Below are 52246 nucleotides of genomic sequence, written 5' to 3' on the forward strand. Positions count from 1 at the left end.
TTGATTTTCTTCCTTTCGGACAATGGACGATTCTCTTTTCCATTACTGAAATCACCGACGGTGAGAAGTTTAAGCGGCAGTTCGACTTTCTTCTGCGCGCCGCCTGTATGCAGCGCCAGCTTTAAATTTATGCGTGCCTTGGGCACCTCATTCTGAAATGAATCGGCCATAGCAGTCCCTTTCTTTGCAAGAAATACGAGTTAAGTGAGTGACGGGTCTTTACAAAACCATATTAGAGCAAAAGCCCATTCATGATCAACTTTTCAGATCAAAGATCTGCATATGGATTTTTCTTAAGAATTTTCTACTGATAAGGGTAAAAAAGAACGCCACGCAGCACCTGCCTAAACGTCCTCACGACCCTTTTGTGAGTCTCACAGAAAGTTGTTTTAAAAGCTGGAAATCAGATTATTTTGTTACTTTATAGAAGGCATGGAATAGTACAATTCTGGACTGTTCCATCACTCGCTATTATAAAAACACGAATAATATTGGCTCGCCATATATTCAAAATATCTATCTCTTGTTAAAATCCCCGGCCTACATATTATCGATAAGCCTGGAACCAAAACAATCTTTCCTTTCACCATATCAGGCTGAATTATATCTACTCAACCAGGCGATAACAGCATATAACTTCCCCCTAAGTTCAGAAGGGGGTACGCCATGCCCTCTTCAAAACGTCTTAATTACTCCCTTAATTAAACGGCTTAACCTTTCTCCTGCTACGCTTGTTGTATGGTTCAGAAACGCAGGAACGCTTTCGATGAAAAAAATCGCCATTATCGGCTCAGGCCCAACAGGGATTTACACCTTTTACTCACTTCTTAACAACGCAGCACCGCTGTCGATCACCGTGTTCGAAAAAGCAGACCAACCCGGCGTAGGGATGCCCTACAGCGACGAGGATAACTCCCGGCTGATGCTGGCGAATATCGCCAGTATCGAAATCCCGCCCATTTTTATTACCTACCTCGACTGGCTCAAACAGCAGAGTGAAGCCCATCTTGCCCGCTATAACGTCGGCAAAGACAGACTGAATGACCGGCAGTTTCTGCCGCGTATTCTGCTGGGTGAATATTTCCACGACCGCTTTCTCGCCGTCGTTGCCGAGGCGAAAAAGGCTGGGTTTCATATCGAGGTTCATCCCAACGCAGAAGTCACTGATATTAAGGCTGATGCAGACGGCGTGGCCCTGTCAGTGAACGATGCGCCTTTCTCAAGGCGGTTTGATCTTGCAGTGGTCGCCACCGGTCACGTCTGGCCTGATGAAGATGAATCCACCCGCGACTATTTCCCAAGCCCATGGTCGGGGCTGATGGACGCGGATATCCGAGCCTGTGAGGTGGGGATTATGGGTACCTCCCTCAGCGGACTGGACGCTGCTATGGCGGTAGTAATGCAGCATGGTCGGTTTAGCGGGGAGCAGTTCGTTGTCAATAAAGGTAGTGAGGGGCTAAACATCACGCTGATGTCCCGCTCTGGCGTTCTTCCGGAGGCCGACTTTTACTGCCCTATCCCTTATGAACCGCTGTCGGTGTTAACGGAGTCTGTGGCAGAAAGCGAAATTGCCAAAGGCCCTGACGGGCTGCTTGACCGCATCTTTGCGCTGATCGTGAAAGAGCTTGAGCTGGCCGATCCGCGCTGGTGCCAGGCGATAACGATCGGCACGCTGAATGCTGACACGCTTCGTGATGTCTGGTTTGAGGATCGTAAAAAGCATGGTCCTTTCACCTGGGCCGAAGCGAATCTGAAAGAAGTGGAGCGCAACAAGTGCGAGAAACGCACCGTTGCCTGGCGCTATACCGTGCTTCGTCTGCATGAAGTAGTTCAGGCCATTGTCCCTTCACTCAATGAGCGTGACAGAGAACGGTTTAAATCCGGGCTGGAGCGTGTGTTTATTGATAACTATGCCGCCATTCCACCGCAGTCTATCCGCCGGTTACTGGCACTGCGCGAGGCAGGGATCATTAGCGTAGTCGCACTCGGTGATGATTACGCCCTGGATATCGGCAGCGATCAGACCGTCATCACCACGAGAGAAAAGCGTTATCGCTTCGACGTCTTTATCGATGCCCGCGGGCAGAAACCGCTCAGAAATAAGGATATTCCCTTCCCGACGCTGCGCAAACAGCTTGAGGAAACGGGGGATGAAATACCGGACGTGGGGGAAGACTACACGTTGCTGTCACCTGCGTCTCTGCGCGGACGTATCGCTTTTGGGGCGATCCCCTGGCTGATGCACGATCATCCGTTTGTTCAGGGTTTGTCTGAGTGCGCTGAAATTGGTAAAGCGATGGCGAAAGCGGCGGGGAATCCTGCGTCGGGCGTGCGACGAAAATTACCTTTCATGGAGTTTTAACAGGGCTTCCCTGCCCTGCGGTGTCGGATTACTCGAAGAAGACTTCCGGGTTTTCCGACAACGACACGAAGGATTTAGTGTTCTTGTCCAGGGCAAGGATTTTGCCGCTTTCAATATCATACACCCAGCCGTGCAGGCGAATGGCGTTGTTGCGCAGGCCTACCGCCACCGACGGATGGGTCTTGATGTTGCTCAGCTGAGCAAAGACGTTCTCCTGCACCATCGCATTCACTTTATCGATTGGCTGATCCCAGGTTTTCTTCTCAACCACCGCTTTTGCCGCATCAGAATAGCGCAGCCAGTGGGAAACGGCTGGCATCGGCTCCAGATCGGCGTTGTCAGCAATCGCCTTCATCGCGCCGCAGTTGGAGTGGCCGCAAATAACAATATCGGTCACGCCAAGGGCCACTACCGCGTATTCGATGGTTGCAGAGACACCGCCAGGCTCCGGCCCGAACGGTGGCACAATGTTGCCCGCGTTTCGAATGACAAAGAGCTGTCCTGGCTCCTGCTGCGTGACCAGTTCCGGAACCAGACGGCTGTCGGAGCAGGAGATAAACAGCGCTTTGGGATTCTGACTGGACGCTAAACTACGAAAAAGCTCTTTACGTTGCGGGAAAATCTCTTTTTGAAAGCTGAGAAAACCTTCAATGATATGTTGCATAGCCATTTCTCTTTTATCTGTTTTAGTTTAGGTATGATCGCGATCACACTCGTAAAATTTAACCACCGTGCCTTAGCGGAGACAAGCAATATATTTCTGGCCCGACCGCTGCACAATCTCATCTGCGTTCGCCGGGATGTTTTGCCCTTCAAAGGCCCCGTACAGTCGCTGGTACGTTTTCCCGGTCAGTCGACCGATCACCGCCTCAACGGTGCGGGCAGGCAGCGGCAGCATATTCGGATAACTCCACATAAACGACACGGCGTCCTTACCAGGCGTAACCTGCATAATATCACCGGCCAGCAGCACGCCGTCGCCTGACTGCCAGTGCAGCACCGTGCCGCCTGCAAAATGCCCGCCCAGACGCAGCAGCGTCACCGACGGCATAATCTCCAGGGCGTCCTCCTCCCAGAAGCGTATCGCCGGACTGTCACGCATCACCCACTGCCGATCGCTGGCGTGCAGATAGATCGGCGCGTTAAACGCGGCGGCCCACTCCTGCATGGTGGTGTAGTAATGTGGGTGCGAAATCGCGATCGCGCTGATGCCCCCGAGCGCGTCAACTAACGCTCTGGTCGCCGGATCGAGGTTGGCGATGCAGTCCCACAGAACATTGCCGTGTGTCGTACGCAGCAGAAGCGCCCGCTGGTTGATGGCAAAAGCGGGAACGGTTTTGATGCTGAACAGCTGCGGCTCCAGCTGTTGCCACTTGTTGGTGTGCGTGGTCGTAAGGCTGTCGAAGTCCGTCCATGCCTGGCCCGTCACCGGGACATACTGGCGCTCATCGTCGCAAATCGGGCAGTTTTTGGGCTGTTCATCGTAAGCGGTACCGCAGGTTTTACAGAATGTAATCATCGGCTTTCCTCAGCAATAAAGCACTGAGTATGGCAGGGATTATCCATATGTGCTGAGGGGTGCCTGGCCCGCTTTTTTTAACTTATACTGTGCCAGTATCAAAAACTGAATAACGCAGGTGGCACATGGAAATTGATCTCGATAACTTAGTCTTTAACGGGCTGGATGAAGCAGAAGAGCGCAACGCGGAACGTCTCGACGATGCGGATAAAAAAGCCCAGGCGATTGTCGCCGATGACGACTGCGGCGATGCCTGCAAGATCTGAATACAGAGCACCGGCCATGCCGGTGCTTTTTTTATGAATTACTGTCCGGCCCCGTTAATGGCCGCCTGGGCACAGGCTTCATCAAGATGACCGCCCGGCGCACCGCCGATGCCAATCGCCCCAATCACCTCATCGCCCTCTTTTACCGGTAAACCACCCGCCAGCAGCAGGAAGCCGGGAACATCACGCATATTCTGCGCGCCCGCGTTAGTCTGTGCAGCTTCCATTACCTTGCCTGACGCGTTTTTCGTACTCAGCGCGGTATATGCCTTCATTTCGCTGGCTTTTACCGTATGTGGACCAGCGTTATCCGTGCGCTGCACCGCCTTAACAACCCCTGCGCGGTCAACCACGGTCACCGTAACCTGATAGTTCTTTGCCATACAGGCCTTAACAGCAGACGTTGCCAGCGCGTTAGCCTGTGCCAGAGAGAGGCTTTTCTGATTCAACGCATCCGCCCGTGCAGCCAGGCTTACGCTACCTGCAACCAGTGCTGCCACCATCAATACTTTTTTCATTGCACTTCCTCGAGTGTTGGGAGACAACCCGAGATTACTGAAGCGCGCGTTTACGCGTAATTCGGTTGATTACGCACTCCACCTGGTAGTTATACGGATTGCAATTTGTCATAATCCCGGCTCGCCTGAACCAGGCTGCTGACGCCAAGCTTGGCAAACGCCGCCGCGCGGTGCGCTTCCACGGTCCTCGGGGAGAGGTTAAGACGCGCAGCCGCCTCTTTGTTGCTGCATCCTTCCATCAGCACGGTCAACACCTCGTGCTCCCGCGCGGTTAGCTGTTCGAATCGCGCTTTAATCCGCGAGATATCCTGCCAGGCGGCAGATCGCCGCAGGCTCTCTTCGAAAGCCATGCCAACCGTTTCGATAAGCCTGTCGGCATCCAGGGGTTTGGTGAAGAACTCAAACACGCCGTTGCGAAACGCGCGACGGCAGGCGTCGACCGTTCCGTGCCCGGTCATGATAACGACTGGCAGCAGCGGCCAGGGCCATTCACCCTCTTCCAGCCAGGCAAGCCCGCTCTTGCCCGGCATGCGCATATCCAGAAGCAGACAGCCGACAAGCGCCGTTTCGCCGCCGTGCGCCAGCGTAAAGGCATCGACGCTCTCGAATGCCTTAACCTGCCAGCCCATTCCGGAGAGTAAAAACGTCAATGATTCCCTGATGGACTCATCGTCATCAATGAGCCAGACCACCTTATCCATGCTTTGTCTCCTTACCTTCTGCGAGCTGCAACCGGATCTGCGCCCCACCCTGCGGGGCGTTGCCCAGGGCAATCGAGCCGGTCATGCGGGTTATTAGCGTTTCGGTTAACGTCATCCCCAGCCCCGTTCCGCCGGGGCGTCCGCTAAAGAAGGGCATAAAAGCGTTTTGCAGGGCCTCCGGGCTAAATCCCGGCCCGCCGTCAGTAAGCGTGACCAGAATGCCCTTCTCGTTTTTCTGGCTGTCGATTCGCACCCAGCCGTGCGTGCTCTCCTGCTGAGCCTGAATCGCATTGCTGAGCAGGTTGTGCAGTATCTGCTCCAGCCAGAGCCTGTCTGCCAGCACGGTCGTGGCGTCCGCTGCAAACGCGTGGATGACCGCGATACGGTTCGATTTGCGCTCGTGCTCCAGCAGGCTCTCAACCTGCTGCCAGCACTGCACCAGATCGGTTTCGCGCAGAGTCACCTTCTCCTGTACCACATGCTCGCGAAAGCGCGTCAGCAGGGCGCTGATGCGTTGCGTTTGCAGCAGCGCGGCCGCAAGCGCCTGCGGCACGGCCTGCGGATTAGCCTCGAGCTGTCGCTGCGCCCCCTGGATCCAGGTTTGCACGGCGGTAAGAGGCTGGTTAATTTCATGGACAATGCCCGCGGTGATCTCCCCCAGCGTGTTAAGCTTGGCATGCTGATAATAGCGGGCGCGCTGCTCGGCCTGCTGCCGCTGTTTGCGCTGCCAGAGCACGCTTCCCACGCCCGCAATCGCTACCCCCCACGTCAGAAAGAGCAGCAGGTAAGGCAGCAGGGAAACGCTGAACCAGTCAGGCTCTGCCTCGGCTGTAAGAACGAAGGGCTGGGTATGCTGCGGGAAAGCGCGCTGCCAGCGCCAGAAAGCGCCGGAGGATGGCGGACCATCGCCGTTCGTGACGTTAAGATGCAGCTGCGCAAAGCTATGGCGCGCGGGAATCAGCGCGCTTAGGTCGACCAGCACGCGTATCTGCCGCCAGGGATTATATAACCAGTATTGCACCCCGCGAAACGGCTCCACACGCGGGGCGTCCAGCGCACGCCCCGCGATTTTTTCCAGGGCCAGGACAGAAGGAAACTTTTTGCGTAACGCGGTAATATCTTCATCGCCGCTCAGAAGCGGAAGCACCGATTCGTTTTGCGTCAGCACCGCGCCGATCGCCGAATAGCGTGCCGTAAACTCGCGATCGCGCTCCCAGTACTGGCGACGTATCTGTTCCGCATAAAGCAGCACACCGCTTATCAGGCAGACCGCCACCCATGCAGCGATGCTGCGCTTTATCATCTTATTTAAGCTCATAGCGTTAACGGGCGCAGTCATTCAGGCTGTCGACATTACCAGCTAACGCTGTTGAGAACAAAAAAACGCGGGCGTTATCAGATCTCCGGCGTTTTGCTAAACCCGGTCAGCATCAGGATCAGGCTTTGTTGAGATGACCCCGTCTCAAACTGATAGTGGTTTCCCTGACGATCGCCGCCGATATACCACGAAATTTCAGTTTTCCCTTCTGCCAGCGCCTTGCGTACCGCTTTATCGACATCCACCATCCGGTATTCGCGGGAGTGGTTCAGGTAAAGCACCGCATCCGAGCGATAGTTGCAGCGCGGCCGTGAATGCCAGCTCACGGTGGCCGGATCCCAGTCGTTGCTCGCCGGATAGAAGAAGATTTGATCCGCGCCGTTGGTTTCCACTTTCCCGCCATAAATTCTCACGCGGTATTTAAACTGGGCAGGATCCTGTCCGGCAGGCAGCGGAGGAATGTTGAACTTCACCAGCGACAATGTTTCGCTGTTTTTCGTCCTTCCGCCGTTCTTCCAGTTGTCCTGCACCAGTAAGACCTGGGGATCGGGCTGTGAAAGTGTGGGTTCCATGCTGCTGAGCCAGACGTTGGCCTTCGCTTTCGAATAACCATACGGCACGGTGGTGCCGCAATCCATTCCGCGGTTCATGCACAGGTCGGTCATAAAGCGCGCGGCATCTTCCGTCCAGCCGTTCATGAAGTCAGCATGCGCCGTATACAGGCTCCCCCATCGCTCTTCACGTTCACTGCCATGCATGGTGGGGTCGAGGGAAAGCTGGACTTTGCTGGTATCCAGAGAGCTAATTGTCGGAAGCACGTACGCAATATTCATGTTCACCGTCGGGATCTTCACCGGGAAGGCGGACGGACACTGTCCTTTCGTATCGTAGGTGGCGTTAGCCAGGCCGTGGGCGGGCTTCAGGTTGACCCCGTCCCAGCAGTTCGGGAACTGAATGCCGATATTAAACTGCACGGCATCCTTCGCCTTGCGTAAACCGCAGACTTCACCCGTTCTGGTGGTGTAGCCCTTGCCGTTGGCGCATAAAAAGGTGATATGTGGATTTGGCGCGGTGCCGTGATGATCGCCCGCCAGCAGCGACAGCCCCGCCGGGAACGGGTGCAGTGGCCAGGCGTCAACGTTCGATGCCTGATAATAGGTTTTTTGATAGGCGGGTTTGACCACCGTTCCGTCCGGTAATTTTAGCGACGGAGCCCAGTAGGCCGAGCTGTCTGCTTTGTTATCGCAGGTGGTCTTTTCCTGGGTACGCAGCGATTCACGGCTGGAGTAAGCATCCGTTTGCACGTTACCAAAAAAATCGTGCAGCATGGCCTCGTTGGGCATGCCGTACATCATAATGGCATCATCGCCGAGGGTATGGGAATAACTGCATACAACATGCGCCTGTGGACCAGCGTGTGCCGCCTGCATGGCAAGCAATAGCACGGTGGCAGAAAGCGCGGGGGTTAATACTGTCCGTTTCATTATCATCTCCATCTGAGAAAGGAGATAGTGGTAACAAAACGGCTATCGTTTACCGAGGATTAGCCAGGGCATTTTTCCCTTCATTCTCACTTTACACGCATCACGCACAGCTCATTCCAGTACATTTCGCGCGTCCGGCGAAGTTCAGCGTGACGTTTTAACATAGAACCACTCCGGGTCGATGTTGGCTACGTCCACGCCATAGAGGCTGGCGACAGGCAGTATTGACTCAAGAACACGTTGCGCGCTGTTCTCCGCATTCGCTGGTCGGGGCGCAAAAAACCGCCGTAACGTGCTTATCCATTTTTTCATCGTCATTACCCTTCTCGCTTAACCTGGACTCAGTTAAACACGCCTTCATCATGAAGAGGAAATAACAATAATGACTGTTGATATGCGGGATCTGAAAAACTCGCGAGACGCTTCGTCCTAACCGGCCAGCGCTTTAACCACCGTTTCCATCGCTTTGGTGGTCAACTCACTGCGCTTAACGCGCTGGTTCGCCAGCGCGGTACGCAGTACCCCGGCAATCACGATATGCTTGGGCTCCTGCCCTAAGTCACGCATCTCCAGAACGACCTTGCCAACCACCCGACACATCTCCTGGTACAGCGCTTCGTCTTTGGTTACATTGCCCATTGCCATCACTCCGTTGCCCTAAACCGTCAGCTTAAATCATTCGTCGGCTGGATACAAAAAAGAAGCCCGGCGTGTTGTTCGCCGGGCTTCGTCTGGAAAATCAGGCGATTAGTTGTTTACCGGGATGACCGCGCCTTTGTATTTGGTGCGGATCCAGTCCTGAATCTCTTTGGAGTGCAGCACGTTCACCAGCGCGACGATATCCTTCTTCTTCTCATCACCGCGATGAACGGTAATGATGTTGGCGTACGGGTTATTCTCACCGCTTTCAACCGCAATTGGATCGTGGACCGGATCCAGACCAGCATCAATTGCGTAGTTGGCGTTGATCACCACCGCAGCACCTTCGTCGTTGTTGTACATCTGCGGCAGCAGAGATGCCTCGACGTTAGGGGTGAATTGCAGCTTTTTCGGGTTCTCCACAATATCGCTGATGCGCGCGGTCACTTTATCGATGCCTGGCTTCAGTTTGATCACGCCCTCTTTTTCGAAGATGGAGAGAATACGCCCTTCCTCGGAAACCGCATCACGCATGATGATTTTGCCGCCTTCCGGCAGATCCTTCAGCGATTTGTATTTTTTTGAATAGATACCGATCGGCTCAATGTGGATTGCGCCTGCACTGACAAAATCATAATCCTTATCGCCCGCATGATCTTTAAGCACGCTGTTCAGGTAAGGGATGTGCTGGAAATAGTTGGCATCAATGTCATGCCCTGCCAGCGCCGTGTTTGGCAGAATGTAGTCCTGGAACGGTTTAATCTCCAGTTCAATACCCTGCTTCGCCAGAATCGGCTTAGCCTGCTCCAGAATTTCCGCGTGCGGGGTGTTGGACGCCCCCACGGTGAGCGTGTCCGCCCAGGAGGCAAAGCTCAGGGCGCTCAGGGTGGCTGCGGCGATCAGTGTCAGTGTCTTTTTCATGATGTGGTTCCTGTGTGTATTTATTAGCGTTTATCTAACAGTGAAGTAATGGCATCGCCGCAGAACTGGATAATGAACACGATGATCAGAATGGTCACCGTTGCCACCAGCGTGACGTCACCATGGTTGCGCTGGAATCCTTCCAGATAAGCCAGATTTCCCAAACCGCCGGAACCTATCACCCCCGCCATTGCGCTGTAGCTCACCAGCGCAATCAGCGTCACCGTCATACCTGAAACCAGTGCGGGTGAAGATTCCGGCAGTAAAACCCGAAACACTAACGTGCTCAGCCGCGCGCCCATCGAACGCGTGGCTTCAATTACCCCTTTATCCACTTCCCGCAGGGCAATCTCGACCAGACGGGCGTAAAACGGCGCGGCGCCCACAATCAGAGCGGGCAGCGCAGCGTTAGCGCCGAGAATGGTCCCCACAACGGTCTTGGTGAACGGGATCAGCAGAACAATGAGAATGATGAACGGAATCGAGCGGAACACGTTCACCACAATCGACATCACGCTGTAGACCGTGCGGTTGTGGAATAACCCGCCGCGGGCGGTTAAAAACAGCGCCAGACCGAGCGCGATCCCCAGAACAAACGTCGCCACGCCGGAAAGCGCGGTCATGTAGAGCGTCTCCTGGGTTGCAGCCCAAAGTTGATCCCACTTCAGGTGCGGAAAGAGTTCTTCAGCCATGCTTGATTACCTCGCCTTCAATATCGCTTTGCTTCAGGTCGGCGAGGATATTGTTCAGTTGTTCATCCGATGCCACCACGTGCACCCAGAGCTGCCCGAAAACACCGTGGGCGGTTTGCGTCATTTTGCCGTGCAGGATGTTAAACGGCAGGCCGTAGCGCAGGGTCAGTTCACCGACGATCGGCCTGTGCGTGCTGTGCCCGGTGAAGGTGAGCTTGATGACCGCGCCCTCCAGCTCATTTGCCAGTTCGGTATTGAAGGTCTCTTCCTCCGCGTACTGGCTCACCTGGCGGACAAACTGCCGGGTGATCGGCTGCTGAGGATGCGTAAACACGCTCAGCACCTCCCCCTCTTCCACCACCTTGCCGTTCTCCATTACCGCCACGCGGTCGCAGATTTTGCGCACCACATGCATCTCATGCGTAATGAGTACGATGGTCAGGTTAAAACGACGGTTAATGTCCAGGAGCAGATCGAGGATCTGATCGGTGGTCTGCGGATCCAGCGCCGAGGTGGCTTCGTCACACAGCAGTACGTCCGGATGATTGGCCAGCGCGCGGGCAATGCCCACACGCTGTTTTTGCCCGCCGCTCAGCTGCGACGGGTAGGCATTCTCGCGCCCCTTCAGGCCGACCAGCTCCACCAGCTCGGCAACGCGAGCCTGAATTTGCGCTTTTGGCACACCGGCAATTTGCATTGAAAAGGCGATGTTTTCCTTCACCGTGCGCGACCAGAGCAGATTAAAGTGCTGGAACACCATGCTGATTTTCAGGCGTGCCTGACGCAGCGCTTCTCCCTTCGCGGCGGAGATATCCTGACCGTTAATAGTGACGCTGCCGGCGCTGGGCTTTTCCAGACCGTTCAGCAGACGGATAAGCGTACTTTTCCCGGCCCCGCTGTAACCAATGATCCCGTAAATCTGTCCCTGCTCTATCGTCAAATTGACGTTATCAACGGCTGTCAGCGCCAGCTTCCCGTTGTCAAAAACCTTCGAAATATTACTAAGTACGATCATTCTTATTCATTATCCGTTACGCATATAGCGGTTTAGCAGTATGGATGTCCAAAAGATAGTAAACAGCCGTTATCAGCTTTTAAATGACCAAAAAAGAATTTCTTATAACGCGGCGGAATAAGCAGCGAACTGGCGGGTGAAAAAGCATTTAGATGAATATCAGCAATAATTATCTGCCCTTTGCATATCAGGTCACACTCACCCGGCGAAATCGGTTAATTTTGCAGCACTTTATGCGGATTTAGCCATCCTCACATCCGGGCAGCTTTACGTCTTGCTGTCTTTCAATCCAAAAACATAAGGATTATTCCTTTCTGTTCTAAAACCCAGTGAAACGTTCTTTATTGAGAAAATTTCGTGGTCCTATCATCCGGTCATCACCTCTTCACAGGACATGACCATGACGCTTTACCACTCCGTCACCGAACTAATTGGCCATACGCCACTCATCCAGCTGCACAAGCTGGATACCGGCCCCTGCTCGCTGTTTCTGAAGCTGGAAAATCAGAATCCAGGCGGCTCGATTAAAGACCGCGTCGCGCTGTCGATGATTAACGAAGCCGAGCGTATGGGGAAGCTACGGCCCGGCGGCACCATTATTGAAGCCACGGCGGGGAACACCGGCCTGGGGCTGGCGTTGATTGCGGCGCAAAAGGGATACTCGCTGATCCTGGTGGTGCCGGACAAAATGAGCCGCGAGAAGATTTTCCACCTGCGCGCGTTAGGAGCGCAGGTCGTGCTGACCCGTTCAGATGTGAATAAAGGGCATCCGGCCTACTACCAGGATTATGCCCGGCGGCTGGCGAACGAACTGCCAGGCGCGTTTTATATCGACCAGTTCAATAACGCGGCCAATCCGCTGGCGCACCGCACCACTACCGCACCGGAACTGTTTGAACAGCTTGACGGCCATATCGATGCCATCGTCGTCGGCGTGGGGTCCGGCGGTACGCTGGGTGGCTTACAGGCGTGGTTTGCAGAACATTCGCCGCAGACGGAATTTGTGCTTGCCGATCCGGCCGGGTCGGTGCTGGCGGACCAGGTTGAGACCGGACGCCATCACGATGCCGGATCGTGGCTGGTTGAAGGGATTGGCGAAGACTTTATCCCTCCGCTGGCGCACATCGAAGGGGTTAACCGAGCCTGGCGCATTACCGATCGCGAGGCGTTCACCACCGCCCGCGATCTGCTAAAAACGGAAGGGATCCTGGCAGGCTCCTCCACCGGCACGCTGCTGGCGGCGGCGCTGAAATATTGCCAGGCGCAGACCACGCCAAAACGTGTGGTCACCTTCGCCTGCGACAGCGGCAATAAATACCTCTCAAAGATGTTCAACGACGACTGGATGCGCCAGCAGGGGCTGATTTCACGTCCGCAGGCAGGCGATCTCTCGGACTATATTGCCCTGCGCCACGATGAAGGCGCGACGGTGACTGCCGCCCCGGACGACACGCTTTCCACCGTTCTGGCCCGCATGCGCCTGTACGACATCTCCCAGCTGCCGGTGCTCGATAACAACAAGGTCGTCGGCATCATCGACGAGTGGGACCTGCTGCGACACATTGAGGGAGATGCCGATCGCTTCTCTCTCCCCGTGACGGCGGCCATGACGCGTCAGGTCGAATATCTGGATAAGCAGGCCCCGGAGAGCGCCCTGTACACCATCTTTGACCGTGGCCTGGTGGCGATTATTTATGACGAAGACCGCTTTCTGGGTCTGATCACACGCAGTGACGTACTCACCACCTGGCGTAACCGCCTGACGAAATAAAAGGAGCAAAAGATGAAAAACCTGGCCACCCTCAGCGTTCACAGCGGTGAGTATCACGACACGCACGGCGCCGTGATGCCGCCAATTTACGCCACGTCGACGTTTGCGCAACCGGCACCGGGTGAACATACCGGCTACGAATACTCCCGGAGCGGCAACCCAACCCGCCATGCGCTGGAGACCGCCATCGCCGAACTGGAAGGCGGCACGCGCGGGTACGCCTTCGCGTCAGGGCTGGCGGCCATTTCCACCGTGCTCGAACTGCTGGATAAAGACAGCCATATCGTTGCCATTGACGACGTGTATGGCGGTACGTATCGCCTGATCGAAAACGTGCGCAAGCGCAGCACCGGGTTACAGGTGAGCTGGGTTAAGCCGGACGATGTAGCCGGACTTGAGGCCGCCATTCGCCCGGACACGCGCATGATCTGGGTGGAAACGCCGACGAACCCGCTGCTGAAACTGGCCGACCTGGAGGCCATCGCAGACATTGCCCGGCGCCATAATGCGATCAGCGTGGCGGATAATACCTTCGCCTCCCCGGTCATTCACCGGCCGCTGGAGGCGGGGTTCGACATTGTGGTTCACTCCGCCACCAAATATCTCAACGGTCATTCAGACGTGGTTGCCGGGCTGGCTGTTGTCGGGGCAAATAAGGATCTCGCGGAGCGTCTGGGCTATCTGCAAAACGCGGTTGGCGGCGTTCTGGATCCATTCAGCAGCTTCCTGACGCTACGGGGGATTCGCACCCTCTCCCTGCGCGTTGAGAAGCACAGTGCCAACGCGCTGGCGATTGCGCAATGGCTGGAGCAGCATCCGCAGATAGAGAGCGTGCTCTATCCCGGGCTGGAGTCACACCCCCAGTATGCGCTTGCCCGCAGACAAATGGCGCTGCCGGGCGGCATGATCTCCGTTGTGATTAAAGGCGATGCGCAACGCGCGACAGAGGTGATTCGTCATCTTACGCTCTTTACCCTGGCGGAAAGCCTGGGCGGGGTGGAGAGTCTGGTGAGCCAGCCCTACAGCATGACCCACGCCTCCATTCCACTGGCGCAGCGTCTTGCAAACGGCATTGTGCCGCAGCTGATACGCCTGTCGGTGGGGATTGAGGATGCGGAGGATCTGATCGCCGACCTTCAGCAGGCGCTGGAAAAGTGAGCAAAAAACGGCGGGCGTTGCGCCTGCCGTCATAAGATGACATTAGGCCTTAACGCCTTGATAACAAACTTATGTGAATCTGCACAGATTGTTTTTGAAACGCTGTTTCCATTTTCCTTTTTACTGTGAATCAGCGTATAATGCGCGCCAAATCCCTGGTGAATGGTTTCAGCGCTTGGAATACAAAAAACAACGTACAACTTCTCCTCTCCTTCGTTGGGCTGGCACTCAGGCACACTTTCTTCTGCACGCTCATTTGATGTCACCTATTCTTAGTGCGTGTCATATACTCTTTCGCAACACAGGTTTGACTCCGCGGCGGTGCGCCCCCGGAGCGAGATTTCCATATCCTTCCCAACTTAAAGACTAAGACTGTCATGAAAAAGACGAAAATTGTTTGTACTATCGGCCCGAAAACCGAATCCGAAGAGATGCTGAGCAAAATGCTGGATGCCGGCATGAACGTGATGCGTCTGAACTTCTCCCACGGCGACTATGCTGAACACGGTCAGCGTATTCAGAACTTGCGCAACGTTATGAGCAAGACCGGGAAAAAAGCGGCAATCCTGCTCGACACCAAAGGTCCTGAAATCCGCACCATCAAACTGGAAGGCGGTAACGACGTTTCCCTGAAAGCGGGCCAGACCTTCACCTTCACCACCGACAAATCCGTTGTAGGTAATAACGAAATCGTTGCCGTGACCTACGAAGGCTTCACCAGCGATCTGTCCGTTGGCAACACCGTGCTGGTGGATGACGGCCTGATCGGCATGGAAGTGACCGCGATTGAAGGTAACAAGGTTATCTGTAAAGTGCTGAACAACGGCGATCTGGGCGAAAACAAAGGCGTTAACCTGCCGGGTGTGTCCATTGCTCTGCCAGCGCTGGCTGAAAAAGACAAACAAGACCTGATCTTCGGCTGCGAACAAGGTGTGGACTTCGTTGCGGCGTCCTTCATCCGTAAACGTTCTGACGTGGTTGAGATCCGTGAGCACCTGAAAGCGCACGGGGGTGAGAACATTCAGATCATCTCCAAGATCGAAAACCAGGAAGGCCTGAACAACTTCGACGAAATCCTTGAAGCGTCTGACGGTATCATGGTAGCGCGTGGCGACCTGGGCGTAGAAATCCCGGTTGAAGAAGTGATCTTCGCGCAGAAGATGATGATCGAGAAATGCGTTCGCGCGCGTAAAGTGGTTATCACCGCAACGCAGATGCTGGACTCCATGATCAAAAACCCACGCCCTACCCGTGCTGAAGCCGGCGACGTGGCGAACGCCATCCTCGACGGTACCGATGCCGTTATGCTGTCTGGCGAATCTGCAAAAGGGAAATACCCTCTGGAAGCGGTCGGCATCATGGCGACCATCTGTGAGCGTACCGACCGCGTGATGAAAAGCCGTCTGGATTACAACAACGACAGCCGTAAACTGCGCATCACCGAAGCCGTGTGCCGTGGTGCGGTAGAAACCGCCGAGAAACTGGAAGCCCCACTGATTGTCGTGGCGACCCAGGGCGGTAAATCTGCGCGTGCCGTGCGTAAATACTTCCCGGATGCGACCATTCTGGCGCTGACCACCAACGAAACCACCGCGCGTCAGCTGGTGCTGAGCAAAGGCGTGATCCCACACCTGGTGAAAGAGATTGCCTCTACCGATGATTTCTATCGTCTGGGTAAAGAAGTGGCTCTGGAACTGGTTGATTGTGGCCTGGCTCAGAAAGGCGACGTGGTGGTTATGGTTTCTGGTGCACTGGTACCAAGCGGTACAACCAACACTGCATCTGTCCACGTACTGTAATATTTCACGAACAAATTATTGTTTTGTTAAAAAGCGTCCTTCGGGGCGCTTTTTTTATTCCCGCCATTAACCAGAACTATTCAAAAAGCAAATCGGGTTTTTCTATTTAATCGCGATTTATCTAAGATGAATCCGATGAAAAATGCCTTTTTTAACATAGCTTTTTCGTCAAAATTGCCGATTTCGTTGCTTCTTTGAGCGAACGATCAAAAATAGGCGTAATCCCATCAAAAAAATATTCTCAACCCAAAAAACTTTGTGTAATACTTGTAACGCTACATGGAGATTAACTCAATCTAGAGGGTATTAATAATGAATCGTACTAAACTGGTACTGGGCGCGGTAATCCTGGGTTCTACTCTGCTGGCAGGTTGCTCCAGCAACGCTAAAATCGATCAGCTGTCTTCTGACGTTCAGACTCTGAACGCTAAAGTTGACCAGCTGAGCAACGACGTGAACGCAATGCGTTCCGACGTTCAGGCTGCTAAAGACGACGCAGCTCGCGCTAACCAGCGTCTGGACAACCAGGCTACTAAATACCGTAAGTAATAGTACCTGTTAATAAAATGGCGCACATTGTGCGCCATTTTTTTTGCCTTCGTCAAACCTCTACTGAAGCGCTTTCTCTCCCTCGCCTTCCGTCACCGCCGCTGAGACACGACTGTTCTGAACCGACAGGACAGAATTGCTGGCTGACGAACCATTGCCTGCTGAAACGGCAACCGGGATCCCGGCTCTGCGCGCCAGAGCTTTGTCGATTAGCGTTTTATCGCTACCTGATTCCGCTGCGAAGGCGGTTAACGCCGCCGAGTGCGTGAACGGCACCGTCTGTGGGTTTTCGCCCTCAGCCTGCGCCAGCGGCCTGTGCACCTCGATATAACGTTTGCCGTCCGGCTCGACGGAGAACTTAACCGGCTCATTGATAATCTGCACCCGCGTGCCGACGCGCACTTGTTCAAACAACGCTTTGATATCCGGCGCGTTCATTCGCATACAGCCCGAGCTGACCCGCAGCCCTACACTGTCCGGCGCGCTGGTGCCATGAATAAGATATTCCCCATTCCCGATGCCCAGACGCAGCGCAAAGCGCCCCAGCGGGTTATTTGGCCCTGCGGGTACCACAGGCGGCAGTTTAATGCCCTGCGCCAGCGAGCGCGCTCTGATGCCCGCTGTGGGGGTCCAGGTAGGGTTAGGGATTTTCTGACTCACACGGGTGGTGCTGACCGGTGTTTCCAGCCCAAGCTGACCAATACCCAGCGGATAGACCTGCACGATATTTTCGCCAGGCGGATAGAAGTAAAGACGCAGCTCCGCCAGATTCACCACAATGCCCTCACGCTCGGTGTCCGGGAGCAGCATCTGGGAAGGAATGGTAATGACCGTTCCTGGCGCAGGGTTTACCGGTGCAATGGTATTATTGGTTTCAAGGATAAGCTGTGCGGCGGTATTAAACCGACGAGCGATAGCCTGGAGCTTATTGTCGCCTTCCTGAATGGTGTATGTCTGATTTTGCCCAATCAGGCGGCTGCCTGCGGGCGGTAAAGGATAATCAACCGCCCTGGCTGAATTAACAGCACTGAGCGAACCAAGGAGTAATAGAGTTATTAGAGACGCGCGCTTCATGCTGAGATTCCTTATTCACTGACCAAACGTCAGAAAGCTGAAAAACCAGCGAGGTGGAAACCACCCCGCGAAACAGAATGAATGCTGTTCTGTCAGTTTAGCTAAGGATTGTGGCTTTGGCGCGTATGGCGCGGATCATCGCTTCCAGTCCCTGGGAGCGGGACGGGGTGAGGTGTTGGGTTAAGGCCATTTTTTCAAACCACGGGCGAACGTCAAAGGCGACAATATCCTGCGCCGACATCTGGTGATAAAGAATAAATACGACGGCAATAAGCCCCTTCACAATGGCCGCATCGCTGTCACCCTGTAAATCGATTACGCCATCATCCGTCTGCTGCATCTGGATCCAGACCTGGCTCTGGCAGCCCTGAATGATGTTGTCCGGGTTATGCGCCTCTTCGCTGAGCGGCGGCAGGCGCTGACCTAGCTCGATAATATAAAGGTATTTCTCTTCCCAGTTTGCGCAACGCCCAAAGTTACGCAGCAATTTATCTCTGTCCGGCAAATCTGCCATCTCACGCCTCTCCGTTAGCCAAGCAGCTGGTGAATACGTTTCAGTCCCGCCACCAGTCTGTCGACCTCTTCCGTTGTGTTGTACATCACCAGCGATGCGCGGCACATGGCCGGTACCTGATAATACGCCATCAGTGGCATCGCGCAGTGATGCCCGGTACGTACGGCGACGCCGTAATTATCCAGGAAACTGCCCACATCATAAGCGTGATGCTTGCCGAGGTTGAAGGCTATCACACCCAGACGGTCAGCAGGGCCATATAAGGTCAGATCCGGGACGCCGGCAAGCTCCTGCAAGGCATATTGCATCAGCAGCTGTTCGTACTCCTGAATCGCCGCCAGCCCCGTTTCAGATACGTAGCTAATGGCCGCGCCCAGCCCGATGATCCCGCCCGTGTTTGGCGTGCCCGCCTCGAAGCGCCAGGGCGCCCGGGCGTAGGTTGTGCCTTCCGTCAGGCTGACGGTGGCAATCATTGACCCGCCCCCTTCCCACGGCGGCATGGCCTGGAGAATATCCTCCTTCACATACAACACGCCGATGCCCGTCGGACCATACAGCTTGTGCCCGGAGAAGACGTAGAAATCGCAGTCCAGAGTCTGTACGTCAACCGCATGGTGCATCACCGCCTGGGCGCCATCAATCAACACTTTCGCACCGGCCTGATGGGCTTTGTCGACGATCAGCGCCACCGGATTTTCCGTCCCCAGCACGTTTGAAACGTGGGTCACCGCTACCAGCCGCGTTCTGTCGTCAAGCAGGGCGTCCAGCTGTTCAAGCTGAAGCGTACCGTCTTCGTTTAGCGGGATCACCCGCAGTTGCGCCCCCATACGCTCACAGAGCATCTGCCAGGGCACGATGTTAGCGTGGTGCTCCATCTGGGTGATGATAATGTTATCCCCCGCGTGCACCTGCGCATTGCCCCAGCTGTTAGCCACCAGGTTGATCCCTTCGGTGGTGCCACGCACGAAAACCAGCTCTTCCGGCGAACGCGCGTTGAGAAACGCCGCAACCTGCGTGCGCACGTTTTCCATGCGCTGGGTCGCCTCGGCGCTCAGGGTGTGGATCCCGCGATGGACCGCCGCATAACCGTGGCGGTAAAACTCGGCTTCCGCATCCACCACCTGATTCGGTTTTTGCGCACTGGCCGCACTGTCGAGATAGGCCAGCGGCAGACCGTTCACTTCACGGGTCAGTACCGGAAAATCTGCCCGGACTTTCTCTACGGGAAATGTCATGCTTCGCCTCCAGGCAGCCGCTGACCGATACGGGCCAGCACCTGCTGTTTAAGTCCGCCATCGGGCAGCGCTTCCGTCAGCTCAGCCGCAAAGGCGTAAATAATCATCTTTTGCGCGGCCTGCTGGTCTATCCCGCGAGAGCGCAGGTAGAACATCTGCTCATCGTCAATACGCCCGACCGTTGCGCCGTGGCTGCATTTCACGTCGTCCGCATAAATTTCCAGCTGTGGTTTGGTGTCCACCTCTGCCAGACGTCCCAGCAAAAGGTTGTTGTTGGTCATCTGCCCGTCAGTTTTGATGGCGTGCTGCGCCACATTGATCAGGCCGTTAAACACCGCACGTCCTTTGTCGCTGACGATGGTTTTGTGCAGCTGACGGCTGTTGCAGTAGCCTTTGTTATGCTCAAGCCAGGTGCGCGTGTCGCATACTTCTGACTTCACCGGCATCGCCAGGCTGTTAATACGCAGCGTAGTGTTCTCACCGTTCAGCTGGGTGCTGGTATTGTGGCGCAGCACCGCGCCGCCAAGCAGGAAGCTGTGGCTGTACGCCGCGGCATCCTGGCCCAGCAGAATATCGTTGTGGGCGAAGTGGTGACTGAGCGGATTCTCAAACGCCAGCTTGATATGGTGCAGCTGGGCGTTGGCCGCCACGTTCATCGTCAGACGCGAGCCGGTAAAATGGCGGGTGTCATTCAGACTAACGTAATGCTCAATTACCGTCGCTTCTGCCCCTTCTGCCAGCTCGAGATGGTGGCGATAGTGGGCGGTGTTGATCTCGCCGCCCTCAACACCCTGGGTGATATGCATCAGCAGCAGCGGTTTCGCCGGGCGCTGGTTACGCTTAACGTGAATATGGGTGACAGACTGAGACAGGCTCTCTGTGAGGTGCAGAAAGACGTCAGGCTGGACCGGAGCACTCAACGACTGGCGCTCGTCGTTAATGGCGATATCGAACCCGCTCTCCTGTACGCTGTCGCTGAGTTCCTCACGAAACTGCCCGTCTACAAACACCAGACGCACGGCATCCACGCTCAGCGCCAGCACATCGCGCTGACCGGGGCTAACCTGCGCCAGACGGGTGACAAACTCGCCGTTCAGCAGGCCGTCCAGCGGGGTATATTTCCAGTTCTCATGCTTACGCGTCGGTAAACCGAGACGCAGCATCTGCTGGAGATGGTGCTGAGCCTGTTCAGAGCGCGCTCCACCCTGGGCTTCAAACAGTCGGTGCCACTGCTGGAGTGCATTACTGCTGTTCGGTAAGCCAGCCATAACCCTGCTCCTCCAGTTGTTTAACCAGCGTAAAGTCACCGGATTTCACAATGCGCCCCTGATAAAGCACGTGGACATAGTCCGGTTTGATGTAGTCCAGAATACGCTGGTAGTGAGTCACGATAATAAATGAGCGGTTACCGTCACGCAGAGAGTTTACGCCGTCGGCAACGATCTTCAGGGCATCAATATCCAGCCCTGAATCGGTTTCATCGAGAATGCACAGCTCCGGCTCAAGAACCGCCATTTGCAGAATATCGTTACGTTTTTTCTCACCGCCAGAAAAACCCACGTTCACCGAGCGGGTGAGCAGATCTTCGGGCATTTTCAGCAGCTTGATTTTCTCTTCCATCAGATCCTGGAAGTCAAAGCGATCCAGCGCCTCAAGCCCGCGATACTTGCGCACCGCGTTCAGCGCGGTTTGCAGGAAGAACTGGTTGCTGACGCCCGGGATTTCCACCGGATACTGGAAGGCCATAAAGATGCCCTCACCGGCACGCTCTTCAGGCGACATCTCCAGCAGATCCTTGCCGTTAAACTCAACGGAGCCGCTGGTGACCTCATAATCTTCGCGTCCTGCCAGCGTCGCTGAAAGCGTACTTTTCCCGGAGCCGTTTGGCCCCATGATGGCGTGAACTTCACCCGGTTTGACGTCAAAATTGAGCCCACGCAGGATCTCTTTCTCTTCCACGCTAACCTGTAAATCTTTAATGCTTAACATGTGCTTTCCTTAACCGACGCTGTGTTCAAGACTAATGGCGAGGAGTTTCTGGGCTTCAACGGCAAATTCCAGCGGCAGTTCAGAGAACACGTCCTTACAGAAGCCGTTAACAATCATTGAAATCGCATCTTCTTCACTGATCCCGCGTTGCAGGCAGTAGAACAGCTGATCTTCACCGATACGTGACGTAGTCGCCTCATGCTCGAGCTGGGCGCTGTTATTGCGGCATTCGACATAGGGGAAGGTATGCGCCCCGCAGTCCGCACCAATCAGCATGGAGTCGCACTGGGTAAAGTTACGTGCGTTGGTGGCTGTCGGCATGATTTTCACCAGCCCGCGATAGCTGTTCTGGCTGTGACCGGCAGAGATCCCTTTGGAGATGATGGTCGATTTGGTGTTTTTACCGATGTGGATCATCTTGGTGCCGGTATCGGCCTGCTGATGACCGCTGGTCAGTGCCACGGAGTAAAACTCACCGATGGAGTTGTCGCCGCGCAGAATACAGCTCGGGTATTTCCAGGTAATGGCAGAGCCGGTTTCTGACTGCGTCCAGGACATCTTACTGTTTTCACCTTCGCACAGCGCACGCTTGGTGACGAAGTTCAGAATACCACCGGTGTTGCCATCGCCCGGGAACCAGTTCTGTACCGTAGAGTATTTCACTTCCGCGTCTTTATGGATGATCACCTCTACCACCGCCGCGTGCAGCTGGTAGCTGTCGCGCACCGGCGCCGAACAGCCTTCGATATAGCTGACGTAGCTGCCTTCATCGGCCACCAGGATGGTGCGTTCAAACTGGCCGGTTTTTTCCGCGTTGATGCGGAAATAGGTTGAGAGCTCCATCGGGCAGCGCACACCTTTAGGCACGTAGATAAAGGTGCCGTCTGACGCCACCGCAGCGTTCAGTGCCGCGAAGAAGTTATCGTTACTGGGTACCACGGTGCCAATGTACTTTTTCACCAGCTCCGGGTGATCGTGAATGGCTTCCCCAAAGGAGCAGAAAATTATCCCCTGCTCCGCCAGCTTTTCACGGTAGGTGGTTGCCACCGAGACGGAGTCAAAAATGGCGTCCACCGCCACCTCTTTACCTTCGCGCACGGGCACGCCGAGCTGATTGAAGGCCTCTTCCACCTCTTTACTCAGGAAGCTGTTCTCGGCACCGGTTTGCTGTACCGCGCCGGGCTGCGAGGCACAGGTATCATCGCAGCTGCCGCATGAGGGCGCGGAGTAGTAGCTGTAATCCTGATAGTTCAGCTTATCGTAATGCGCTTTCAGCCAGTGGGGTTCTTCCATCTCCAGCCACGCGCGGAATGCGCTCAGGCGAAACTCCAGCATCCACTCCGGCTCGTTACGTTTCGCCGAAATGGCGCGCACGACCTCTTCGTTGATGCCTTTCGCCAGCTCATCGGTTTGCAGCTGCGTGAAGAAACCCTCTTTATAGTTGAGGTGTCCGCCGCTCCAGGTGTTTACATCACTCGTTGCTTCAGTATTACGAGACATAGTACCGCCTATACCCCAAAGCTTTCGCCGCAGCCGCATTCGTTCTGGGCTTTCGGGTTATGAAATTTGAATAACTGGTTTAAACCTTCCCGAACGTAGTCGACTTCGGTTCCATCAATAAACGGCATAGCCTGTAGCGCGACGTATAACTTTGCACCGTCGGTTTCAAAGACCAGATCGTCCTTTTTGGGTTCGGTTACGGTATCCAGCACGTAGCCAAATCCTGCGCAGCCCGTCTGCTTAACGCCTAAGCGTACGCCGAGGATGTCGGGATTTTTTGCCACCAGCTCATGAATATGCGCCGCCGCCGCGGGCGTCAGCGTTAAGCCACGCCAGGCAAAATCGGCCGGATTGAAGGTTTCTGAATGCAGTTCCATAGGTCCACCTCATCTGATAAGCCACCAGGGCATAACACCATGTTAGTGATAACGATTATCACTTCAACCCCCTGCGAGCAGGGGCTTTGGGCTAAACCGCCCTTTTTGGCTACTTTCATTAAGCATAGACCCTGTGACGGGATGCGGATGGGTGGGTTAGTTTTGTTCAATGCATTGATAAATAATGCATTTCATAAGAAAGGCGGTAAGGTGGCGGGCAATAATAAAAATTGTATTGAAAATACCTATTTTTAAGATAGCTATCTTCCAATAAGAAAGCGGGCTCGAAAAGACAAAAAGGCCCTGACGGACCCCTTAACATCAGTGATGGAACGAGACGGCGAAACCCTGTTCACGCCAGTGGTCGAGCTGCTCCTGTTGACGAGGCGTAGGTGCTTTACCGGTCCAGACGAAAATTTTTTGTCCAGGGAAAAGTTCCGGACGTGGAGAATCAATCGGTTCAGCCAGCACGTCGATATGCCAGCCCTTGTAGGCAAGACGGGCCGCTTCCAGCCACAAATGCGTACGGTCATCGCACTCCCATCCAACCAGTAGCGCATCTTTACCTGCTTTTTTTCGTGATTCAACCAGACTAGTAACGGCAAACTCAATCAGGACACCGTCGAGCAGGCTCGCCATATGACGCACCGTATTCTGATCCTGATTCATTCGCTGACGGACAGGGGTGATGATATTATCTATCAGAACATCCATCGCATGGTCGCGGCGGAACTCACTGATTTTGGCGCGCAGTTTTGCCGGATTGGCATAGCGCAGAACGGTTAACATTTCTTCCTGAAACGATGCCCAGTTCCCATGCGTCATCACTTCTGTATTTTCAAGAAGCGCTTTTACTTTACCGACCGAAACACCCGTTTTCATCAGGCGTTTGATCTCTTCGATACGCAGGATATCTTCATCGTCAAACTGACGATGACCCCCTTCACTTCGCTGCGGCTTCAACAATCCATAACGGCGCTGCCAGGCACGCAGCGTAACGGGGTTGATACCGCATCGTTCGGCCACTTCGCCGATACTGTAATAGGCCATTAACTCCCTCACGCACAATACTTCCATACCTAACCAAACCAACCTTATCAGATTGTACAAATCATTTGTATAACTAACTCCTCGTTCTGAGACAAGTGAATGGCTCAAAGAACCCCTCACTCGTTAATGTATTGTTGTATAAATTTAGCCGTACGTACAGGTCACTATAAAGAGTTACGTACAGGTTTTTATAAATCGTACTTTTTCTCGGGCCAGGCAATCGCCGGAATGCCCCCCAGACGCGGGCTGGCGAAAAGGTGCCCCTGGAACTGAGAAATCCCGGCAGATTCCAGCCACATCCACTCTTCAGCCAACTCTACGCCTACCGCACAGAACAGAATTTCCAGGGACGCGCAGCATTTAATAATTGACTGAATGATCGCCTGACGCGGGCCGCTCTTGTGCACGTTGGCAATCAAATCACGGTTGATCTTGATTCTGTCCGGCTGAAACTGGGCCAGCAGTTGCAGACCGGCGAATCCCGCGCCAAAGTGATCGATGGCCACGCTGATCCCGGCGCTTTTAAGCTGTCTGACCGCGCTGGTGAACTCTTCGAAGCGCGAGATGGCCTCGCTCTCGGTGAACTCGACTACAATTTGCTCCGGCACAAAACCGTTCGCCTCAATTGCCGTCAGTAAAAAATCGACGGCGCCAGGAACATTGACCAGCGTCATCGGCAGCAGATTAATGGACAACGTTTGAGTCTGTAGGCCCAGCGCGCTGGCCATCGACAAAGCCACCTGTTTACTCTTCAGATCCGATTCGTACAGCGCCTCACGCGACAGGTGGGCAAAATAGCTTTCCGGGGACTCACCGGACGGCGTGCGGATCAGGGCTTCCCAGGAAACTACCTGCTGCATAAACGGATCGACGATAGGTTGAAATGCGAAACTACAGTCCGCGCCCTTTGCCACTACCGTCGGCTGGGAGGATAACGGCGTATTTTCGGTGACAAACTCCCAGGCGTCAGCCGGAGGCAGCTCAAAGTAGTTGGCTTTTTCAGTGGCCTCAACGAAGGTGCGGAAAAATTGCAGGGCGCGATCGTTATAGGTCAGCTGATAGCGCGTTGTGCCTTTATCGAGTACCTGTTGCAGCACTTCGTTGGTGTCGTACTGACGAAGGTCGAAGAGCTCCATACCCACATTGCCAAAACGTCTTGAAGGCCCGTGATCGCTCAACAATTCGACCACGTTGTGATGCCGTGGGTCACGGCAGATGAGCTCATAGATCTCCTTAACGTTATCAGCGGGCCCTTCAAGTAACTGAAAAAAGTGTGTGCCGTTAAACAGCAAAATCCCCGTCACATCGAACTGGCGATTTCTACAATTTGCAGCAGCGACCATGTCTTCCAGCGCTTTCACTGGAACGTCCTCGCAGATATGACTGCGGTAAATGATGGTTGTGAGCATGCTAATCCTGAAGATTGAGGGGGTGACCACGAAAACACGTGGGGAAAACTCTGTTATAGCACATTAATTGCCCAACAAATAATTTACATCTCAACGATTTACACGGCTTTTTTGTGTCATTTACGGGCTTGTACAACTCTGCGACGCCGCTTCGGATTGTACAATATATCTTGTGAATACCGCAGTAAATCGTATAAGAATAAGCATCTGATAAATAATGATTTTATAAAATATATTATAAAATATTTAAAAAATTGTACATTTTAAATGTACAGATTTGAAAATTATGTATACCTTAAATGTAACGTTACTGATTACAGAATTTTACAGGAGCGAAACATGCAGCAGAACGGATACGTCGCAGACTCAGCAACAGCGATTGCGCAGTACTTCGAAAAAGCCGCGCTTCCAACCCAACAGGAAACCCTGGGTCAGGTTGTTGTTGAAATCCTTAGCGATGGGCGGAATCTGAATCGCAAATCGCTCTGCACAAAACTGTTGAGTCGCCTTGAAAGGGCCAATGGTCCGGAAGAGGAACATCATTATCACCTGCTTCTTGGTCTGCTCTTCGAACGTTAATGTTATGAACAGCAGTGATGCGGACAGACTGATCGACCAGCTTATTGGAGAAGCCGCTCTTTCACTTTTGAAGGAGCGCGGTCCCGTGACGACCGAGGGATTGGTTCAGCGTCTGCGTAACATGCAAGCCTGTGAGACGGATCCCCAGCGGCGGGAGACATTAGCGAGGGTGATAGCTGAAATCAGCACAGGCACTGTCGCTTTTAAAGGTCGCAGAACCGCACAAGGACGAATAAAGAGAGAGGGATCTCTCAAAAATAATCGAGACAATGTAGTGCCGTTATTTGGAAATGGAAAACCGTCCGATCCCAAAAAGATGCATTGACTACAACTTTACAGCAACGGTGAGAACAAATGAGACAAAATATTCAGCTTCAACCCGAATACCACTCCGCCTTTTTAGATAGCGCGTTGTCGGAGTATTTCCGTCACGCAGGCGATCGCTTTGCTGAAGAGTCTGCCATTTTTTCGACTGCGGTTCGTTGTGTTCTCGCTTCTGAAGGTCATCTGACCAACAAAGCGATCATTCTCTGGCTGATCCAGACGCTGGAAACCACCGACGATGTCGTTAAGGCGGATGTGATCCGCAAGACGCTGGAAATTGTTGTCGGTTATACCATGGACGATCTTTAACGCCTCTCCCTTCCCATCCCTACGGATAGCGTGTCATCGTCAATACTGACGAACAGACTGACGATGACACACCCTCTCTTCCCTGACGCCCTGTTAATCAAGCACGCTGAATGTGGCATGGATCCTGCTTAGTCCGCTAAGGAACTGGGCTTTCCAGTAAACATTGCTTCATTTCTTAACAGGTCTGTTATTGATGAAAAAAATCGCCAGCGTCTGCCCTTACTGTGGTGCAGGCTGCAAACTAAACCTCGTCGTTAAAAATAACCGGATTATCCGTGCCGAAGCCGCTGATGGCGTAACCAATCAGGGCACGCTTTGCCTGAAAGGATTCTACGGCTGGGACTTTCTTAACGACACACGGCTGCTTACCCCCCGTCTTACGCAGCCCATGATCCGCTACAGCAAAGGTGAGTCCTTTACCCCTGTTACCTGGGAAGAGGCCATTCGCTATACTGCTCACAGGCTTAAAAGCATCAAAGATCAGTACGGCCCTCGATCCATTATGACCACGGGGTCCTCGCGTGGAACGGGCAATGAGACCAACTATGTGATGCAAAAATTTGCCCGTGCGGTGCTGAGCACTAACAACGTCGACTGCTGCGCCCGCGTCTGTCACGGTCCGTCCGTTGCCGGTTTACAGGAGACCCTCGGCAACGGTGCCATGAGCAATTCCATTAACGATATTGAAAACTCAAAATGCCTGCTGGTGTTCGGCTATAACTGCGCCGACTCTCACCCCATCGTCGCCCGACGCGTGCTTAAAGCACGTGAAAATGGCGCAAAAATCATCGTCTGCGATCCGCGTCATATTGAAACGGCACGCATTGCCGATCTTCATCTTCAGTTGAAAAACGGCAGTAACATGGCGCTGGTCAATGCCTTTGGCTATGTCCTGCTTGAAGAGGAACTGTACGACAAAAACTACGTTGCCCGCTTCACAGAAGGGCTTGAGGCTTACCGACTGACGGTAAAAGATTACGCACCCGAGCAGGTTGAATATCTGACGGGCATTCCCGCGCGGGATGTTCGTCAGGCAATGCGCATGTTCGCGGCGGCGCCTTCAGCAACGGTAATGTGGGGAATGGGCGTTACGCAGTTTGGTCAGGCGGTTGATGTGGTGAAAGGTCTCTCCAGCCTGGCGCTGCTCACCGGCAACCTGGGCCGCCCTGCCGTCGGCGTAGGTCCGGTTCGCGGGCAAAATAACGTTCAGGGTGCCTGCGATATGGGCGTTTTGCCCAATATGTTCCCCGGCTACCAGGATGTCACTGACCCGGCGGTCAGACTGAAATTTGCCGATGCGTGGAAAATCAATGTCAGCCGGATGGACGATCGCGTCGGGACGCGTATCACCGAAGTGCCGCATCTCGCGCTGGAAGGTAAGATCAAAGCCTATTACATCATGGGGGAAGATCCGCTTCAGACAGAAGCCGATCTGGGCCTGGTCCGCCGCGGCTTTGAGTCCCTCGATTTTGTGGTGGTTCAGGACATCTTTATGACCAAAACGGCAGAGGTGGCTGACGTACTGCTCCCTGCCACGTCATGGGGAGAACATGCTGGCGTGTTCACCTGTGCCGATCGCGGCTTCCAGCGTTTTGGCAAGGCCATTGAGGCCAGCGGCAACGTCAAGCGCGACTGGGAGATCATCAGCCTGCTGGCCACGGAGATGGGCTATCCCATGCATTACGAGAATAACCAGCAGATCTGGGACGAAATGCGCGAGCTGTGCCCCCTCTTCTACGGCGTGACCTACGAAAAAATGGGCGAGATGGGCCATGTCCAGTGGCCCTGCCCAACCCTTGATCATCCCGGCACACCCTATTTGTACAGGGATAATCAGTTCGACACCCCCACTGGCAAAGGCCAGCTGTTTGCTGCCCCCTGGCGCGCTCCGGCCGAGACACCGGATACGGAATACCCGCTGGTACTTTGCACGGTGCGCGAAGTCGGTCACTACTCCTGTCGCTCAATGACCGGGAACTGCGCGGCGCTGCAAAGCCTGGCCGACGAGCCGGGCCGGGTGCAAATGAACCCGGCCGACGCTGATGAGCGTGGGATCGCCGACGGCCAATTGGTCTGGGTACGTTCACGCCGGGGTAAAGTGATCACGCGCGCCAGCATCAGCGAGCGCATCAATGCGGGAGCAATCTATATGACCTACCAGTGGTGGATTGGCGCCTGTAATGAGCTGACGCAGGATAATCTAGACCCGATCTCCAGAACGCCTGAAACGAAATATTGCGCCGTGCAGATGGAGGCGATCGAGGACCAGCGCTGGGCGGAGGATTTTGCGGCTTCTGCGTACCAGACCATGAAGACGCGGTTGATCGCTGCGGTTAACGTTTAAATGCATTGCCGGGTGGTGGCTATCACTGCCCGGCCAGCTATCCGCTGGCGTTTTACGCTATCTGTTCTGCATAATTATTTTCAAGGTAATCGCGAAGCAGGTTCGGACGGCTCTTTTTCTCCATCAGCCTTCTCAACAGTACGATCAGCTCGTAATCGCTTCGCAGATTAAATTTTTGCATCAGCATATATTTATGGGTAAAGACCGTTTTCTGGCTCATCTCCAGCGCCTGAGCGGTCTGTACTACCGACAGCCCTCGGTAAAAATTGACCAGAATACGAATTTGTTGCCGGGATAACCCTTTATGCTGGCAGTCGAAGCAGTTATGTTTAGTCCATGTATAACCCGGTAATTGCGTCCTGAACCACGCGATAAACAGTACGCCACTGATACGATCAAGCGATGCACGGCGAGGGAGAAAAATAATGTCCTGAAAGCAGGAGGGCAACGCCGAAAAGCGCAGTTCATCGTCGACAAACCCTAGCACAATCCCTTTTTGCCGGGCGAGTAACTCGGGAAAACAGGTTAGTGTTTCACCCTGGCATAATGACAGGACAATAATATCGGCCTGACTGACGTTTTCATGGGTCAGCGCCAGGTTAAATGTGATGGCACGATGAAAGTTATGTTTAAAAAAATCCTCGAAAAATTCATGTAGCCCAGCCTGAAAAAATAGATCGGTTTCCTGAATCAGAATATTTAACATAGCTCATACCAACGTCTTTAAAAAAGGCATATCACCGGCGCTCAGTTGTACTGCATCGTCATCACCACAACTGCACTGATGCTTCCCGGCGTGACGCCACCCGTCACGGATTTAACCGAGGCCTGCATAGCCATTGTCGCGGTTCTGTCGGCACCAATAGTTTGAGTCATGCCAGAGCCTGTTCCTTTAAGCGTACCCGTTTGGGCATCGCGCATGGCTATCGCCACGTGCGTGGCCGAACCGCTGTTCATAAAATAGTCCGCGCCCGCCGCGGGATCGGGGCTGCCGGTAAAAGAGACGGTCACACTCTGCGTTCCCGTTGGGCACTGGGTGAACAGCAGACTAAATGGCACCGGATCCGATGTTGAGCCCGGCGTCGCCATATTGGTTGCCTGAATATTGCCCAGATTGACATCGAGGCTGTTACTCCCGCCATTAAATATGCACGGCGACGCAACGATATTTCCCGTCACACCGATGTTGACGCTATCAGCGGTGAAAGCCTTCCCGCTGAGTAAAGCCAGTAACAGCAGTGTCCCGTATATTATTTTCATCTTCGTACCTGCTACTGATAGGTCAAATTAAGGGTGGCGGAGGCATTTGCTGAACCTGACTCCACGCGGTTCAACGTCTGGTAATATCGGGCCGTTAACGGCAATGTCTCTTGCCCGCCGGCAGACTGCCGCAAGAATAGTCGGCTGTTCATCACCAGCGGCGCACCGTTATAGATAAGCTGCACCCCAACCCCTTTTGCGGTGCCGGCATTCCCCTGCCCGGTTAAGGCCATCACGCTGGTATTGGCGCTGTCCGGATTCTGTATTCCACTGAGCGAGACCGTAATATTGGTTCCGGCGGCGCAGGTTAAGCCCAGGTTTTGCGTGTTCTGTGCTCCCGCTGGCGTGGTGCCCACCACGGTGCCGAACGCCGAGGCGGGGATATCCCCGATCGGAAACGTCAGCTGTGACGTATTCACCGTGCACGCCATGGCATTAATGGTACCGGCGGTGAGCTGCGTGGTCAGGCCGTCACGATAGATGCCGTCGCTCCCCTGAAGCGTCACGACGCCGATCGCCCCCGGGGTTAACGCCCCCGATGAGACCGGGCCAGTCACCACCAGCTCAATCCTCCCGCCATACCAGTCGACATAGGAGGTCTGCGCATTGTACGAGAACGTATTGCTCGGGTTTTCAAAATAGGCGTTGGAGGAAAAGCGTATGCCTATCCCGCTGACGTTAGTGTTGTAAACATGATTGCCGTAGCTGCTCAACGTGGCGCTGTTGTAGCGCATGCTGAATCCCAGCATCAGCGGATTAGCACATCCAGTAAGATAGGAACCGGTGGCTGTCGCCGCGCCGGAAAAGACCACCGTGCCGACAGGCGCATCACGCTGCACGTTAATCGTCCCCACGGACAGGGTTGACAGCTGCGGCGTGATGGTGGTGCACGTACCGGCACGGGCGAGGTTTCCCGCCGCGAGCAAACAGAGAAGCAAAATCACGATAAGCCATTTCATGTTAACGTTCCTGACGGCAGGAGGCGCGCATGTCAGCGATCCCACCGAATGTTGAGTGTGTCGGCAGGCTGAAATCAGCGCGGCATTGCTGGCTGGGCTGACTCCCCCATGTCGCGACTAACGTCCCCTCCTCGCGCATACCGGTTAAATAAACCTGACCGCGATCGCCCACAATAAAACTGCTGCTCTCATCACCGACAAGGGTGACCACCGCCCCAAACGGAACGGCGCGTTCGTTGTCGGTCAAAGTCATCAGCACCCGGCGACCTGACTTCGGCAAATAATCGGCTCTCACCACCGCTCCCCGCGTCGGCGTCACCGTGCGGGTGTTGATCTCCAGTTCGACATCCTCCGGCATATTTTCCGGATCGAGAGTGAGATCGTTTTTTCGGTAGACCGAAAGGTTGCTCACGACCGTATAACCGCGAAAATCTGTCCGTACACCGGGCTGATTGCGGATATCCACGCCGTGGGCGCCAGGCGCTTTAATTAAGGCGTTGGTCTCCCCCAGCGGCTGAGAAAGCGTGATGCCATCAGCATGGGCGAGAATGCCGCCTTGTAGCCCGTAATTCAGGCGTTCACTGTTTTTGTCATAACCATACCCCGCCGTGGCTTCGCCATAGGTGCCTCTGTAGTCCGCGTTAACGCTGCCGGTATAGCCCACGCCCTCTGTGCCGTATCCCTGCTGCACGTTCCAGTTCAGGGCTCGGTTTTCGAGAGCCACCCCGTTCAGACCGATGCTGTGTGTCATCCCGTTATTCCTGCTGGCGTTCATGCCATAGTTCGCCCATGTCTGCGGCAAAAATTTATCCAGCGGAATGCTGATGTTGAACGCCAGAAGCTGGTCGTGGTCAGCGTTTTTTTGGTTGTCGTGGGTTTCTGACGCTGAGCGGACATTTTTGCTGTAGGTCCATGTCAGGCCATAGCTGATGTTGTGCCAGTAGTTGCTATAGCCGACGCTCCACGAAGCCATCGACTTATCGTCATTCCAGTAATCTTCCTGCGCCGCACTGAGGGTAAGCGCGCCCAGGTTATCCCCCAGCGTCTGGCTCATCGTCAGCTCGGCACGGTTACGTCGCCTGTCCTGAAGCGCGCTGCTGTCGCCGTACGAATCGAGGACCTCCTGCATCCCGTAATAGCCGCGGGTCGAGTAGCGATACCCGGCAATCGAAAAGTTCGTCCCGGTATTAATAAAATTCTTGCTGTATCGGGCCCGCCACGACTGACCGCTTGTTTTCGCGGCATGCTCCGGCGTTGACCAGCCCTGGGTGAGGTCTGCGGATATCGCCCCGAAATCGCCCATGTTCTTGCCCACCCCCAGAGCCGCCGACTGGTACTTATCTGCCCCCTGAACGCCTCCATAGAGCGTGAGGCCGTAAGGGAGGCCGTAGATTCCGGTCAGTTGCCCGAAGGGGGTTTTCTCCACGCTACGGTTATACGATCGATACTGCCCGGCGGTAAGGGCATATTTCAGGCGCCCCTCCCGTTGCAGGACCGGCAGCGAAGCGTACGGCAGGGTGAAATGTTGCTCACTGCCATCAGCTTCGACGATCGTGACATCAAGATCGCCCGCGCCGCCGGTGGGATACATATCCGCGATCTCAAACGCGCCCGGCGCCACATAGCTTTGGTAGATTTGATAGCCATTCTGACGCACCACGACCTGCGCGTTAGTTCGCGCAATACCGCGCACCACCGGCGCATAGCCTTTCAGGGAATCCGGTAACATATCGTCGTCGGACGCCAGCTGGACGCCGCGAAAAGGCATGCTGTCAAAGACATCGGCAGGGGCGGAACTGTCTCCGAGCGTAAGCTGGGCTTGCAGGGGAATAATCGCGCGCTGCATCAAGGTATAGACATTGTCCCACTTATCCTGGCCGGACGCATCGCGGGACCAGGTGGTGTAGTTGCGTAACCGCCAGGGACCGACGTTGATCCCCGGTCGCAGGTTTGCATACTGACTGTCGCTGCGGGTGCCTGCCCCGCTTCTTGCCCGGCTGTTCGCGCCGCTCAGGCTGTAGTTGAGCATAGCCGCGGTAATGCCTTCATCCCACATCTCCGGCGGAACGTAACCTCTCGCTGGCAGATCTATGGCCGCCTGTGGGATGCTGATTGCCAGACGCTGGGCGCCAAACTGGAAGTCCGCGCTGGCCTGTGGAATCGCCTTGAGATCGGCGCATTCTCCTTGCCCGGCGTCGAGCTGCGGGAAAAGCGCCGTTTTCACGCCCCACGCTTTTAACTGCCTGATACTCAGGCACGGCTGCAACGTTTCACTGCCGTTAGCATCCTTCACTGCCATGAAACGAATATCCCGCGTTTCCAGCAGCCGCTCGTCAAGAATAATATCCACGTGGTACGTCCCGGGCGCCTGCGAGCCGGATTCAAAGGCAGATAAATCCGCTTTTCCCATTCCGGGATTATCCAGTTCTACCAGTTCCGTATTAAACGTCTCACTGGCCCACAGTGTGGGAGAGAAACCCGCAAGCGCGAGGGCAATGAATATTGCCAGGCGCGCAGGCTGCACTGTATTAAATGCCGTTGTCATGACGAGCACCCGATTAATGCAAAGGGATCACAAACTGGCCCGGTGTAATTCGCCAGGATTGCCATAATCGTTAATGACTTTAAACGTCAGCGTATTGCCATTGGTCCCATTCGGTAACGGGAAACGAACTGAGCCTGAAGGCATTACGTACGTGACATCATCAAGTTTTTTACCCCCGACCGTTATTTCATTGAAATTGATAACGTACGGCGTTGGGTTATTTACCTGCAGAGCATTTCCCGCACGATGCCAGGTTAATTTGTTGGTTTGTTCCTCAGGGGTAGACGCACGAAGGCTCTCTGGCCGATAAATAAGTTTAATGCGCGTTTTGACGGCAATTTGCAGCGAGTTCATCTGCTTTGAAGCTGATGGAATAGCTTTAATGTTCAGCCAGAATAAACTCTCCTGCCCCTGAGGCAGCGAGCCTGTCATGACAATACGCTCAAGGTTTTTTTGCCCGCCATCCAGCCGATACAGCGGAGGCGTAATAATAAAAGGCGCTTTACCGGATTGCCCATCCTGAACATCAATCCACGACTGGATTAAATAAGGAACGTCATCAGGATTGGTGATACTTATTGACGCTTCTTTTTTTGCCCCATCGAAAATAATGCGGGTGCCGCCAATAACTACTCCAGCACTGGCGGATGTTAACGTCAGCGATAACAGCGCCATCGCCAGGCCAGTTGTCGTTATAAAACGCATTTCAATACCTCATAAAACAAGGGGCCGGGAAGCCCCCTGCTAATTACTGCCAATGACTTAGTTGTAAACCACTGAGAAGTTCGCGACCGAGTTAGCCGGGCCCGCGGTCACGGACGCTGCGGTGGAGATATACTGCGCGTAGAAGTTCAGTGTATTATCAGCCGTACTGCTGAGCGCGTAGGTATAGCTGTTGCTGCCGTACAGCGGCAGATCGGCTTTATCTGCAGTCATCAGGTTAATCGCTACCCCTGTGGCCGCCCCCGCCACGGACGTATCAATCGCCAGCAGGCTGGCGTTGGTTAAATCCGGCGTACCGTCAAAACGGACTTTTGCATTAGTGACCGTCACAGGACAGTTTTTCAAAATAATATTAAACTGCGTCGCAGCCGTTCGGGCTCCCGCCGTCGGGAATTCCGTTTTATAATAATCGCCCAATACCACCACCTGGTTCTGAGATGCCACATCTACGTCGCAGGCAGAATCCAGAATATTTCCGTTAAAATTAACGGTACCTGCCGCTGCAAATGCATTGGTCATGGTGAGTACAGAACCTGCCGCTAACATTGCCATCATCAATTTTTTATTCATAATTCTCTTTCCTGTATTACTTTATTTATTACCGATATTCAGTTGCAGAAATAAAACCCCTTTCGACGAATCAAAATTTATACAACTCTTTTTCTACGCACAATCGATTTTAGGGTCTAGCTGTAGACTCTCTTTTAACAAAAACAAAACAAATTACTTTGGAAATATCTTAACAATAAAGTCCCCGGTCTACTTTTAGACCTAAGTCAAAAATGTTTCAAATTCAACTAATTAACACTCATTAATAGGCAAGTCTATAATTAGACTCGACGAAAATATTCCCTGACCAACTGTTTTTTAAGATAATTCTTTATGTCGATCAAAAAATGATCGCATCAGTGTATGAGGCCTCTTATGAACACCCGTATTGCGCCCGTTTCAGGCAATGAAATAACAACAGTGCTTGGCGCTAAGCCTCTTAAGCACATTGAAAAAATAATCGATAATGTTTTGCCGCATACGGAAAGATGCATCATGGCTAAAGGTGAAGTCATCCATTATTATTCCGGTGATATCCGCCAGTGCTTTTTACTGTTACATGGCAGCGTGGCATTGCATCGTCGAGGTGACGGTATCGTCTTAAATTCCGAATCCGCACCTTTTATACTCGGCGTGAGCAGCCAGTTTTCTTCTGAGCACCTCTACGTCAGAGCGCTGGAAACTTCAGAGGTGGCTAGCGTTACGCTGGAGCGTTTTAATCACGTAGTCGCACAACAGAATTTATGGGAGTCCTTCTCGAACCTGCTGATCTATACCGCATCGCGCGTTTACGAACATTGTGCCCAGATATCGCAGATGTCGGCTTACGACATTATCCGCTTTCAGCTGGTAGAACTGATGCAGGAGCCGGAAGCCATAAGACAAAGCATTACCGCCGCAGCCTATATCAAAAGCCGCACCTATCTTTCACGCAGCGGCATTATGCGGATCCTGGCGGAGTTGCGGACGGGGAAATACATCACTATGGAGCGCGGCGTGCTAATCGAGATCCATCACTTACCCCGCAAGTACTGAGGCTGTTTTTATCTCTGGAGAAGGTGGAAAATAAGAGCGACACTATAGAAAGTACAGTCTCTTTCCAGGTTAACGCTATGTCTTCTGACAAACCATCGCATCGCGGCTCTCCCTATGCCCAGGAACTGATTTCCCACTTACAGCCGCACTGCGCCACGTATAAAACCGATCCCGGTGAGCAACTTGATCTGCAGGTTAACGGGCAGAGTATGTGTTATTTAATTCTCGAGGGCACAATCGCGATATACAGAAGAAGCGACGACATGATGCTTACCACCGCGCGCAGCCCCGCCCTGTTTGGTCTCGCTAATCTGACGGACATATATTTTAACGATTATCTCAAAACGGTGACGCCATGCCTGATCGGCGTGCTAGCAACCGATCGGGTGGCAGAAGTTATCAAAGAGAAGGCTTTATGGGGGCTGCTTTCTAATCATCTGATGTTTGTCTATAACCGCCTTTATCACAACGTCATGCCGAAAGGTGCGCCAACGGCTTACGAGATGATTCGTCAGCAGCTCATGATGCTGATGCAGGAAGATGACAACTACCGACGCAGCGTGACGGCGGAAAGGTACATCCGGGATAAAACCCGGCTTTCCCGCAGCGGCGTAATGCGGATACTGGCTGACCTGAAAACGGGCGGGTTCATCGAAATGGAAGAAGGCCGGCTCATTAAAATTAACAAACTGCCTGCCAAATACTGAGTTTCAGACACAAAAAAGGCCGCGCGGGCGGCCTTTTCTTCACTGCTCAATGGACGTGAACGCCCAACCGCCAGGCAAAGTAGATCTCTTCTTTCAGCTCGTTTGAAGAGAGCGCCAGCAAATCCGTAAATTCCAGCTCAAGTTGTTTCAGCTTTTTCAGGTACTGCGCCGGAGACAGATTGCTTTTATCGCGACGTAAATATTCAATTGCCAGCTGTGTTGGGGTTATTTCAGTATCCATGATGTCCTCGCTTATGTTCAAAACGTGACCAGTATATCACAATCAGACGGCTAATTTTTGACCAAAAGCAAGACATTCGGAAACTTTACACAACGGCCGTCGTCAGTCTGGATGAACAACACAGGCGATCCTGCTCGTCCAGAATATCAATCTGCCACACCTGATGACGACTTCCGGCGTGCAGTGCGCGGCAAACACCGCGCACGCGCCCGCTGCGAACGGAGCGGATGTGGTTGGCATTGACCTCCAGCCCGACCACCTTCTGCTCCCCTTCCGTACACAGGTAACCCGCGACCGACCCCAGCGTTTCGGCCAGCACGACGGACGCACCGCCGTGCAGCAGGCCAAACGGTTGATGAGTACGACTGTCTACTGGCATCGTCGCTTCAAGTTCGGTATCGCCAATGCGCGTAAACTGGATATCCAGCAAACCGACCATGTTTTCCGCACCCATGGCATTTAAGGCCTGCAGAGTGACCGCACGTTTCCAGATCATCCGATAATCTCCAGTAAAGCCTGCAAGGGATGGCGAACGCCGTTACCTTCCACCCGTTTCACCTGGCTGCGGCAGGAGTAGCCCGTCGCCAGACAGCGGTTACGCGGCAGGCGCTGCATTGCCTGGTGCCACGACAGCTCGTAAATGCCGAGCGAGTTAGCGTGGTTTTTGACTTCATGACCGTAGGTTCCGGCCATACCGCAGCAGCCCACGTTGACGCTTTCCAGCTTCGCGCCAAAGCGCGCGAAGATAGAAGCCCACTGGGCAGGCGCCGTCGGCAGCGCGGTCACTTCAGTGCAGTGCCCAAACAGGTACCAGGATTCTCCGCTGACCTCCTGAGGGGCCGTTTGCTTCAGCACCGCAGGCAGCCACTCATGCACCAGTAAGACCTGAAAATCACCGCGCTTATCGCCGAGCGTCTGCTTATATTCATCCCGGTAACAGAGCACCAGCGCCGGATCGACGCCCACCATTGGCATATCGAGCTGCGCCACGCGATTCAGGAAATCTGAAGTTTTCTGCGCGGTTTTCGCGAAGCGGGTCAGGAAACCTTTAATGTGCTGCGCCTTGCCGTTCGGCGAGAACGGCAGTACCACCGGCTGGTAGCCAATTTTCTCTGCCAGACGGACAAAATCAGCCACCACCTGCGCATCGTAATAGCTGGTAAACGGATCCTGCACCACCAGCACCACCTTCGCTTTCTGCTCAGGGCTTAATGCTTCCAGTTGTTCCAGGGTCATGTTCGCCGAGCGGTGCCCCACCAGCCGACGCTGGAGCGATGGCACCGACAGCAGCGGCAGATCCACCATGCCGATATGTTTTTCAGACAGTTTGCGCACCAGCGGCTGATTGATAAAGAAGTTAAAGGTTTTTGGCGCACGAGCCATTAGCGGCGCGTAACTCTCCACCGTTGCCACCAGATGATCGCGCATCGGGCGCAGATAACGCGTGTGGTACAGCTGGAGGAAGCGGGAACGGAATTCCGGCACATCAATTTTAATCGGGCACTGGGTTGAACACGCCTTGCACGCCAGGCAGCCGGACATCGCCTCTTTCACCTCATGCGAGAAATCGTATTCGCCTTTATTCGCATGCCAGCTGTTGCGGGTCCGTTCGATGAGCCCGCGCAGGCTGGCGCGTTTTTCCGGCAGCTCCAGTTCCAGCTTGAGCGGGTCAATGCCGCGGTCAGCCAGCAGGCGCAGCCATTCGCGCACCAGCGTCGCACGTCCTTTTGGGGAGTGGATGCGGTTGCTGGTGATTTTCATCGACGGACACATCGGGCTTTTCACATCGAAGTTGAAGCACAGCCCGTTGCCGTTGCACTCCATCGCGCCGCGCCAGGAAGCGCGTACCGCAATCGGAATTTGTCGGTCATAGGTGCCGCGCTTGACGGCGTCTACCTGCAACATCGGCGCATCAACGCCCTCTGGCGGGCAGATTTTACCCGGGTTAAGACGGTTATCAGGATCAAAAGCGGCTTTCACCTTACGCAGCTCGGCGTAGAGTTGTTCGCCAAAAAACGCCGGGCTGTACTCGGCGCGGAATCCTTTGCCATGCTCTCCCCATAACAAACCGCCATATTTGGCCGTAAGGGCCACGACTTCGTCGGAGATCTCCTTCATCAGGATCTCCTGCTGCGGATCACACATGTCCAGCGCCGGGCGCACGTGTAGCACACCCGCGTCAACGTGCCCGAACATGCCATAGCTCAGACCATGGCTGTCGAGCAGCGCACGAAACTCCACAATATAATCCGCCAGATGCTCCGGCGGCACGCAGGTATCTTCCGCAAACGGAATCGGCTTCGCCGCCCCTTTCGCGTTACCGAGCAGCCCCACCGCCTTTTTACGCATCGCGTAGATTCGCTCGATGCCGGAGAGGTCGTTACACAGCTGCCAGCCAATGACGCCGCCTTCCCCCTGTGCAATCAGCTCATCCAGACGCTGGCAGAGCGTGCTCACCTGGCTCTCAATCAGCTCTGCGTCATCGCCGGCGAACTCGACGATGTTCAGACCGAGCATCTCTTTATCCGGCACGTCGGTAATCAGTTCGCTCACCGAATGCCAGACAATATCTTCCCGGGCCAGGTTCAGGACTTTTGAATCAACGGTTTCCACCGACAGCGCCCGCGCCTCCACCATAAACGGGGCATTACGCAGCGCGGAGTCAAAGGAGTTGTATTTGACGTTCACCAGACGGCGCACCTTCGGCAGCGGGGTGATATCCAGACGCGCTTCGGTGATAAAGGCCAACGTCCCTTCTGACCCGGTCAGTACGCGGGTAAGATCGAACTGGCTCAGATCGTCATTAAAGACATGGCGCAGATCGTAGCCCGTCAGGAAGCGATTGAGCTTCGGGAATTTGTCGAGGATCAGTTCGCGATTTTCGCGGCAGCGCTCCAGCACGGTGCGATAAATCCGTCCGCTGGTGGTGCTCTCTTTTGCCAGCGTTTCAGCCAGTTCGACCGGCAACGGCTGGGTATCGAGAATATCGCCCCCCAGCAGCACCGCCCGCACACCCATGACGTGATCGGAGGTTTTGCCGTAGACCAGCGAGCCCTGCCCTGAGGCATCGGTGTTGATCATCCCGCCAAGGGTTGCGCGGTTACTGGTGGAAAGCTCGGGCGCAAAAAAATAGCCATACGGTTTTAAAAACTGATTCAGCTGATCTTTGATTACCCCCGCTTCCACACGCACCCACCCCTCTTCCGGGTTGATCTCAATGATGCGATTCATATAGCGGGACATATCAACGATGATGCCCTGGTTCAGCGCCTGCCCATTGGTGCCCGTCCCGCCGCCGCGCGGGGTAAAGACCAGGGAGCTGAAACGCTCCTGCGACGCCAGACGGGCGATGAGGGCCACATCGGCGGTAGAGCGCGGGAAAACGACGGCATCGGGAAGAAGCTGGTAAATACTGTTATCGGTTGCCATCGTCAGCCTGTCGGCATAATCGGTGGCGGTATCACCTGTAAAACCCTGTTGCTCCAGTGCCTGCAAAAAATTAAGCACCAGTTGAACGACGCCCGGTGCCTGAGAAATCTGTGGGATCATTGCTGTCGACCCTAATGAGAATAGTGTGAAATCGTTTGCGTTGTGTCTGGAAAGTTTTATCACATTTTTTTCTTATGTGCTTCGTAGAATTACGGGCAAAATCCGCCTGTCAAAAATCGCTGAAATCACTAATGATTAGAGAGATGCGGTTTATATTCCCATCAGCCTTGCTGGTGTTCATTTAAGGAAAGTTTCGTTTATGGTCAATCTTCGTCAGCCCAGGGATGTCGCACAGATACTGCTGTCGGTGCTGTTCTTAGCCATTATGATTATTGCGTGTCTGTGGATTGTTCGTCCTTTCGTGCTCGGATTTGCCTGGGCCGCGACCGTCGTGGTCGCAACCTGGCCTTTACTCTTACGTTTGCAGAAACTGCTGTTTGGTCGCCGCGGCCTTGCCGTGCTGGTGATGACGCTGCTGCTGTTCCTGCTGTTTATTATTCCCATTGCGCTGCTGGTTAACAGCCTGGTTGACAGCAGCGGCCCGGTTATTCGCGCGGTCACCAGCGGTGACATGACGCTGCCGGATCTCGCGTGGCTGAACAGCATTCCTGTTGTGGGCGCAAAACTATACAGCGGCTGGCACAGCCTGCTGGAGATGGGCGGTAGCGCCCTGATGGCCAAAGTGCGCCCGTACATCGGCACAACCACCACCTGGTTTGTCGGGCAGGCTGCACATATTGGTCGCTTCATGATGCACTGTACGTTGATGCTGGTCTTCAGCGCCCTGCTGTACTGGCGCGGCGAGCAGGTTGCGCTGGGGGTACGCCATTTCGCCACCCGGCTGGCAGGTAAACGCGGCGATGCGGCCGTGCTGCTGGCAGCCCAGGCCGTTCGCGCGGTGGCGCTCGGCGTGGTGGTCACAGCGCTGGTGCAGGCGGTGCTTGGCGGTATCGGGCTGGCGGTTTCCGGCGTACCTTATGCCACCATTTTCACCGTTGTCATGCTGATGACCTGTCTGGCACAGCTTGGTCCGCTGCTGGTGCTGGTTCCCTGCATTATCTGGCTTTACTGGACGGGGGACACGACCTGGGGCACGGTGCTGCTGGTCTGGAGTTGCGTGGTGGGCACCATGGATAACGTGATTCGTCCTCTCCTCATCCGCATGGGCGCTGATCTGCCGCTGATTCTGATCCTGTCCGGGGTGATCGGGGGGTTGATTGCCTTCGGCATGATTGGCCTGTTTATCGGTCCGGTGCTGCTTGCGGTAACCTGGCGTCTCTTCTCTGCCTGGGTGCATGAAGTGCCGCCACCCGGAACCGATCCGGACCTCATCTTAAGCGAACTTGAAGAGCTGGAAGATAAGAACGCGCAGTAATAACCTTTGCCGGGTGGCGCTAACGCTTACCCGGCCTACACTCTTCGCAGGAATACTTAAACGTTGCTAAACTATTTATTCTCTGCGCACTGGTCAGACCCGCCTTTTCATGCCTAAAACCGTCATTCTCTTCAAGAAATCTTTACCTCCCTTTAACTATTGAGACGAATCCGATCGACTCATAAAGTTGGCATGCCTACTATTAAGACACGGTTATAAATCAACACCTTGATTTATAAGCATGGAAATCCCCTGAGTGAAACAACGAATTGCTGTGTGTAGTCTTTGCCCATCTCCCACGATGGGCTTTTTTTTATTTACCTTATGCTGAGCGCACAGGATTTAGGCGTGTTTTAAACGAAACAACCGTTCATTACAGACGGATGAATAGCGATGAAAGAGTTTTACTGTTTAGTTCCATTCGTCATAAGCATATGCCATTTCACTATCAACTGAATATCTTTCTCGTACCAACAGCCAATTGGCGTTCCTAAAAACGCCATCATTTAGCTTTATCTTTTATACTTTTTTCAACCTGAGCATGAAGATTCATGCAGTTTATATACCCTTCTCTACGCGCTGCGTTGACTTCCGTAGCGTGTCTTAACTCCATTGCTAACAACTTATCTTCCATGACAGAAAGGCGATAAATCAGGGCGCACACAATCATTAAAAGAATAATGAATAACACCGAAATATCTACAACCACTTAACCTCTCCAGTTACTTATTGAATCCTGAGTTCTGACGCTATGCACTGTAGTTCTTCGTTTTCCCTGCATTGCGTTGTCATGTAGCCGTTGCACAGGGAACTTAAATCAGACAGAGTCCGTATCTTCATTTAAATTTCATCTTTTATAGCTCATCAAACCTATCAGGCTATCTGGCGCAGTCCTGCAACCAGCAGACGGTGAGGAGTAGCTATATCAGTTCCAGGCTCAGAGCAAGGCGGCTAAGACTATTCTTATGCGAACTATTTTTTTAAGTTATTAGTGCTTTGTAAGTTCATTTTCTTCTTTTAATTGCTTGAAAGAGGACTCGCCTTTGTGGCCAGGCGAGTCCTGAATATTAATTTTTACAAATTTCACTCCTACTCAACATCTGCCATTCCCCCTCCAGCACCCGCGTCTCCCCGGTCACCTGCACGTTCACCACCTCGCGTATATCCGCCGAGGATGCGCCAACCTGTAGCTCAAATTCCCCTGGCTCGACAATCCGCTTCCCGTCCCGGCGGGTGAAATTAAACATCTCCACCGGCAGGGTAAAGGTCAGGGTGGCGTTTTCTCCCGGTGAAAGCGTAACGCGTTGAAACGCTTTCAGCTCCTGAAGCGGACGAACCTGCGTCGCGACTTTGTCACGCACGTACACCTGTATTACTTCGCTGCCGCTGCGCTCCCCGATGTTGCTGACATCGACGCTTAACACCACCTCTCCGTCGACCGGGACGTGGCTTTCAGCGAGACGCGCCGCACTCCAGCGAAACTGCGTCCAGCCCAGACCGTAACCGAACGGGTAAAGTGCGCCGAAATGGAACGCAAACGGCGTGCCGCCGCTTTTCAGCTTGTGGTTATAGTAGTACGGCATCGCCCCGGCGTTTTTCGGCACGCTGACTACCAGCCTGCCCTGCGGCTCCGCGCGGCCGGTTAAGATATCGGCAATCGCCCAGCCCCCTTCCTGCCCCGGCGCCCAGGCCATCATCAGCGCGGCCACCTTCTCTTCCAGCCCCTGAAGGTTATAAGGACGCCCGCCCGTCATGACGACAATTACCGGCTTGCCGGTTGCCACCAGCTCCTCAAGCAGCTGTTGCTGCACGCCCGGCAGATTCAGCGAATCGGTATCCGATCCTTCCCCCACGGTGCCGCTCTGGAATAGCCCGGCGAGGTCGCCCACGCAGGCCACCACCACGTCACTCTCTTTTGCCGCGCTCACGGCTTCGGGGATCAAATCCGTGCGTTGTGAAACCGGCGATTGCTGCATCGGTTTACCGCCGCTGTCGCCCGGGAACACCGGCGCACCCGCCATCCGTTTTTCGATAATGTGGCACCCTTTGGCGTAACGTATCTGCGATGCACCAAGGTACTGTTCCAGCGCCGCGCGCGGGGTTGTCACCTGCGAGGTCTCTTCAACCATATCGCTGATGATCAGGTGAACCGGGAAGCTGTAGCCGCTCAGCAACGCCAGCGGATCGTCCGCCGTCGGCCCCACTACCGCTACACGGGGTTTTCCGCCGAGGGGCAAAATGCCGTTATTTTCCAGCAGCGTGATCGATTTTGTTGCCACCTCGCGCGCCACCTGCCGGGTCGCCTCATTCTGCAAATCGATACCTTTTTCGTCGGCGTACGGTTTTTCAAACAGCCCGAGACGGAATTTTTCACTTAGCACGCGCGCCACAATCTCATCCACTTTCGCCATTGAGATAAGCCCACGCTCTACCGCTTCCGCCAGATGACGCGCGCAGTCATCCTTCGGCAATTCCACGTCCAGCCCGGCGTTAAACGCCAGCGCCGCCGATTCTGCTGGACCGTGAGAAATCCCATGGTGCTGGTGCAGCAGGCTGACGCCGCCGTAATCCGCGACAATAATGCCGTCGAAGCCCCACTGTTCACGCAGCACGGTGGTGAGCAGGAAATGGTCGCTGTGCCCTGGCTGATTATCGATGTCATGATAGGCCGGCATCACCGAACCGGCGTTGGCCAGCTTCACCGCCATCTCAAACGGTAGCAGGAAGGTATCGTTTAGCTCGCTGAAACCCAGATGGACCGGCGCATGATTGCGCGCCCCTTCGCTGAAGGAGTGCCCCACGTAATGTTTCAGGGTCGCCAGCAGATCGCGCTTATCGCCCTGCAACCCCTTCACGTACGCCGTCGCCATCACCCCTACCAGCCACGGATCTTCCCCAAAGGTCTCTTCCGTCCGTCCCCAGCGCACATCGCGCGAGACATCCAGCACCGGGGCCAGCCCCTGCTGGCACCCGACAGACCGGGCCTCGTTGCCAATCTGCTCCGCCGCGCGCTGCACCAGCGCCGGGTCCCAGGTGGAACCGTAGTTCAGCGACGACGGGAACAGGGTTGCATCTTTGCACAGCAGCCCCACCAGACACTCCTCATGAAACAGCGCCGGAATGCCGAGCCGGGTCTCCTCCATCATCATACGTTGCAGGCGGTTAGCGGCACGCACGCCGGTTTTTGCATCAACAATGTGCGTGCCGAGCGGACGGGTGATCTGCCCGACGCCCAGCTTCAGCCTTTCGCTGAGGGACGCCTGTTCGCTCACGCCGGCGAACTCATCGCTCAAATCGCTACGCTCGCGGTGGTTGCCGTGTTCATCGAGGATCAGCCAGTACGCGTGCATCTGGGCAAATTTCTCTTCCGGCGTCATACGCGCCAGTAAATCAGCGACACGCTCGTGTACGGGACGTCCCGCGTCCTTGTAGATCACAGTCATGGTTTACTCCTGTAGTGCGGATTGGGTTACCGGGCTGAGCTGCCCCGCATCGTTTCGAATGTCTCGCTTGCTGGCCAGCTCACGGGCAATGGAATCCACCAGTCGGCTGTTGAGTTTGTAGATAGCAAGGAGCGCCACCATGCAGAGGAACAGCGCGCAGGGGATCAGGGTGAACAGGGCATTGATGGTTGCGAGAACGTGAGGCGCCTGGTTTGCCTGTCCGGGCGCGTAATCCACCATGCCCAGCACCCAACCGACCACCGCCCCACCCAGCGCCAGCCCAAACTTGATGGCAAACAGGGCGGTAGAAAAGACCAGCCCGTCCAGACGGCGGCCGCTGCGGTGTTCTTCGTAGTCCACCACATCGGAGAACATGGTCCATTGCAGCGGCGTGGTCAGGTTCTGAATAAAACTAAACACAATATTCAGACCGAATATCAGCCACACCTGCGAAGGAGGAATGAAGAAAATCAACGCGCCAAAAATAACGAAAGAAATAATGGTCCACTGATAGGCACGTACGCGATCAAATTTCCCCAGCAGGCGTTCAGATAATAATGCGCCGCTTAAGGATGCCACCATGCCGGAAACAATAAAGGCAAAGACCAGTTCAGGACGTAACAGAACATAGTTAACGTAATACATGGTCGCAGAGCCACGCGTCACGACGGCGGTTAACAGTAAAATATTAAACAGAAAAACAATTCGCCACTGGCTGTTGGCGGCCAGCAGTTTTAAATCCGTCAGCATCGAGCCGGAGGTGTCATTGCGTGGCGAGTAACGCTCCCGGGTCATAAAGAAGCAGCAGAAGAATAAAATAATACCCAGCAGCCCCATCAGGCTCATGGCATAGAAATAACCTTTTTGCACATTCCCCTGACCTAATAATGAGACCAGCGGCAGCGCGATGACCGTTACAATCAACCCGCCGATAAACGACAGGCCAAAGCGCCAGGATTGCAGCGAGTGGCGCTCGCGCGGGTCGAGCGTCAGCGCGCCGGGCATGGCGCAGTATGGAACGTTAATCGCGGAGTAGATCAGGCTCAGGATGGCATAGGTTACGCAGGCATAGACAATTTTCGCCGTCTGCCCGGCATCCGGTACGTAGAAGGTAATCAGGCAGCTCACGCCAAACGGAATGGCAAACCAGAGCAGCCAGGGACGAAAACGACCGTGGCGGGTCTGAGTGCGGTCCACCAGCGCGCCAATGCACGGATCGACAAACGCATCGATCACGCGCACCACTAAAAACATGGTGCCCATAATGGCCGCCGGCAAACCGAATACGTCCGTATAGAAATACGCGAGAAATAACGTTGCCGTTTGCCAGACCAGCGCGCTGGCCATATCACCGAGGCCATAACCTATTTTATCTTTGGTACGTAATACAGAGGAGATTGTCATTGTTATTTGCCTTTTTATCAGGTTAAAACGTATTTCAACCAGTCGCGCATCACCCCGACGGATGTACGCGGTAAGGCTCAAGTATTAGCAACGCCCTGCCCACTAACAATTGTCTAAATTAACAGATAAATTATGATATTTGGTTTTTTGCTTTATTTGTGATGGTGAGCATATTCGCAGGAAAATAAAAAAGGCGAGGACAGATATCCTCGCCTTTTTCAGGTTATGCAGGTTTTACTTGTTCAGCTCTGCCAGGCTCAGCCAGGTTTGCACCACGGTGTCCGGGTTCAGGGAGAGGCTATCAATTCCCTCGTCCATCAGCCAGGCCGCAAAGTCTTCATGGTCAGAAGGACCCTGGCCGCAGATCCCGACATATTTACCCTGTTTCTTCGCCGCGCGGATGGCCATGGAGAGCAGCGCTTTCACCGCCTCGTTACGCTCATCGAACAGCTCAGAGACGACGCCGGAGTCGCGGTCCAGGCCGAGCGCCAGCTGCGTCATGTCATTCGAGCCAATGGAGAAGCCGTCGAAGTGCTCCAGGAACTGCTCGGCCAGCAGGGCGTTGGACGGAATTTCACACATCATGATGATCTTCAGCCCGTTCTCACCGCGCTTCAGCCCCTGACGCGCCAGCTCATCCACCACCGCTTTCGCCTGATCCACGGTACGGACGAACGGGATCATGATTTCCACGTTGGTCAGCCCCATGTCGTTGCGCACGCGTTTTACCGCCTCGCACTCCAGCGCGAAGCAGTCGCGGAAGCTTTCCGACACGTAGCGTCCGGCGCCGCGGAAGCCCAGCATCGGGTTCTCTTCTTCCGGCTCGTAGCGTTCGCCGCCCACCAGGTTGGCGTATTCGTTGGACTTAAAGTCCGACAGACGCACGATCACGCGTTTCGGGTAGAAGGCCGCGCCGAGCGTGGCGATCCCTTCCGTCAGACGACCCACATAGAACTCTTTCGGCGAGTCGTACCCCTTCATCATCTCGCGGATTTCGTTTTGCAGTTTTGCGTCCTGGTCGTCGAACTCCAGCAGCGCACGCGGGTGCACCCCGATCATGCGGTTAATAATAAATTCCAGACGCGCCAGGCCCACGCCTTCGTTCGGCAGGCAGGCGAAGTCAAACGCGCGGTCCGGGTTACCGACGTTCATCATGATCTTCAGCGGCAGGTCCGGCATGGTATCCACGCTGGAACTTTTCACGCTGAAGTCGAGGATATCGGCATACACGTACCCGGTATCGCCTTCAGCGCAGGAGACCGTCACCTTCTGGTCGTCCTTCATGCGCTCGGTGGCATCACCGCAGCCGACTACCGCCGGGATCCCCAGCTCACGGGCGATAATAGCCGCGTGACAGGTACGGCCGCCGCGGTTGGTGACGATGGCAGCCGCTTTTTTCATGATCGGTTCCCAGTCCGGGTCGGTCATGTCGGTCACCAGCACGTCGCCGGGCTGAATGCGGTTCATCTCGCTGATGTCGTGGATCACTTTCACCGGACCGGCACCGATGCGGTGACCAATTGCGCGGCCTTCCGCGACAATTTTGCCCTGCGCGTGCAGGGTGTAGCGCTCCATGACCTGACCGCGCGAACGGACGGTTTCCGGACGCGCCTGCACGATAAACAGCTTGCCGGTGTGTCCGTCTTTCGCCCACTCGATGTCCATTGGACGGCCATAGTGTTTTTCAATCTGCACCGCCTGCTTCGCCAGCTCTTCCACTTCGGCGTCGGTGAGCGAGAAGCGATCCCGCTGCTCCTGCGGCACATCTTCAATGGTGACCTGCTTGCCATGCTCTTGCGTCGGAGCATAGATCATGCGAATTTTTTTCGAACCCATGGTGCGACGTACCACTGCCGGACGGTTAGCCGCCAGCGTAGGCTTGTGCACGTAGAATTCGTCAGGGTTCACCGCCCCCTGCACCACCATCTCGCCCAAACCCCACGCGGAGGTGATAAACACCACCTGGTCGAAGCCGGACTCAGTGTCGATAGAGAACATCACGCCGGAAGAGCCTACGTCCGAGCGCACCATGCGCTGCACGCCGGCGGAAAGCGCGACGCCGCGATGGTCGTAGCCCTGGTGCACGCGATAGGAGATGGCGCGGTCATTAAACAGGGAAGCAAACACGTGCTTCACCGCCACCAGCACCGCATCGTAACCCTGAACGTTCAGGAAGGTTTCCTGCTGTCCGGCGAACGAGGCATCGGGCATATCTTCTGCGGTTGCAGAAGAACGCACGGCAAAGGAGGCCTGCGCATCGTCAGCGGAGAGCTGGTTGTAGGCGTCGTGAATGGCTTTTTCCAGTTCCGGCTGGAAAGGTGTGTCGATAATCCACTGGCGGATTTGCGCGCCGGCTTTGGCAAGCTCGGTGACATCATCAATATCCGTTTTATCCAGCAGGTCGTAAATGCGCTGGTTTACACCGCTCTGGTCTAAAAACAGGTTAAACGCATCGGCGGTTGTGGCAAACCCGTTTGGTACGGAGACACCCATACCGGACAGATTTGTAATCATTTCACCCAGGGAGGCATTTTTGCCCCCAACTCTGTCTACATCATTCATGCCGAGTTGGTTATACCAAAGCACCAGCGGTGACGAGCCATTGTTGGACATCGAAACAATCCTTTTGTGATATTTGATCGGAGTAAGAAACACCTGACTACGTATTTATACTGGCATATTTATTTCCGCTAAAAAAACGGTGAATCGTGTAAGCAATTTAAATTTTCAACTTTTCGGACAGTTCCCCCGCCCTCGCTAACCCGATGATTCCTATAGATTCCGTCAAAAACCATAGAAATAACGCCGCTAATCAGAAAATGAAATCCACTTTTCAGGAAAATCAAAAACACCATTTCATTTTAAATTCAGATAAGTTCTTTGCTGTGCAATTAACTTTTTTAATTTATGCTTTCAGGCAATTACGTACGCTATTCAGGGTGGATAAAATGGATAATGCTGTCGATCGCCACGTTTTTTATATTTCTGATGGGACGGCGATTACCGCCGAGGTGCTGGGACACGCGGTGATGTCGCAGTTTCCCGTGTCGATAAACAGCATCACGCTGCCGTTCGTGGAAAACGAGAGCCGGGCCAAAGCGGTCAAGGACCAGATCGACGCCATTTACCAGCAGACCGGTGTTCGTCCGCTGGTGTTCTATTCCATTGTGATCCCTGAGATCCGCAACATCATTCTGCAAAGCGAGGGCTTCTGTCAGGATATCGTGCAGGCGCTGGTTGCACCCTTGCAAAGCGAGCTGAAGCTCGACCCGACGCCGATCGCTCACCGTACCCACGGGCTGAACCCCGGCAACCTGACCAAATACGATGCGCGTATTGCCGCCATTGACTACACTCTGGCGCACGACGACGGGATCTCGCTGCGCAATCTGGACCAGGCGCAGGTCATTTTGCTAGGCGTGTCGCGCTGCGGTAAAACCCCCACCAGCCTTTACCTGGCAATGCAGTTTGGCATTCGCGCCGCTAACTACCCCTTTATTGCCGATGATATGGACAACCTGGTGCTGCCTGCCGCGCTCAAGCCGCTTCAGCATAAGCTGTTTGGGCTGACCATCAACCCGGAACGACTGGCGGCGATCCGCGAAGAACGTCGCGAGAACAGCCGCTACGCCTCAATGCGCCAGTGCCGAATGGAAGTCTCCGAAGTCGAAGCGCTGTACCGGAAAAATCAGATCCCCTGGCTGAACAGTACCAACTATTCAGTAGAAGAAATTGCCACCAAGATCCTCGATATCATGGGACTGAATCGCCGCATGTACTAATATGCTAGTACATTAATCCAGTTTCAGTTATTATCATGCCATCCTCGGGGCGACGTGCCCCGAACTTGAAATCAGCAGGGATTGGTTTAAGGTGATGCCCATCACTTCCCGGTAGTCTGCCGATGAAGCAAAAAATTTCTGAGACATTCCATGAACAAAACCGACGAACTGCGCACCGCGCGCATTGATAGCCTGGTCACCCCGGCTGAGCTGGCCCGGCTGCACCCCGTTTCCGCCGAGGTGGCGGACCATGTGACGGCCTCCCGTCGCCGCATCGAAAAAATTCTCAATGGTGAAGACAAACGTCTTCTGGTAGTAATTGGCCCCTGCTCCATCCACGACCTGGACGCGGCGATGGATTATGCACAACGCCTTCAGACGCTGCGCGGCACGTATCAGGATCGCCTGGAGATCGTGATGCGTACCTACTTTGAAAAACCGCGTACTGTCGTGGGCTGGAAAGGATTGATATCCGATCCCGATCTGAACGGTAGTTACCGGGTGAATCACGGCATTGCGCTGGCGCGTAAGCTGCTGCTACAGGTTAACGAGCTGGGCGTGCCGACCGCTACCGAATTTCTGGATATGGTGACCGGACAGTTTATTGCCGACCTCATTAGCTGGGGCGCGATTGGCGCGCGTACCACCGAAAGCCAGATCCACCGTGAAATGGCGTCGGCGCTCTCCTGCCCGGTGGGCTTCAAAAACGGAACGGACGGCAATACCCGCATCGCCGTTGATGCCATCCGCGCGTCACGCGCCAGCCATATGTTCCTCTCCCCGGATAAAAACGGCCAGATGACCATCTACCAGACCAGCGGCAACCCGTTCGGACATATCATTATGCGTGGCGGTAAAAAACCGAATTACCATGCAGAAGATATTGCCGCCGCCTGCGAAACGCTGGCGGAATTTGACCTGCCGGAGCATCTGGTGGTGGATTTCAGCCACGGCAACTGCCAGAAACAGCACCGCCGCCAGCTGGACGTCTGCGATGAAGTCTGCCAGCAGATCCGCAGCGGCTCGACCGCCATTGCAGGAATTATGGCGGAGAGCTTTATCAAAGAAGGCACGCAGAAGATCGTCGCCGGACAGCAAATGGTGTACGGCCAGTCGATCACCGACCCGTGCCTGAGCTGGGAAGACAGCGAACGGCTGCTGGAGAAGCTGGCTTCAGCCGTGGACACGCGCTTTTAAAATCCTGCCGGGTGACGCTGCGCTTACCCGGCCTACGGTACGTGCCCTTCTCCCTCTCCCCATGGGCTGAGGGATCCCCAGTAATTTTTTTATGCAGAAGCAATAAAGTTGCTTTCTAAAT

General features: G+C 54.5%; 50 protein-coding genes and 1 other RNA gene. 17 read left to right on the forward strand and 34 right to left on the reverse strand.

All coding sequences use genetic code 11. The annotated features are described in order from the left end of the window. The coding region (locus ACOT0L_RS21200) for a type VI secretion system contractile sheath small subunit (protein ID WP_165587318.1) at positions 1–170 on the reverse strand (170 nt) is incomplete at its 3' end. 596 nt (positions 171–766) lie between these two features. Here ACOT0L_RS21200 and ACOT0L_RS21205 point away from each other — a divergent pair. Then, the gene (locus tag ACOT0L_RS21205; RefSeq protein WP_126504208.1) at positions 767–2362 is read left to right on the forward strand and encodes an FAD-NAD(P)-binding protein; all 1596 of its coding nucleotides are present in this window, start codon (positions 767–769) and stop codon (positions 2360–2362) included. 28 nt (positions 2363–2390) lie between these two features. Here ACOT0L_RS21205 and ACOT0L_RS21210 read toward each other — a convergent pair whose 3' ends face one another. Both ACOT0L_RS21210 and ACOT0L_RS21215 read right to left on the reverse strand, forming a co-directional pair. Beyond that, positions 2391–3026, reverse strand: a complete 636-nt coding sequence (locus ACOT0L_RS21210) for a carbonic anhydrase (protein ID WP_022647889.1) — start codon at positions 3024–3026, stop codon at positions 2391–2393. A gap of 72 nt (positions 3027–3098) precedes the next feature. Continuing rightward, the gene (locus ACOT0L_RS21215) at positions 3099–3881 is read right to left on the reverse strand and encodes an MBL fold metallo-hydrolase (RefSeq protein ID WP_126504206.1); all 783 of its coding nucleotides are present in this window, start codon (positions 3879–3881) and stop codon (positions 3099–3101) included. A 125-nt stretch (positions 3882–4006) separates the two neighbouring features. Between ACOT0L_RS21215 and ACOT0L_RS21220 the strand changes: the two genes are divergently transcribed. Beyond that, on the forward strand, positions 4007–4147 hold the full coding sequence (locus ACOT0L_RS21220) for a hypothetical protein (protein WP_003857665.1): 141 nt from the start codon (positions 4007–4009) through the stop codon (positions 4145–4147). 38 nt (positions 4148–4185) lie between these two features. Here ACOT0L_RS21220 and ACOT0L_RS21225 read toward each other — a convergent pair whose 3' ends face one another. From ACOT0L_RS21225 to ACOT0L_RS21265, 9 genes are all read right to left on the reverse strand, one after another. Then, a complete protein-coding gene (locus ACOT0L_RS21225; RefSeq protein ID WP_022647887.1) occupies positions 4186–4665 on the reverse strand; it encodes a GlcG/HbpS family heme-binding protein in 480 nt (159 codons plus the stop codon). 89 nt (positions 4666–4754) lie between these two features. Continuing rightward, a complete protein-coding gene (locus ACOT0L_RS21230; RefSeq protein WP_022647886.1) occupies positions 4755–5366 on the reverse strand; it encodes a response regulator transcription factor in 612 nt (203 codons plus the stop codon). Beyond that, a complete protein-coding gene (locus ACOT0L_RS21235; RefSeq protein ID WP_260473329.1) occupies positions 5359–6669 on the reverse strand; it encodes a sensor histidine kinase in 1311 nt (436 codons plus the stop codon). Before ACOT0L_RS21235 ends, ACOT0L_RS21230 begins: the two co-directional genes overlap by 8 nt. Positions 6670–6761: 92 nt before the next feature. Next, on the reverse strand, positions 6762–8168 hold the full coding sequence (locus tag ACOT0L_RS21240; protein WP_126504202.1) for a DUF1996 domain-containing protein: 1407 nt from the start codon (positions 8166–8168) through the stop codon (positions 6762–6764). Positions 8169–8312: 144 nt separating this feature from the next. Further along, on the reverse strand, positions 8313–8480 hold the full coding sequence (locus tag ACOT0L_RS21245; protein ID WP_022647883.1) for a hypothetical protein: 168 nt from the start codon (positions 8478–8480) through the stop codon (positions 8313–8315). Between the two features lie 117 nt (positions 8481–8597). Further along, the gene (gene fumD / locus ACOT0L_RS21250) at positions 8598–8807 is read right to left on the reverse strand and encodes a fumarate hydratase FumD (protein ID WP_003857676.1); all 210 of its coding nucleotides are present in this window, start codon (positions 8805–8807) and stop codon (positions 8598–8600) included. Positions 8808–8915: 108 nt separating this feature from the next. After that, positions 8916–9728 carry a MetQ/NlpA family ABC transporter substrate-binding protein gene (locus tag ACOT0L_RS21255; protein WP_023305994.1) on the reverse strand — a complete coding sequence of 271 codons (813 nt, stop codon included), beginning with the start codon at positions 9726–9728 and terminating at the stop codon, positions 8916–8918. Between the two features lie 23 nt (positions 9729–9751). Further along, positions 9752–10420 (reverse strand): methionine ABC transporter permease, encoded by a 669-nt coding sequence (locus tag ACOT0L_RS21260; RefSeq protein WP_126504200.1) that lies wholly within the window; start codon positions 10418–10420, stop codon positions 9752–9754. Further along, entirely contained in the window at positions 10413–11435 is a 1023-nt protein-coding gene (locus tag ACOT0L_RS21265) for a methionine ABC transporter ATP-binding protein (RefSeq protein WP_023299939.1), read from the reverse strand. The genes ACOT0L_RS21260 and ACOT0L_RS21265 overlap by 8 nt, the downstream gene beginning before the upstream one ends. Before the next feature lie 400 nt (positions 11436–11835). On the opposite strand from ACOT0L_RS21265, the gene ACOT0L_RS21270 reads away from it, so the two are divergent. The 5 genes from ACOT0L_RS21270 to lpp all read left to right on the forward strand — a co-directional run bounded on the left by ACOT0L_RS21270 (position 11836) and on the right by lpp (position 16712). Continuing rightward, on the forward strand, positions 11836–13206 hold the full coding sequence (locus ACOT0L_RS21270) for a pyridoxal-phosphate dependent enzyme (protein WP_126504198.1): 1371 nt from the start codon (positions 11836–11838) through the stop codon (positions 13204–13206). Between the two features lie 12 nt (positions 13207–13218). Further along, positions 13219–14364 carry a trans-sulfuration enzyme family protein gene (locus ACOT0L_RS21275; protein ID WP_126504196.1) on the forward strand — a complete coding sequence of 382 codons (1146 nt, stop codon included), beginning with the start codon at positions 13219–13221 and terminating at the stop codon, positions 14362–14364. A gap of 73 nt (positions 14365–14437) precedes the next feature. After that, positions 14438–14734, forward strand: a complete 297-nt coding sequence (locus ACOT0L_RS21280) for a hypothetical protein (protein ID WP_418721914.1) — start codon at positions 14438–14440, stop codon at positions 14732–14734. Positions 14735–14741: 7 nt separating this feature from the next. Beyond that, on the forward strand, positions 14742–16163 hold the full coding sequence (pykF, locus tag ACOT0L_RS21285; RefSeq protein WP_015570703.1) for a pyruvate kinase PykF: 1422 nt from the start codon (positions 14742–14744) through the stop codon (positions 16161–16163). A gap of 312 nt (positions 16164–16475) precedes the next feature. After that, positions 16476–16712: a murein lipoprotein Lpp gene (lpp, locus tag ACOT0L_RS21290; RefSeq protein WP_001082307.1), complete on the forward strand. Its 237-nt coding sequence runs from the start codon at positions 16476–16478 to the stop codon at positions 16710–16712. Positions 16713–16772: 60 nt separating this feature from the next. Here lpp and ldtE read toward each other — a convergent pair whose 3' ends face one another. From ldtE to ACOT0L_RS21335, 9 genes are all read right to left on the reverse strand, one after another. Continuing rightward, positions 16773–17786, reverse strand: coding sequence for a L,D-transpeptidase LdtE (gene ldtE / locus ACOT0L_RS21295; protein WP_126504194.1), 1014 nt, complete (start codon positions 17784–17786; stop codon positions 16773–16775). Positions 17787–17883: 97 nt separating this feature from the next. Continuing rightward, positions 17884–18300: a cysteine desulfuration protein SufE gene (sufE, locus tag ACOT0L_RS21300; protein ID WP_045309081.1), complete on the reverse strand. Its 417-nt coding sequence runs from the start codon at positions 18298–18300 to the stop codon at positions 17884–17886. 14 nt (positions 18301–18314) lie between these two features. Then, a complete protein-coding gene (gene sufS / locus ACOT0L_RS21305; protein WP_045622808.1) occupies positions 18315–19535 on the reverse strand; it encodes a cysteine desulfurase SufS in 1221 nt (406 codons plus the stop codon). Next, the gene (gene sufD, locus ACOT0L_RS21310; protein ID WP_096216965.1) at positions 19532–20803 is read right to left on the reverse strand and encodes a Fe-S cluster assembly protein SufD; all 1272 of its coding nucleotides are present in this window, start codon (positions 20801–20803) and stop codon (positions 19532–19534) included. Before sufD ends, sufS begins: the two co-directional genes overlap by 4 nt. Further along, positions 20778–21524 carry a Fe-S cluster assembly ATPase SufC gene (gene sufC / locus ACOT0L_RS21315; RefSeq protein ID WP_022647874.1) on the reverse strand — a complete coding sequence of 249 codons (747 nt, stop codon included), beginning with the start codon at positions 21522–21524 and terminating at the stop codon, positions 20778–20780. Before sufC ends, sufD begins: the two co-directional genes overlap by 26 nt. Positions 21525–21533: 9 nt before the next feature. After that, complete coding sequence (sufB, locus tag ACOT0L_RS21320; protein WP_003857739.1) at positions 21534–23024, reverse strand: Fe-S cluster assembly protein SufB; 1491 nt, start codon at positions 23022–23024, stop codon at positions 21534–21536. A gap of 8 nt (positions 23025–23032) precedes the next feature. Next, on the reverse strand, positions 23033–23401 hold the full coding sequence (gene sufA / locus ACOT0L_RS21325; RefSeq protein WP_022647873.1) for a Fe-S cluster assembly scaffold SufA: 369 nt from the start codon (positions 23399–23401) through the stop codon (positions 23033–23035). Positions 23402–23722: 321 nt separating this feature from the next. Beyond that, positions 23723–24451 carry a MerR family transcriptional regulator gene (locus ACOT0L_RS21330; protein ID WP_023299929.1) on the reverse strand — a complete coding sequence of 243 codons (729 nt, stop codon included), beginning with the start codon at positions 24449–24451 and terminating at the stop codon, positions 23723–23725. A gap of 188 nt (positions 24452–24639) precedes the next feature. After that, the gene (locus ACOT0L_RS21335) at positions 24640–25860 is read right to left on the reverse strand and encodes a diguanylate phosphodiesterase (RefSeq protein ID WP_023299928.1); all 1221 of its coding nucleotides are present in this window, start codon (positions 25858–25860) and stop codon (positions 24640–24642) included. 339 nt (positions 25861–26199) lie between these two features. On the opposite strand from ACOT0L_RS21335, the gene ycgZ reads away from it, so the two are divergent. The 4 genes from ycgZ to fdhF all read left to right on the forward strand — a co-directional run bounded on the left by ycgZ (position 26200) and on the right by fdhF (position 29416). Beyond that, complete coding sequence (gene ycgZ, locus ACOT0L_RS21340) at positions 26200–26439, forward strand: regulatory protein YcgZ (protein WP_022647869.1); 240 nt, start codon at positions 26200–26202, stop codon at positions 26437–26439. A 4-nt stretch (positions 26440–26443) separates the two neighbouring features. Continuing rightward, on the forward strand, positions 26444–26764 hold the full coding sequence (locus tag ACOT0L_RS21345) for a hypothetical protein (protein ID WP_126504192.1): 321 nt from the start codon (positions 26444–26446) through the stop codon (positions 26762–26764). A gap of 29 nt (positions 26765–26793) precedes the next feature. Further along, positions 26794–27072, forward strand: a complete 279-nt coding sequence (locus ACOT0L_RS21350; RefSeq protein ID WP_022647868.1) for a biofilm/acid-resistance regulator YmgB/AriR — start codon at positions 26794–26796, stop codon at positions 27070–27072. A 193-nt stretch (positions 27073–27265) separates the two neighbouring features. After that, positions 27266–29416: a formate dehydrogenase subunit alpha gene (fdhF, locus tag ACOT0L_RS21355; protein WP_126504190.1), complete on the forward strand. Its 2151-nt coding sequence runs from the start codon at positions 27266–27268 to the stop codon at positions 29414–29416. A 52-nt stretch (positions 29417–29468) separates the two neighbouring features. Here fdhF and ACOT0L_RS21360 read toward each other — a convergent pair whose 3' ends face one another. Genes ACOT0L_RS21360 through ACOT0L_RS21385 form a run of 6 tightly spaced genes read right to left on the reverse strand, consistent with a single transcriptional unit; the run spans position 29469 to position 35473 of the window. Then, positions 29469–30122 (reverse strand): helix-turn-helix transcriptional regulator, encoded by a 654-nt coding sequence (locus ACOT0L_RS21360; RefSeq protein ID WP_022647866.1) that lies wholly within the window; start codon positions 30120–30122, stop codon positions 29469–29471. A 41-nt stretch (positions 30123–30163) separates the two neighbouring features. Continuing rightward, positions 30164–30676, reverse strand: a complete 513-nt coding sequence (locus tag ACOT0L_RS21365; protein ID WP_022647865.1) for a fimbrial protein — start codon at positions 30674–30676, stop codon at positions 30164–30166. A gap of 11 nt (positions 30677–30687) precedes the next feature. Further along, the gene (locus tag ACOT0L_RS21370) at positions 30688–31635 is read right to left on the reverse strand and encodes a fimbrial protein (RefSeq protein ID WP_058677986.1); all 948 of its coding nucleotides are present in this window, start codon (positions 31633–31635) and stop codon (positions 30688–30690) included. 1 nt (position 31636) lies between these two features. Further along, a complete protein-coding gene (locus ACOT0L_RS21375; protein WP_126504188.1) occupies positions 31637–34180 on the reverse strand; it encodes a fimbria/pilus outer membrane usher protein in 2544 nt (847 codons plus the stop codon). A 27-nt stretch (positions 34181–34207) separates the two neighbouring features. Continuing rightward, on the reverse strand, positions 34208–34885 hold the full coding sequence (locus ACOT0L_RS21380; RefSeq protein ID WP_022647862.1) for a fimbrial biogenesis chaperone: 678 nt from the start codon (positions 34883–34885) through the stop codon (positions 34208–34210). A gap of 57 nt (positions 34886–34942) precedes the next feature. Next, on the reverse strand, positions 34943–35473 hold the full coding sequence (locus tag ACOT0L_RS21385; RefSeq protein ID WP_022647861.1) for a fimbrial protein: 531 nt from the start codon (positions 35471–35473) through the stop codon (positions 34943–34945). Between the two features lie 354 nt (positions 35474–35827). On the opposite strand from ACOT0L_RS21385, the gene ACOT0L_RS21390 reads away from it, so the two are divergent. Together ACOT0L_RS21390 and ACOT0L_RS21395 are read left to right on the forward strand one after the other, a co-directional pair. Then, positions 35828–36487, forward strand: a complete 660-nt coding sequence (locus ACOT0L_RS21390) for a winged helix-turn-helix transcriptional regulator (protein WP_022647860.1) — start codon at positions 35828–35830, stop codon at positions 36485–36487. A gap of 77 nt (positions 36488–36564) precedes the next feature. After that, a complete protein-coding gene (locus tag ACOT0L_RS21395) occupies positions 36565–37194 on the forward strand; it encodes a helix-turn-helix domain-containing protein (RefSeq protein ID WP_023299922.1) in 630 nt (209 codons plus the stop codon). 46 nt (positions 37195–37240) lie between these two features. Here the strand turns inward: ACOT0L_RS21395 and ACOT0L_RS21400 are convergent, their stop codons facing one another. The 3 genes from ACOT0L_RS21400 to ydiJ all read right to left on the reverse strand — a co-directional run bounded on the left by ACOT0L_RS21400 (position 37241) and on the right by ydiJ (position 40984). After that, on the reverse strand, positions 37241–37435 hold the full coding sequence (locus ACOT0L_RS21400; protein WP_003857766.1) for a YdiH family protein: 195 nt from the start codon (positions 37433–37435) through the stop codon (positions 37241–37243). 85 nt (positions 37436–37520) lie between these two features. Further along, positions 37521–37931 (reverse strand): 1,4-dihydroxy-2-naphthoyl-CoA hydrolase, encoded by a 411-nt coding sequence (gene menI, locus ACOT0L_RS21405; RefSeq protein ID WP_022647858.1) that lies wholly within the window; start codon positions 37929–37931, stop codon positions 37521–37523. Then, positions 37928–40984, reverse strand: coding sequence for a D-2-hydroxyglutarate dehydrogenase YdiJ (gene ydiJ, locus ACOT0L_RS21410; RefSeq protein ID WP_126504186.1), 3057 nt, complete (start codon positions 40982–40984; stop codon positions 37928–37930). Before ydiJ ends, menI begins: the two co-directional genes overlap by 4 nt. Positions 40985–41183: 199 nt before the next feature. On the opposite strand from ydiJ, the gene ydiK reads away from it, so the two are divergent. Both ydiK and rprA read left to right on the forward strand, forming a co-directional pair. Continuing rightward, positions 41184–42299, forward strand: a complete 1116-nt coding sequence (gene ydiK / locus ACOT0L_RS21415; RefSeq protein ID WP_022647856.1) for an AI-2E family transporter YdiK — start codon at positions 41184–41186, stop codon at positions 42297–42299. Between the two features lie 209 nt (positions 42300–42508). Beyond that, positions 42509–42616: antisense sRNA RprA (gene rprA, locus ACOT0L_RS21420), an RNA gene on the forward strand. A gap of 185 nt (positions 42617–42801) precedes the next feature. Here rprA and ACOT0L_RS21425 read toward each other — a convergent pair. The 4 genes from ACOT0L_RS21425 to ppsA all read right to left on the reverse strand — a co-directional run bounded on the left by ACOT0L_RS21425 (position 42802) and on the right by ppsA (position 49759). Next, positions 42802–43008: a hypothetical protein gene (locus ACOT0L_RS21425; RefSeq protein ID WP_022647855.1), complete on the reverse strand. Its 207-nt coding sequence runs from the start codon at positions 43006–43008 to the stop codon at positions 42802–42804. 358 nt (positions 43009–43366) lie between these two features. Next, positions 43367–45742, reverse strand: coding sequence for a glycoside hydrolase family 3 N-terminal domain-containing protein (locus ACOT0L_RS21430; RefSeq protein ID WP_126314799.1), 2376 nt, complete (start codon positions 45740–45742; stop codon positions 43367–43369). Between the two features lie 3 nt (positions 45743–45745). After that, positions 45746–47146, reverse strand: a complete 1401-nt coding sequence (locus tag ACOT0L_RS21435) for an MFS transporter (RefSeq protein WP_038415905.1) — start codon at positions 47144–47146, stop codon at positions 45746–45748. Positions 47147–47380: 234 nt separating this feature from the next. Next, the gene (gene ppsA / locus ACOT0L_RS21440) at positions 47381–49759 is read right to left on the reverse strand and encodes a phosphoenolpyruvate synthase (protein ID WP_126504184.1); all 2379 of its coding nucleotides are present in this window, start codon (positions 49757–49759) and stop codon (positions 47381–47383) included. 335 nt (positions 49760–50094) lie between these two features. On the opposite strand from ppsA, the gene ppsR reads away from it, so the two are divergent. Continuing rightward, positions 50095–50928 (forward strand): posphoenolpyruvate synthetase regulatory kinase/phosphorylase PpsR, encoded by an 834-nt coding sequence (ppsR, locus tag ACOT0L_RS21445; RefSeq protein WP_017384644.1) that lies wholly within the window; start codon positions 50095–50097, stop codon positions 50926–50928. A 150-nt stretch (positions 50929–51078) separates the two neighbouring features. Next, complete coding sequence (gene aroH / locus ACOT0L_RS21450) at positions 51079–52125, forward strand: 3-deoxy-7-phosphoheptulonate synthase AroH (RefSeq protein ID WP_023299917.1); 1047 nt, start codon at positions 51079–51081, stop codon at positions 52123–52125. The last annotated feature ends 121 nt before the right edge of the window (positions 52126–52246 follow it).

This window comes from Enterobacter cloacae complex sp. XAL002 (assembly GCF_049236805.1).
GTDB lineage: Bacteria > Pseudomonadota > Gammaproteobacteria > Enterobacterales > Enterobacteriaceae > Enterobacter > Enterobacter intestinihominis.

Coding starts and splice junctions, on each gene's coding strand:
- ACOT0L_RS21205 (WP_126504208.1), top strand. CDS start 767: ATGAAAAAAATCGCCATTATCGGCTCAGGCCCAACAGGGATTTACACC.
- ACOT0L_RS21210 (WP_022647889.1), bottom strand. CDS start 3,026: ATGCAACATATCATTGAAGGTTTTCTCAGCTTTCAAAAAGAGATTTTC.
- ACOT0L_RS21215 (WP_126504206.1), bottom strand. CDS start 3,881: ATGATTACATTCTGTAAAACCTGCGGTACCGCTTACGATGAACAGCCC.
- ACOT0L_RS21220 (WP_003857665.1), top strand. CDS start 4,007: ATGGAAATTGATCTCGATAACTTAGTCTTTAACGGGCTGGATGAAGCA.
- ACOT0L_RS21225 (WP_022647887.1), bottom strand. CDS start 4,665: ATGAAAAAAGTATTGATGGTGGCAGCACTGGTTGCAGGTAGCGTAAGC.
- ACOT0L_RS21230 (WP_022647886.1), bottom strand. CDS start 5,366: ATGGATAAGGTGGTCTGGCTCATTGATGACGATGAGTCCATCAGGGAA.
- ACOT0L_RS21235 (WP_260473329.1), bottom strand. CDS start 6,669: ATGATAAAGCGCAGCATCGCTGCATGGGTGGCGGTCTGCCTGATAAGC.
- ACOT0L_RS21240 (WP_126504202.1), bottom strand. CDS start 8,168: ATGAAACGGACAGTATTAACCCCCGCGCTTTCTGCCACCGTGCTATTG.
- ACOT0L_RS21245 (WP_022647883.1), bottom strand. CDS start 8,480: ATGAAAAAATGGATAAGCACGTTACGGCGGTTTTTTGCGCCCCGACCA.
- fumD (WP_003857676.1), bottom strand. CDS start 8,807: ATGGGCAATGTAACCAAAGACGAAGCGCTGTACCAGGAGATGTGTCGG.
- ACOT0L_RS21255 (WP_023305994.1), bottom strand. CDS start 9,728: ATGAAAAAGACACTGACACTGATCGCCGCAGCCACCCTGAGCGCCCTG.
- ACOT0L_RS21260 (WP_126504200.1), bottom strand. CDS start 10,420: ATGGCTGAAGAACTCTTTCCGCACCTGAAGTGGGATCAACTTTGGGCT.
- ACOT0L_RS21265 (WP_023299939.1), bottom strand. CDS start 11,435: ATGATCGTACTTAGTAATATTTCGAAGGTTTTTGACAACGGGAAGCTG.
- ACOT0L_RS21270 (WP_126504198.1), top strand. CDS start 11,836: ATGACGCTTTACCACTCCGTCACCGAACTAATTGGCCATACGCCACTC.
- ACOT0L_RS21275 (WP_126504196.1), top strand. CDS start 13,219: ATGAAAAACCTGGCCACCCTCAGCGTTCACAGCGGTGAGTATCACGAC.
- pykF (WP_015570703.1), top strand. CDS start 14,742: ATGAAAAAGACGAAAATTGTTTGTACTATCGGCCCGAAAACCGAATCC.
- lpp (WP_001082307.1), top strand. CDS start 16,476: ATGAATCGTACTAAACTGGTACTGGGCGCGGTAATCCTGGGTTCTACT.
- ldtE (WP_126504194.1), bottom strand. CDS start 17,786: ATGAAGCGCGCGTCTCTAATAACTCTATTACTCCTTGGTTCGCTCAGT.
- sufE (WP_045309081.1), bottom strand. CDS start 18,300: ATGGCAGATTTGCCGGACAGAGATAAATTGCTGCGTAACTTTGGGCGT.
- sufS (WP_045622808.1), bottom strand. CDS start 19,535: ATGACATTTCCCGTAGAGAAAGTCCGGGCAGATTTTCCGGTACTGACC.
- sufD (WP_096216965.1), bottom strand. CDS start 20,803: ATGGCTGGCTTACCGAACAGCAGTAATGCACTCCAGCAGTGGCACCGA.
- sufC (WP_022647874.1), bottom strand. CDS start 21,524: ATGTTAAGCATTAAAGATTTACAGGTTAGCGTGGAAGAGAAAGAGATC.
- sufB (WP_003857739.1), bottom strand. CDS start 23,024: ATGTCTCGTAATACTGAAGCAACGAGTGATGTAAACACCTGGAGCGGC.
- sufA (WP_022647873.1), bottom strand. CDS start 23,401: ATGGAACTGCATTCAGAAACCTTCAATCCGGCCGATTTTGCCTGGCGT.
- ACOT0L_RS21330 (WP_023299929.1), bottom strand. CDS start 24,451: ATGGCCTATTACAGTATCGGCGAAGTGGCCGAACGATGCGGTATCAAC.
- ACOT0L_RS21335 (WP_023299928.1), bottom strand. CDS start 25,860: ATGCTCACAACCATCATTTACCGCAGTCATATCTGCGAGGACGTTCCA.
- ycgZ (WP_022647869.1), top strand. CDS start 26,200: ATGCAGCAGAACGGATACGTCGCAGACTCAGCAACAGCGATTGCGCAG.
- ACOT0L_RS21345 (WP_126504192.1), top strand. CDS start 26,444: ATGAACAGCAGTGATGCGGACAGACTGATCGACCAGCTTATTGGAGAA.
- ACOT0L_RS21350 (WP_022647868.1), top strand. CDS start 26,794: ATGAGACAAAATATTCAGCTTCAACCCGAATACCACTCCGCCTTTTTA.
- fdhF (WP_126504190.1), top strand. CDS start 27,266: ATGAAAAAAATCGCCAGCGTCTGCCCTTACTGTGGTGCAGGCTGCAAA.
- ACOT0L_RS21360 (WP_022647866.1), bottom strand. CDS start 30,122: ATGTTAAATATTCTGATTCAGGAAACCGATCTATTTTTTCAGGCTGGG.
- ACOT0L_RS21365 (WP_022647865.1), bottom strand. CDS start 30,676: ATGAAAATAATATACGGGACACTGCTGTTACTGGCTTTACTCAGCGGG.
- ACOT0L_RS21370 (WP_058677986.1), bottom strand. CDS start 31,635: ATGAAATGGCTTATCGTGATTTTGCTTCTCTGTTTGCTCGCGGCGGGA.
- ACOT0L_RS21375 (WP_126504188.1), bottom strand. CDS start 34,180: ATGACAACGGCATTTAATACAGTGCAGCCTGCGCGCCTGGCAATATTC.
- ACOT0L_RS21380 (WP_022647862.1), bottom strand. CDS start 34,885: ATGCGTTTTATAACGACAACTGGCCTGGCGATGGCGCTGTTATCGCTG.
- ACOT0L_RS21385 (WP_022647861.1), bottom strand. CDS start 35,473: ATGAATAAAAAATTGATGATGGCAATGTTAGCGGCAGGTTCTGTACTC.
- ACOT0L_RS21390 (WP_022647860.1), top strand. CDS start 35,828: ATGAACACCCGTATTGCGCCCGTTTCAGGCAATGAAATAACAACAGTG.
- ACOT0L_RS21395 (WP_023299922.1), top strand. CDS start 36,565: ATGTCTTCTGACAAACCATCGCATCGCGGCTCTCCCTATGCCCAGGAA.
- ACOT0L_RS21400 (WP_003857766.1), bottom strand. CDS start 37,435: ATGGATACTGAAATAACCCCAACACAGCTGGCAATTGAATATTTACGT.
- menI (WP_022647858.1), bottom strand. CDS start 37,931: ATGATCTGGAAACGTGCGGTCACTCTGCAGGCCTTAAATGCCATGGGT.
- ydiJ (WP_126504186.1), bottom strand. CDS start 40,984: ATGATCCCACAGATTTCTCAGGCACCGGGCGTCGTTCAACTGGTGCTT.
- ydiK (WP_022647856.1), top strand. CDS start 41,184: ATGGTCAATCTTCGTCAGCCCAGGGATGTCGCACAGATACTGCTGTCG.
- ACOT0L_RS21430 (WP_126314799.1), bottom strand. CDS start 45,742: ATGACTGTGATCTACAAGGACGCGGGACGTCCCGTACACGAGCGTGTC.
- ACOT0L_RS21435 (WP_038415905.1), bottom strand. CDS start 47,146: ATGACAATCTCCTCTGTATTACGTACCAAAGATAAAATAGGTTATGGC.
- ppsA (WP_126504184.1), bottom strand. CDS start 49,759: ATGTCCAACAATGGCTCGTCACCGCTGGTGCTTTGGTATAACCAACTC.
- ppsR (WP_017384644.1), top strand. CDS start 50,095: ATGGATAATGCTGTCGATCGCCACGTTTTTTATATTTCTGATGGGACG.
- aroH (WP_023299917.1), top strand. CDS start 51,079: ATGAACAAAACCGACGAACTGCGCACCGCGCGCATTGATAGCCTGGTC.